Origin of the sequence: Blautia sp. HCP3S3_C4 (assembly GCF_052064095.1) — a bacterium.
Taxonomy (GTDB): domain Bacteria; phylum Bacillota; class Clostridia; order Lachnospirales; family Lachnospiraceae; genus Blautia_A.
In genome coordinates this window covers 57,672-115,342 of sequence record NZ_JBQHWF010000009.1, presented here as the reverse complement: position 1 = coordinate 115,342, position 57,671 = coordinate 57,672, and the positions used below count along the sequence as shown (strand labels likewise).

The following is a 57,671-nucleotide window of genomic DNA, read 5'->3' as shown; positions in this document are numbered from 1 at the left end:
TAATAATTTACCGATCAGGAATTCTGCGGAAATGTAATAGATTTTCTTCTTTCCATTCTGATAGCCTTTTTCAAAGAGCTGATTTTTTGTATAGATTAATAATGCGTTGTAAATTTCTTCATTTGTGCACTGGCGTGCATTTTTCTTATACAGGTCATAGATGAGCTTTTCTAAATTTTCCATCGTAATCTCCCTTTCTGAAATAAATATGTGTTTTTTATGAGTTAGATTGCTTATTTTTTTTAGGTTTGAATAGTGTATTGTTTTTGGTTATATCAGTAAGAGAAGTTCTCTTGCTGACATCTATAACTATATCAGCAGTCTATTCAAAAAAATACAACAAAATTGCGATTTTATGACAGGTTTCTGCGAAACTTATGAGGAGACATTCCGGTTGCCTGCTGGAACTTCTTGATGAAATAGCTGGTGTTGTTGAAACCTACTTCCAGTGCGATCTCTGTGACAGAGGAGTAGGAATGCAGAAGCAGAGGCTTGGCTTTCTCGATGCGCAGGTCATTGATGTAGGCAATCAGAGTCTTGCCGGTATATTGCTTAAACAGTTTCATAAAGTAGTATTCGCTGTAATTGGAGAGCGCAGTGAGCTCTGCTGCGGTCAGTGACTGTGAATAATTGAGGTTGATGTAGTCCAGGATCTTTTTAATAGAAGCAAGACTTTTGTTCTCTTCCTTATCTGCGGGAGTGATGTAATTTCCCATGAGCATTTCGTAGAAAAAGCTGAAGAACAGAGCCTTTAATTTTACGAAATAATATGGCTTTTTTTCTTTATGGCAGGAATGGATCCGGTCAAAAAGCAGGCAGATATTTCCATAATTGTCATCAGATCTGGAAATAATATGGGTAAATTCCGCCTGATTATCCATCAACAGGGAAATGACACGTTCCTGACATAAATCTCCCGCCGGGCCTGACAGGAAGTTCAGGTCAAAAACAATACTACGGAAATAAAGGATATTCTTCAGATCTGTTTTTATGCCATGGAGAACTCCACGGTTCACAATGATCAGGTCACCGGCCTTGACGCGGAGGATCTCTTTATTCAGACGGACCAGTCCGCTGCCGGATTCAATATAGATCAGTTCCATCTCGTCATGCCAGTGGTTGTAGAGGGAATGGAAGATTTCGCAGTTGTCTGTATAAGTTTCTATGGGAAGTTCAAAGGAGCCGTGAGAGCTTCGTTCTTTCAGGGTATCATCTACTTCGATCGTGGGAACCGGCATAGTGGAGTACCTCCTTTTATAAAATATCTGGATTATAAAGAATATTATGAAAGACAGAACACAGTCTGTCAAGCAGTGGGAAGATATGGAAAATTATAGAATCATAAAAATTTCAGCAGTACAATGGAGTCAAAATAATCTGTGCGGTCAAGCCACTGGTAAGCTCCGTCATATTTCTGGCAGATATCCTCTATGATAGACAGTCCAAATCCATGGGAGGGCAAGGGATTGTAAGATTCCTTTTTGGTAGTCTGATGGTTAAAAATCTGTTCCGGATTCTTGGTATTATGAAGATAGATGGACAGACATTCTCCGGAAAATTCTGTGGACAGACGGATAAAAGGCTTCTGGCTGCCGGACTGGAGACAGGCTTCTATGGCATTGTCCATCAGGTTAAAAAATACACTGCACAGATCTGTGATCTCTATGGAAAGTTTATCAGGCAGAAATATTTCATAGGAAACCTGAATATGATACTGTTCTGCCCGAAGTTTCTTTCCCTCCAGAATCGCCTGTATCAGGTTATCCTGACAATAAGGATGAAAACGTTCCTTCTGAAAAGTCTGGCTGAAACTGTCAAGGGCAGCGGCCGCTTCCGGATATTTGTGATTGCTTAGTAAGTCCTGGATATGTGTCAGGGCAGACTCCGTTTTTCTCTGCAGTACATAGGTTTCTTCTGTGCGGAAATGAAGATGATCCATCTGCTCCTGCTCCATCTGATGCTGTTTTTGGAGCATGGAGAGCTGAGAAGCTATCTGGATTTTTTTTAACTGGTCATTCAGTGTTTGGTAGAAAATGATGCAGATGAAGGTCAGAAAAACTCCCAGGATAAAAAATTCCAGGCTGGTTTCCTGGGGGTAAAGTGTGGCCAGGAAATAAATAAGCTGAAACAGAAAAGTGCTGATGAAAAGCAGAGGGATTGACAGGAGCAGATTTTGGGGAGGATTTGCTGCAAAGTTTGCTGCTGGTGAATCTGTTTTTTCAAAAGTATGACTGGGAGTTGTTTTTGGGGAAAGCACAGATTCCAGATATTTGTCTGCTTCGCTGTAATTTTTGGCATTTATCAGATATGACAGAGAAAACAGGTGATTCTCTATATCATGGTTCCATTTGCGCAGGCTGGCGTATTCTGCACTTAGGGTTTTAGATGCATTTAACTGTTTCTTCAGAAGAAGAGCCTCCTGCTGATGGCAGATGTGTTTTTCATGTTGAAGGCGCAAGGTGCAGATTGCTCGATAAAACAGAAAGGATCCAAGTATACATAATACCCAATACAAAATGCAGAAAAAGATTCTAAGAAAAAGGGAGCACGGAAGTGCCAGCAGGTTATTGGCCAGTGCCGGAAGGATAACAGGAGAAAGCAGTTCAAAGAAAGTGACAGTTTTGAGATAGCTGAAACACTGCTGCAAAATATGGGCGACTTTTTCCAGCAGGAACAATCCAAGAGCCATATTAAAGAACTGGATGATCAGAAATTCTACAGGGGAGCACTGGGATCTCAGAGTGGAGGGAGTATACATGACAGTGGGGAACAGCAGATTATGGATCTGCAGAAAAACGCTGGAAGCAACGATCTCTGCACAGGTTTCTAATAGTACGAAAATAAAATAAACAGCCAGCTTTTGCAGAAAAGAGGCATGGAATCCAATAAAAACACAACCCAGGATAAGAAGCTGGATCAGGATCGTAAATTCTCCGCTGAGGGTGCTTCTCTTCATCAGAAAACACAGGCTCATGGGTAAAGTGAAAAGGATCAGCAGGAAAAACAGTGAGATTTTATTTCTCGCAGGAAGGAGCCGCCTGGAAAAATAAAGGATTGCAAAATTGGTATAAACGGCTGCAAGAATATCCAGAAAAAGATTAATGACAGTTTTGCTCATGATTCTACCTCTTTGTGATGTACAAGCTTCATAAAAGCAAGGGAATCTTTTACAGACTGATAATAGGAACGGCTTACAGGTACAGTATGACCTCCGGACAGCTGTATTCCCTGATGGCTGTAGGTGCATACTGCATGGAGGTTCACACAGAAACTGTTATGGCACCGGCAGAAATCCGGTTTCAGCTGCTCGGCCAGATCATGAAGCCGTTCTTTGGTTGTGTAAGAGTAATCTCTGGTGTGGATGATGGTTTGACGCAGATTACGCTCCAGATACAAAATTTCAGATTTTTGTACCTGATAATTTCTGGAATTCATGGAAAAGTACAGATATTGTTCCTGTCTGTCTGCAAGTTTGCGGCAGGCTGCCTGTAGTGCCAGTGGCAGATATTTGGCCATCTGCAGTTTATGGATGAAATATACATGCTCAGTCTCATATACAGCAGTGGCATATTGGAGATACTGGCTGATAAAAATAATCTGGGAGTCCGGACAAAGCTTATTGATCTGATCTGCCAGCGCAATACCATTCATAGAATTTTCGCCCAGATCAATATCCATTAAAACAATGGAATAAGGACAACTGGATGCAGAATTGGAAATTGTTTCCAATAGTTCATTTCCGGTAGAAAAATGGCAGGTCTGAAAAGTATTTTCCGGTAAATCCCTGAGAATGGAGTAGATGATTTCATAATGCTGAGGATTGTCTTCGCAGATAGCAAGATTCATGGTTGGGGACTCCTTTTGTATATGGAAATATTTGCTGAAATATATGGAATTATCATACTGCAAAATGTCGAATTGTGCAATAGTCACTGTTCCTTGTGTTTTTGGAAACAGTAACCATAAAAGATGCAAAATATGTAGCAAACTATGTCTATTTGTGTCGATAAAGGTTATAGATGAAAGTTTCGTGATATAATCGGCATATGGAAACGAAGGAGAAAATAAAAATCCTGAAGAACTTTTAACGCTGCATATATATTGAAATCATCTGGTTTCCATGGAAGAAGAAAAGAAAATATTATGAGAAAGATCGTTTTATAAAAACAATATATAAGCAGCGTTTACGAAGTAATTGAGAAAAAAGATACAAAAAATATTTATATTGGACGATGATGATGTGCGAACAATCCCCGGAGGCCGGAAATGGTTTCCGGGGATTATTTGCTTTTTCGGATTGCAGAACATCGTTATATATGATTATAATGTAAAAGATAACACTGGTTAAAAAATAAGTATGAGATTAGAGAGGGTATAGTATTATGAATACAAAGGAAATCAGCGGAAAACGCCAGATGGAGTTTCTGGCAGATTTTGATTATATCAGGGAGGCAGGAACAGAAGGCGAGGCAAAAGCAGCAGAGCGGATCAGAGCAGAGTTGGGAAGTTTTGGGGTGGAGAGTCATCTGGAGGAATTTGCCTTTTCCGCTTTTCAGATAAAAAAGGCAACACTGACCGTTACAAAGCCATACAGAAAGGAATATACAGTAATCGGATATGGCAGATGCGGAAATACCACAGAAGAGGGGACAGAGGCTGCTTTCTTGTATGCGGAAAATGGAGATGATATCAATCTTTCCTATGCAAAGGGAAAAATTGTAATGGTCAATGAAGTGGTGAGAGCAGAAATGTATCAGAAGCTGCAGCAAGCCGGAGCAGTTGGATTTATCAGTATAGCGGGAACGCCGCTGGATGAAGGAGTTGATCTGACTCCACGTGCCTGCAGTCTGCCCAGAAATCTGCAAGGAGAAAAAGGTCAGGAGGTTCCAGAAGACATAGAGAAAGAAGCCGAAAAATACAGTAAAAGAATGCCGGGGATCAGCATTCACTATAAGGATGCAGTAGAACTGGTTACGAAAGGTGCATCCCAGGTATGTCTGACTGTCCGGCAGGAAATCATCACACATACTTCTCGCAATGTGGCAGCGCGCATAGAAGGAACTGATAAAGGGGAAGAAATCCTGACTCTTACTGCACATTATGATTCTGTGCCTGAGGGACCGGGAGCTTATGATAATATGGCAGGCGGGGCTATTATTATGGAACTCTGCAGATATTTTAAGTCATACAGACCGCGCAGAACGATTGAGTTTGTATGGTTTGGGGCAGAGGAAAAGGGCCTTCTGGGAAGCCAGAATTATATCAGAGTTCATGAGAAGGAACTGGCAGCTCATCGCTTTAATATGAATGTGGATCTGGCCGGACAGCTTATAGGAGGAACTGTTGTGGGAGTAACAGCAGATATTTCTGTCTGTGAGCTGATTACCCATATGGCACAGGAAATCGGGATTGGAATTTCAGTGAAGAATCAGATATGGGGAAGCGATTCCAATACCTTTGCGAGGAAGGGAATTCCGGCTATGACTTTAAACAGGGATGGTTTTGGTATGCATACCCGTCATGATACCATTGCGTTACTGTCAGACTGGTCATTGGAGAGAAGTGCGATCCTTCTGGGATATATTGCAGAGGAGTTGGGAAACAGGGAAAACTTCCCCTTTGAACGAAAAGTGCCTGAGAATTTTATCAGTCAGTTGGAAAAATACTTTGCATAAGTGTTTTCGGTGAAACGGCGGTGAATTATAATAAGATAAAATTGAAAAAATAATAATAAACAAGAATGATTATGAATTGATTTATAGTGATTTATGCCAAAAATCCCCATATTTATTGGTATAATACCAACAAAGTGATATAAAGTACGATAAAATAATTGACAATACGATGGCATACTGCTATACTTGAACTCAAGTTAAGGCAAAAATATAAAAACACTTTTTTTGTACCCAAAATTAACTGCACGATTGTAACTAATCAACAATGTACAGAAAGAAAAGGAGAGAAAACTATGAAAATGTACAAAAAAGTTCTTGCAGCAGCACTTGCAGGTGCAATGACAGTTTCCATGTCTGCAACAGCATTCGCAGCAGATGAAGATGGCTACATTATTAAAGCCACAAATGAAGATTCCAAATCATCTGACAATGATCTGGTGATCGCTATTGAAGGAAGCGTAAGTTCCATGGACCCGGCAAACATTCCGGACACAAATGCAATTTCTGCTACACGTGGTGTATATGAAACATTAGTTTCTTTCGATGACAATCAGGAGCTGGTAGGAAAACTGGCTGAATCCTGGGAAATTTCCGATGATTCCCTTACCTATACTTTTAAGCTTCGTCAGGGTGTTAAGTTCCAGGACGGAACAGACTTTAATGCAGCAGCATTCAAAGCAAACTATGACCGTGTAGTTGACAAGGACAATAACCTTCGTCAGAGAAGAACCTTTATCATTGCTAATGCAGACGGTTCTGAAACTCCTCGTGTAGAGAGTATTGAAACACCGGATGATTACACAGTAGTTATCAAACTGGCAAAGGCATGGGCTCCGTTTATTAACCGTCTGACACAGTTCTGTATGATCAGCCCAGCAGCTTTGGAAGAGTATGGCAATGATATCATGAACCATCCATGTGGAACAGGCCCATATGTATGTACAGAATGGGAAGAAGGCGACCACACAAGCTTTGCACGTAACGAAGATTACTGGGGAGAGAAACCAGGCGTTGATACTGTAACAATCAAAGAAGTTCCGGAAGCAGGCGCACGTACGGCTATGCTTCAGACAGGTGAGGCAGACCTCATTTATCCTACACCATCTGATCAGATCGAAGCTATCAAAGGTACAGATGATGTTAACATTCTTACAGCAGATTCCAATATCATGAGATATGTAACTCTGAACATGGATCTGGAACAGCTTTCTGATGTAAAAGTACGTCAGGCTATGAACTATGCAATTGATAAAGACGCATATATCCAGTTAATGTATTCCGGATACGGAAAACCTGCTACATCTGTAGTTCCGTCTATCATCGGTGGATACGAAGAGCAGGAAGCTTACACATATGATGTAGATAAAGCAAAAGAGCTTATGAAAGAAGCCGGATATGAAGATGGCTTTAAGCTTACACTCTGGGGTGATAACACAACTCAGGAAATTAAAGGTATGACATTTATTTCCCAGCAGCTTGCTCAGATTGGTATTGAAGTAGAGGTTCAGCCGATGGAGCCTGCAACAGTAAGTGATAAGATCTATGTTGACAAAGATGAAGCTGAGATCAATATGTGGTATGTAAACTGGTCTGCATCTGACTTCACAATGGATGGTTCCTTACGTTCTCTGCTTTACAGCTCCATGTGTCCTCCAACCAGTGCAAATACAGCATACTTCAATGATGCTGACTTTGACAAAGATCTGGATGAAGGTCTTGCAACTGCAAATGAAGAAGAACAGGCTAAATATTATGGCGATGCTCAGAAGATTGCATGGGAAGCTTGCCCATGGCTGTTCCTTGGCAACGACCAGATCATCTACTCTACAAAATCTTACCTGTCTGGTGTATATGTATCTCCGGACGGAGCATTCAACTTCGCAAATGCAACTTTAGCACAGTAATAACAAAGATGTCCAATCAGGAGAACTGCCATAAGTTTTACTATGGCAGTTCTCTGACTCTAAAACCTTTTTCAAACACATTCTTAAGTAAAAATAACCGGATTTCCGGTAATAAAAACTGAAATACAGGAAAAGAATCAATATAAATGATAAGGAGGAAAACTATGGGACGTTATTTAGGTAAACGTTTGGTAAGCACGATTCCGTTGCTTCTGGTTATCTCATTTGTAGTATTTATGTTTATCCATATGATCCCTGGTGATCCGGCACGACTGATAGCCGGCCAGGATGCAACAAAGGAAGACGTAGCAGTTGTACGTGAACAGCTGGGACTTGATGAACCGTTACTTGTACAGTATGGTCAGTATATGAAAGGTCTTTTTACAGGAGATCTTGGAAATTCTATTAAAAACGGTAAAACAGTAGCAGAAACAATCGCACCAAGACTGAAACCAACTATTATGCTGACTTTTTCATCCATGATCTGGGCAGCAATCATCGGTATCGCTATCGGTATCATCGCAGCAGTTTTTCATGGCAGGATTCTTGATTATGTAGGTATGGTAATAGCAATTGCAGGTATATCTGTTCCAAGTTTCTGGTTAGGTCTGGAATTGATCCAGCTTTTTTCAGTAAGCCTGGGATGGCTTCCAACCAGCGGACTGGAGACCTGGAAGAGCTATATTCTTCCATCACTTACAATGGGAGCAGGAATCATGGCTGTACTTGCCAGATTCTCCAGATCCTCTATGCTTGAGACAATGCGTGAGGATTATGTACGTACAGCACGTGCAAAAGGTCTCTCTGAATCTCTGGTAGTTATGCGTCATGCATTTAAGAACTCTCTGATCGAGATCGTAACAGTAGCCGGACTTCAGATCGGTGGTCTTCTTTCAGGATCTGTTATGGCTGAGACTGTATTCTCTATCCCTGGACTTGGACGTCTTCTTGTTGATTCCATCCAGCTTAGAGATTACAAGGTAGTTCAGGCACTGCTTCTGTTTTTTGCTACAGAATATATCCTGATCAACCTGATCGTAGATGTTCTTTATGGCGTAATTAACCCAAGAGTACGTTATGAATAGAGGAGGAGAGAAGATGGCAGATAAGAATACAACATCAACTATTAACCTTGCTGCTGCCGAAGAACTCCCTAAGGCACAGAGCAAGTTCAAAGAATTTGTAAAGAAATTCATGAAGAGAAAAACAGCAGTGATTTCTCTGGCATTTATTGTTTTTATTATTTTGATGGCGATCATCGGACCGTATGTAGTTCCGTATGATCCTCAGGCACCTGATTACACAGCTATGATGCAGGGACCCAGCGCAGCTCATATCTGGGGAACCAACGAATACGGACAGGACGTATTTTCACGTCTGATGGTCGGTACCAGACTTTCCCTGACATGTGCACTGACAGCTACCATTATCGGTACAGCACTCGGTGTTGTCCTTGGACTGATCGCAGGTTTTTACGGCGGACTAATCGATTCCCTGATCATGAGATGCTGTGATGTACTTTTTGCTTTCCCTGATATCCTTCTTGCAATCGCAGTTGTTGCTATCATCGGACAGGGTATGGTGAACGTTATGATCGCTGTTGCGGTATTTACAGTACCGTCCTTTGCACGAATCATACGAAGTGCTACGATTTCTGTAAAACAGGCTCCTTATGTAGAAGTAGCCCGTTCTCTGGGATGTTCCAATATGAGAATCCTGTTTGTACACATTTTCCCCGGAACTATCCAGTCCATGATCGTTAATTTTACAATGCGTGTAGGTACTGCGATCCTTGCAGCTTCATCCTTAAGCTTCCTGGGATTTGGTGCGAATGTTACAGAGCCTGACTGGGGTTCCATGCTTTCCACAGGACGTAACTATCTGAACACAGCTCCTCATATGGTACTGTTCCCTGGTATTCTGATCTTCCTTACAGTTCTGGCATTTAACCTGCTGGGCGATGGTCTCAGAGATACCCTGGATCCAAAGATGAACTAGGAGGAAGAAGCTATGGCAGAAAAATTATTAGAAGTAAAGAATCTCCGCACGGAGTTTAAAAGAGATAAGACATGGGTGACAGCAGTCAATAACGTAAGCTTTTCCATTCAGCCAGGTGAGATCCTTGGTCTGGTAGGAGAGTCTGGATGTGGTAAATCCGTAACATCCCTTTCAGTTATGGGACTTCTGGCACGAAACAGTAAGATTTCCAACGGGGAGATCCTGCTCAATGGGAAGGATCTTCTCAAAGAAGATAAAAAAGGCATGAGAAAGATCAGAGGACGTGAAGTTGCCATGATCTTCCAGGAGCCTATGAACTCTCTGAATCCATGTATGAGAATTGAGAAACAGCTGACAGAAGCAATCCTTCTTCACAATAATTTCTCAAAAGAAGAAGCACATAACAGAGCATTTGAGGTACTGAAATCTGTAGGTATTCCTGAGCCGGATATGACACTGAAGAGTTACCCGCATCAGCTTTCAGGCGGTATGTGCCAGCGTGTTATGATCGCTATGGCAATGTCCTGTGAGCCGGAGCTTCTGATCGCAGATGAGCCTACAACAGCTCTTGATGTTACGATTCAGGCACAGATCCTGGAACTGATGGAGGATATCAGAGCTAAGAAAAATACAGGTATCCTGATGATCACACACGACCTTGGCGTTGTGGCAGAAATGTGTTCCAGAGTTGTTGTTATGTATGCCGGACGTATTGTGGAAGAGGCACCTGTACATGACCTGTTTGCAGATCCTCGCCATCCATATACACAGGGTCTGATCGGTTCTGTGCCAAAGCTTGGAAGCGGCGTGGAATCCCTGCCATCTATCCCGGGAAGTGTACCGGATCTGTCTGTGATGCCCAAGGGATGTAAATTTGCACCGAGATGTAAATATGCGACGGATATCTGCCATCAGCAGGAGCCGGAGCTTGTAAGCATCAATGAGGCAGGCACAAGAAAATGCAGATGTCATCTGCTGAACAAGAGCGGAAAGGAGGCATAACCAGTGAGCGAGCCCTTATTATCAGTAAAAAATATGAAAAAAACATTCCAGGCAAACGGAGGAATGTTCAGCAAGAAGAAACTTGTCCATGCTGTAAATGATGTATCTTTTGATATTTATCCGGGCGAAACCTTCTCTCTGGTAGGAGAGTCCGGTTGTGGAAAGTCCACCACAGGTAAACTGATCGATCATCTGATCATACCGGATTCCGGCGAGATCTGGTTTGAGGGAAAAGAGATTTCCAAACTTACTGAGAAGGAAATGCGTTCTTTACGCTCTGACATCCAGATGGTATTCCAGGATCCATATGGTTCCCTAAATCCAAGAATGAAGGTTCAGGATCTTATCGGTGAGCCGCTTCTGATCCATACAAATATGAGTGCAGGTGAGAGACTTAAGAAGGTTCATGAACTTCTGGGAACCGTAGGCTTAAGCCCGTCTCACGGAGAACGTTATCCTCATGAATTTTCAGGCGGTCAGCGTCAGCGTATCGGAATCGCCAGAGCACTGACTGTACAGCCAAAGCTGATCATTGCAGATGAGCCTGTATCAGCACTTGATGTTTCCATTCAGGCACAGGTACTGAACCTTCTTCAGCAGCTGCAGAAAGATTTTAATCTTACCTATCTGTTCATTTCTCATGACCTGAGTGTTGTTGAGATGATCTCAGACAGAATTGGTGTTATGTACCTTGGTACGATCGTAGAGACAGCACCAAAGAAAGAGCTTTATGCAAATCCAAGACATCCATATACCAGAGCACTTCTCTCTGCAGTGCCGATCCCGGATCCGGATCTGACAAAGGAACGTATCACATTAAAAGGTGATCTTCCAAGTCCAAGCAATCCGCCAAGTGGATGTCTGTTCCATACACGATGCCCGCATTGTACAGAAAAATGCAAAGCACAGGTGCCGACACCTGTTGAAATAGCACCCGGACATATTGTAAAATGTCATTATCCGGAGATTACAGAATAAATAACAGATATCCGTCTGGGACAAAATATAAAGGATCATCGTGAATGGATGAAGAAAGAAGAGGCTATGTTTACTGAGGAAAGACAAAGCGCAATAGAGAAATGCCTTCGTGAAAACGGAAAAGTCAAGGTTAAGGAGTTGAGCGAGAGGTTTCAGGTTACGGAGGACTGTATCCGTAAAGATCTTAAAATTCTCGAAAACGCCGGAAAATTAAAAAGAACCTACGGTGGAGCGATTCTTTCGCAGGATTATCCGCTGGAAAGGGATGTGGTAGACAGACGCCAGTATAACCTTGACAAAAAGAAAGCAGTTGCAGCCAAAGCATTTAAACTGATCAAGAATAACGAAACGATTTTTCTGGATATTTCTACCACAAATATAGAACTGGCAAAGCTTATTGCAGCGTCAAATATGAGAGTGGTAGTTGTGAGCAATATGATAGATATTCTGCAGATCCTTGCCACAAATCCATCAATTACTGCCATAGGTACCGGGGGAACAATGTACAGGACAGTAAATGGATTTATGGGGGCTGCAGCAATAGAAGTGATCAAGCAGTACAGTTTTGACCGTGCATTTATAGGAAGCTGCGGTGTAGACATGACCGATTGTGCAATTACTACATTGGGGGTAGAGGACGGATTGACAAAAAAGGCGGCCGTACACAGCAGCAGACATAAGTACGTTGTTATGGAGAGGGAAAAGTTTTATTTCAATGATTCTTATAAATTTGCGCACTTTGATGATATCAGTGGAATCGTTACAGATGAATTTCCAGATAGTACGATCGTGAATACTCTGGAAAAGGCAGGGGTGAAATTGTTTTAGCTGAATCTGAGGAAACGGATAATTTTATCCGGGAAAGATGGAGGAAAGTACGTGAAAGAATACATATTGGAGGCATGTGTGGATTCCGTGGAATCTGCCATGGCAGCGGCTTCAGGAGGTGCAGACAGACTGGAGCTTTGCAGTAATCTGATAATAGGCGGAACCACTCCGGGACCGTGGCTTTTTGAAGAGATAAGAAAGCGTTCGGATATCAGGATCCATGCCCTGATCCGTCCGCGCTTTGGGGATTTCTGTTATACAGATGCAGAGTTTTCCATAATAAAGAGTGCAGTAGAAGATTTCAGAAAAATGGGTGCTGAAGGTGTAGTATTTGGGGTGCTGAAACCGGATGGCACATTAAACATGGAACAGATGAAGGAGCTTATGGAGGCTGCAGGGGATATGTCAGTAACACTCCACAGAGCTTTTGATGTGTGCGTTGATCCGCTGGAAACTATGGAACAGGCAATTTCACTGGGAATTGATACGATCCTTACTTCAGGACAGCGCAACGTATGTCTGCAGGGAGCGGATCTTCTTAAGGAACTGCAGGAGAAGAGTGAGGGACGTATTACGATCCAGGCAGGAAGTGGTGTTGGTGCAGAGGTGATCCGACAGCTCTATCCGCTTACGGGGATAAAGGCTTACCATATGACAGGAAAGCATGTGATCGACAGTGAGATGCAGTTTCGGAAAGAGGGAGTTAATATGGGACTTCCAATGATCAGTGAATATGAGATATGGCGTACGGACGTTGACAGTATCCGTGCTGCAAAGAAAGTTCTGGAGGAATTATAATGGCAGAACCGAAGATTTTTTTGAAGGAGAACAGGGAGCGAATTGAAAAGAATTACCTGGAGCAGACGAAGAGTCTGCCCCGGGTTTTTGCGCCTATAGATGAAAAAATACAGAAATGTGCAGAAGAGGTGGCACTTGCATGCAAGTATTTATATGCATTTATGCCGTACAGTGATATTGGAAACTATCCGTTTGAAGTATTTCTGGATTATGCTGAAAACGGTGTACAGCTGTGGAGAGAGAATCCGCAGGTAGCAGATATGCCTGAGGATATTTTTCTGAATTATGTACTGTTTCACAGAGTAAATGAAGAAGAGATCGCACCCTGCAGAACTTTTTTCCGAACAGAGATCGGAACAAGAATACAGGGAATGGATTTCAGAAAAGCAGCTCTGGAAGTGAACTACTGGTGTGCAGAGGAGGCAACTTATCATTGTACGGATGACCGTACTTTATCTGCACTCTCTGTATATCGCAGAGGTAATGGAAGATGTGGGGAAGAGTCTGTTTTTACAGTTAATGCACTGCGAAGTGTAGGTGTGCCTGCACGTCAGGTATATGCACCGAAATGGTCTCACTGTGATGATAATCATGCGTGGGTGGAAATCTGGTGTGACGGTAAATGGTATTTCCTGGGAGCCTGTGAACCGGAAGAAATCCTGAATAAAGGCTGGTTTACCAACGCATCCTCAAGGGCAATGATGATCCATTCCCGTATATTTGATACAAAGATCCCGGAAGGTGAAGTAATAGGCAGAGATGGCATGGTAACCATGCTGAATGAACTGAAAAGATATGCAGTTACAAAGGAGATTACTGTATCTGTAAAAGATGATCAGGGACTTCCGGTGGAGGGGGCTGAGGTTTCCTTTGAGGTACTCAATTATTCCGAGTATGCACCGATCGCAGAGAAAGAAACAGACGGGAATGGCAGGGCCGCACTGACAACAGGTCTTGGAAGTCTGCATATTTCTGTAAGAGCATGCTGTAACGGAGAATGGCTTCATGCTGAGAAAGCAATGAACACAGAGACAGAGGACAGCTGTGAGATCTGTCTGAGGAATCAGACTGCAGGAGAAAATGCAGGATATGAGAAGTGGACAGCAGCAGATATGCTTGCTCCTCATGATGCACCGGTAAATACAGATATGCCTGATCCTGAACAGAAGGAAAGAGGAAATAAACGTCTGGTAGCTGCCAATGCACACAGAGAGCAGAAGGTAAGAAACTGGAGAAATCCGGAGTGTGAGCGTTTCCTTCAGAAAGAGGTAAACAGGATAGAGAAGGCTGTTGCTGCTTCGTACAGAGAGGATCTTCTTAACATTCTGACAGAGAAAGACAGAACAGACTGTCTCAGTGATGTTCTTGAAGAGCACCTGGATCTTGCGACTCCGTATCATGGTATGATGAACAGGGATACATTTGTATCTTATGTGCTGAATCCAAGAGTGGATGATGAGGTCCTTCAGAAATACAGAAGAGAGATAAAGAACAAATTTTCCAGAGATGAGAAGCAGGGGCTGAGAAATGATCCATCCCAGATCTGGAAGCTGGTAGAGAAAGCTGTTGTTTCCAGACCTGAGAAAGAACGCTCAAGTGTGATCACAACACCTGCAGGATGTCTTAATACCTGTACAGGAAGCTTCCTGTCAAAGAAAATCCTTTTTGTTGCAATGGCAAGAACGCTGGGAGTTCCGGCACGTCTGAATCCTCATGACCGTTCTATGGAATATATGGAAAACGGAAAGTTTGTTCCTGTACTTGCAAAGACAGAGAAGAACAGTACTCTGATCCTGAAATCGGGAGAAGATACACAGTGGAAATATTTCCAGAACTGGAGTATTGCAAAACTGGAAAATGGCAGATATGTGTCTCTGAAACTGGGTACAGAGGCATTTGAAAACCAGCATATGAATCTGCCACTGGAATCCGGAAAGTACAGGATCCTTACTTCGAACAGACTTCCAAATGGAAATATGTTTGCAAATGAATATCATTTTGAGATCCAGCCTGGAGAGACAAAAGAGATAGATCTGGTTTTAAGAGAGGCAGATCTGGAAGATATGCTGGAGAATATTTCCATGCCGGAATTTACTCTGAGAAGAGAAGATGGAAGTACAGTAAAAGCTTCAGAGCTTACTGCCGATGGAAAGCATATCCTTGCATTCCTGGAAGAAGAGAAAGAGCCTACAGAGCATATCCTGAATGAAATGATGGAGCAGGAAGAAGCTTTTGCAGTATATGCAAAGAAGATCATTTTTGTAGTGAGAAGCAAGGATGCTCTGGAAACTCCTACACTGTCAAAGGCCCTGAAAAAACTGAAGAACGTTCAGATTTATTACGATGATTTCTCAGAGATCATCAATACCCTTGGAAGACGTATGTATGTAGATCCGGATAAACTTCCGCTGATCATTGTGACCAATGGAAGTCTCAATGGAATCTATGCGACCAGCGGTTATAATGTGGGAACCGGAGATATGCTGCTCAGACTGATGTGATGACAAAGACCGGGTGAGCAGCAAGGCTGTCCGGCAGATACAGATCCGGAATAGAAGGTTAAATAATCATATGAATACAGGAGATATAGAGTATGTATCAGTTTAACAGAGAAGAATATGAAGCACGCATGAAATGGTATCAGGAAGCCCGTTTTGGAATGTTTATCCACTGGGGATTATATTCTATCCCTGCAAGAGGCGAGTGGGTACGCAGTACAGAGGAAATTCCGGAGGAAGAATATCTTCCTCTTATGAAGGAGTTTGATGCCAGAGACTATAATCCGAAGCAGTGGGCAAAAGAAGCAAAAGCTGCAGGGATGAAGTATGTAGTTCTGACAGCGAAGCATCATGATGGATTCTGCTTATTTGACAGTAAATATACAGATTATAAGGCAACAAACACACCTGCAGGACGAGATCTGATCAGTGAGTATGTGGAAGCACTCAGGGAGGAAGGTCTGAAGGTGGGAATCTATTTCACATTACTTGACTGGCATCATCCGGACTATCCACAGTACGGAGACAGGATACATCCTATGAGAAACCATCCTGAATGCAGTAATGAGAACAGAGATTTCTCACGTTATACAGAATACCTCTATAATCAGGTAGAGGAAATCTGTACAAATTATGGAAAGATCGATATCATCTGGTTTGATTTCTCCTATGATGATATGAGAGGAGAAAAATGGGGGGCAACAAGACTGATCGATATGGTCCGCAGATTACAGCCGGGAGTTATTATTGATAACCGTCTGGAAGTAAGCGGTGAGGGAAGAGGCTCTCTTTATGAATGTGATCCGAAGCCATATCATGGCGATTTCGTAAGCCCTGAACAGATTATTCCACCGGAAGGAATCTGCGATAAAAACGGAGATCCTATGGTATGGGAAGCATGTTTTACAATGAACAACAACTGGGGATACTGTGCAAATGATCATTATTACAAACCGGCTTCCATGCTGATCAAAAAGCTGGTAGAATGTGTTTCCAAAGGTGGAAACATGATCCTGAACGTAGGTCCTGATGCAAAGGGTAAATTCCCTAAGGAATCTTCTGCAATCTTGGCTGAAATCGGACGCTGGATGGAGTATAATCATGACAGTATTTACGGATGTGTTCCTGCAAAAGATATTCCGAAACCGGATTATGGACGTGTTACCAGAAAGGGTAATAAATATTATGTACATATTTATGAGAACACATTAGGTCCTTTGCCTTTGATCGGATTTGATAAGAATAAGATCGTAAAGGTGCGCGCATTGGCTGACGGACATGAAGTGCCCCTGTCTACAGCATGGGTACACAGTGATTACCCTGACATTGCATTTGTAGACCTGGGACCGGACCCTGTATTACCGGATCCGGTAGACTATGTACTGGAAGTGGAAATGGAAGAATAAACTAAAACGGATATGTCAATAGAATAATCCCCTGGAAGTACTGATTAACTTCCGGGGGATTATCTTGTGATACAAATATGTACTGTTATATAGTACGCATATAACGCTTTAGTTCCTCGTAAAAATTTTCTCTGGTTCCTGCCATGATAACGATGATTATCAGATCATCAAGCTGTCTCACCCTATATGCCAGTTCATAATTAGTTTTATTATAATAAATGTCATAACCGTACATTCCTGCCAGATCACCTGTCTTTTCTTCGCCGATGGAATAATCTTCACATATCATTTCAATAGCTTCTTTGTACAGAGATTTCAGCTTTTTATCTTTGAGTTTTTTCAGAAATTTTGCTGCAGGTGGAAGGATCTGTACCTGTGTCATTTTTCATCCTCCGTTCCGAAAACATCCTCTAAGGAGTATCCTCCTGATTTAGATTCTGCGATCCGGTCTGCTTCGGCAAGCATTGCTTCAACTGCCGGACGGACTTTTCGCTGTGCCTGTTTAAATTTCTCAAGTAATTCTTCACCGCTATATCCCTGTCTGATCAGATCGGCAAGAATCTGTTCGGCAAATTCACCACTTGTATTTTCTTTAACGGGGCGTAAAATCAGTTCGTTTCCACGCATGATACATTCAGCTTCCGTATTAAAACCCAGAAGCGTAAAAAATTTCTGTGGGATAGTAATCTGGCGTTTAGATGAAATACTGACTTTTTTTGATTCCATGGATGCGCTGCCTTTCAATGGGATTGTTGCTGTTGCCATTCGTGTATGCCTCCTTCCTATTTTATGTTCATTTATTCTGTAATATACATGTTGCTTGGTTTCTTTGTTCTTTGTTATATTGTAAAATATTATGTTTGGAATGTCAATTCATATGGTAAAGATATCTGATACAGTTTTTTTCATTTTTAGCTTTAATCTTATATACTCAAAAAAATCTATGGGATTGACAGCCATACAATAATCAGCTAAATTTTTGTATAGATATTGTGTTTTTGTGAAAGGCAGGCGAGTTTTTGTTGAAGGTGAAGTGTCTTGCATCTGAAAATAATTTAAAGGCTGGAAATAGGAAAAGAAAGCGATGTTTCTGGTTATCAATAGTATTTATGGCAGTCTTGCTGCTGAGTATCTCTTATTCTCCGGTATTTGCAGAAGAAACAGACGATACAGACGATACAGGATGGGTTACTGAAAATTCTAATATATATTATACTGTTAATGGCAAACGAGTAAAAGGCTGGAGAAAGATTGATAAAAAATACTATTATTTTGATACCAATTATATTTTGCAGAAAAACAAAATTGTGGATTCAAAGAAAAAGGGATATTACTATGTGGATCGAAGTGGCGTCCGTGTTACAGCACCGGAGATTAAGTATGCAGTTTCATTTGTGATGAAAAACTCATCTCTAAAAGACTCAAGGAGCAAACGATTACGGGATTGCTTTGAGGCATTGTGTAAATATCAGTATTACAGAGGCTGGCTGGATGACGATATTTCTGTTGCTTCCATTTCATCCTATGCGAAATATATGTTCCAAAATCATCGGGGGAATTGTTACAGATATGCTTCTTCATTGGCATATATTGCAAGAGTTCTGGGATATGACAGCCGGGTGGTTGCCGGAGGAGTAACCGCTTATGCACATAATAATTTATCTCCTCATGGATGGTGCGAAGTAAAAATTGGAAACAAATGGAAAATGTGTGACTGCAGTATGCAGAATGCGCATAGAGACAGGAACCTGTTTCTGGTAACCCGCAAGGCATATCCTTTCAGACTCCGTTGTGATAAAGCATTTACTATGAACATAAAAGGTGGAAAAGTTACCTGGAAATAAAGCGGGAACTTTCAGAGAACAAAATGATTCTACAGGGGAGTAACAATGGAAGACAATTTTGAAAAATTAAATCTGCTTTTGGAGCAGGAATTGTGTGAATTTGTGGATATTCCGGATGGTTTTAGCGGACAGACGGAGAATGGAGAATTACGTCTGATCTACCTGATGAATGATGCAGTAGAAAGCTTTCTGGTTCTGAAAAATGCCAGGATGACGGGAAATTATGTAAGGGATTATGAAGGGGAATTTGAGGGCTCTTTAGAGAAAGCAGACAGGGATTTATGTGAGGCAGAGTATATTCTGGTGGTTCATCAGGGGCGGAACGTGTTTACTGTATTCTTTGAAGATATTTTGCTGGAAACTCATTTGTACAACTATGGAGAGCTGGGACATTTCTGGGTGAAGGGCTATGAAAATCTCAGAGTAATGGAGTATCAAATTGCTATATTGCGTGATAAATATGAGTATCTGGGAGAAGAATATTGTACTGAACAGGAACGAAAGCTGGCGATGCTGCGTGATTTCCCACCGTTAAATTATCTTTTTTATCCTGCAGTACCGGAGAAGTATATTGTTCCGGTGGACAACCCATGGGAGGTAACGGCGGAAGCTCTGGCAGTTATGCAGGAACTGGCAACGGAAGCGGGAGATGAAAAACTGGGAAAAATGCTCAGGCGTTATGAAAAAAATCCGGACATGTCAAATGCCAGAAAAATTGCAGGAATGATTTGTAAGAGAAGCCATTTACCGGTGGTTACTCTGTTGGGAGAAAAAATCAGGGAAGCAGCTTCGGTCTACCCGGACAGAGATTTTGGAAGGAAACAGAATGAATATCTGCAAGAACTGATGGAAAAAGCGGAACGAAGAAAAGAAGAATTGGAAGCAGAGAATGTTCAGACTCTGATCTACAGAGAAGAACCTTTCATTTATGACTGTGATTCCATATCGTTTCAGGTATATCTTATGATTGTGAGAAAAGGTGTATGGAAGCAGAAAATAATGGTCGAGAAAATGTAAAGTAGTCTGAACAGGAATAAAGAAGGGATTATAATATCAATGGATAAATTATTAGACTTAACAAGAGACTTTGATGCAGCGAAAGCTGCTTTTGAAGCATATCTGGATGAATATGACAGAGCGGATGATAAGATTCATCTGAAAATTGTACATACTTATGGAGTGGTTGATGCTTCGGAGGACATTGCCCGCCGTATGGGACTGGATGAGGAAGATGTACAGCTGGCGAAAGTAATAGGATTGCTCCATGATATTGGCAGATTTGAACAGATCAGGAGATTTGACAGCTTTGAACCGGGAACTATGGAGCATGCAGCATATGGTGCGCAGCTTCTGTTCGGACCGGAGAAAATGATTCGTAGATTTGTGAAGGATGACAGGTTTGACAGTCTGATCTGCACTGCGATTGAGAAGCACAGTGATTTCAAACTGGAAGGAATTACGGATGAGAGAATTCTGCTTCATGCAAAATTAATCCGGGATGCAGACAAGCTGGATAATTGCAGGGTAAAGCTGGAAGAGTCCATGGAAACACTTCTGGGAGTGGATGAGAAGGGAGCAGGTGAAGGAGTGATCGCACCAAAGGTGTGGGAATCCTGTATGGCAAAGGAATCTGTATTATCTTCAGACCGGGTTTCAAAAGTGGACTACTGGATTTCCTATATTGCCCAGTATTATGACATCAATTTCCCGGAAACCTATGAGATCATGGGTGAACATGATTATGTGAAACGGATCATGGACAGAGTTCCCTATGCATTACCGGAAACACAGGAAAAGATGGACATTCTGGCAGCAGAGATGGAGAAATATATGGATGAGAAAATTCGAAACAAAAAATAAAAATTGCGAAAAGCAATAAACAGTGGGTGGGGACATATGAAAAGATAAGAGTGAACAAAATGGATATGGATAAAACAGAGAAGAATCAGGAGAAATTCACCTGCGGAGAATTCGAATATCAGGTCATAAGAAGTGCCAGAAAAACCATGACTCTGGAGGTTCGCAGGGATGGAAACGTAATCGTTCGCGCACCTCTCCGTACAGGTCTGCCGAGGATCAAAAGATTTGTAAACCAGAAGCAGGAGTGGGTTCTGGGATGTCTGGAACGGACAAAAGAATACCGGGAACAGAAGCCGCTGAGCGCAGATCTGAGCGAATCGAAACGAAATGTCTATATACGAAAAGCAAAAGAAACGATTACCAAAAGAGTTTCTTATTTTGCCAGACTCATGGGCGTTTCTTACCGCAATATCACCATCAGAGAACAGAAAACAAGATGGGGAAGCTGCAGCAGTGAGAAGAATCTGAACTTTAACTGGAAACTGATACTGGCACCTCCGGAAGTGCTGGATTATGTAGTGGTACATGAACTCTGCCATCTGAAGGAAATGAATCATTCGAAGGCATTCTGGGACGAGGTCGGGAAAGTAATGCCGGAGTATGAGACGTACAAGTTGTGGCTGAAAGAAAACGGATGGAAGTTATAAATATATCTTTGGGTGTTGATATTTTATAACTCTTGAAAAGAAATACTTTGATGTGAATTTAAGGGGATAAATGTTAATGAAAATGATAGCTGATCTGCACATTCATTCCAGATTTTCCATGGCGACAAGCAGAGAGGGTACGCCTGAGAATCTGGATTTCTGGGCGAGAAAGAAAGGGATTTCTCTGATCGGAACAGGGGATTTCACGCATCCGGTATGGAGAGAAGAACTGAAGGAGAGACTTGTTACAGAGGGAAACGGTCTGTATCGTCTCAGAGATGAATATGTAAAAGAAGAAAGCCGGAAGTTTCCGGGAAAAGGAACACGTTTTGTTGTATCCGGGGAAATCAGTTCTATTTATAAGAAAAATGGAAAGACCAGAAAAGTACACAATGTAATCCTGCTTCCCAGTCTGGAGGTAGCAGATGCCATGGCACAGCGTCTGGAAAAAATCGGAAATATTCACTCAGATGGTCGTCCGATTCTTGGTCTGGATAGTCATGATCTTCTGGAAATGATGCTGGATGTATGCCCGGAAGGAATTCTGATTCCGGCTCATATCTGGACACCTCATTTCTCTGTATTAGGTGCGAAATCAGGATTTGATTCTGTAGAGGAATGTTTCGAGGAACTGGCACCGTATATACATGCACTGGAAACAGGGCTTTCCTCTGACCCGGCTATGAACTGGAGAATTTCCAAACTGGACCGCTATCAGCTTGTATCCAATTCAGATGCACATTCCCCGTCTAAGCTGGGGCGAGAGGCGAATCTGTTGGATATTGACTGTTCCTATGAAGGACTTTATCAGGCAATCCAGACTGGCGAAGGGCTGGAAGGAACAGTAGAATTTTTTCCTGAAGAGGGGAAATATCATTTCGATGGTCACAGAAAATGCGGTGTATCATTAAGCCCGGTGGAAGCAGAACGGCTTGGAGGAATCTGCCCTGTTTGCGGAAAGAAGCTGACCATGGGTGTAGATCACAGAGTAGAACAGCTTGCAGACAGAGCGGAAGGTTTTGTGAAAAAAGATGGTAAGAAATATGAAAGCCTTGTACCTCTGCCGGAAGTAATCTCTGCATGTATGGGCTATTCCACTGCAAGTAAGAAAGTGCAGGGATGTTTTGAACAGATGATTCAGACACTGGGGACAGAATTCGACATTCTGCGAAATGTACCGTCAGAAGATATTAAATCCTGTGCAGGAGAACGGATTGCGGAAGGAATTGAAAATGTAAGAACCGGAAATGTGAAGAGAATTCCGGGGTATGATGGGGAATATGGAAAGATTGAATTGTTTGAGGAAAATTAAACATAGAATGATGAAATTATAAAACGGCCTATAAGAGAATGATTAGCGAGGAAATAGTGTATGAAGAAAATAGGGATTATTTCAGATACCCATGGCCTGCTCAGATCGGAAATACTGGAAATTTTAAAGGGTTGCGATTGTATTATCCATGCAGGTGACGTAAACAAACCGGAAATTCTGGATACACTGCGTATGATGGGTTCTATTTATGTAGTCCGAGGAAATAACGACAAAGATTGGGCAGAGGGAATGGCGAAAACCTTACACTTTACCATAGAAGGGGTAAAATTTTTCATGACTCACAATAAAAAAGATGTAGACTGGGATTTAAAAGACACACAGGTAGTCATCTTCGGACACACCCATAAATACTTCGAAAAAATGATAGATAACCGCCTATGGCTAAACCCGGGAAGCTGCGGCCCCAGACGCTTCGACCAGGAGATCACCATGGCAGTAATGACAGTCGATGATGGAATCTATCAGTGGGAAAAGGTTACCATGATTCCGAAAAAGTAGTATAAATATCAGAGCAAAACTTCTTTTTGAAAATCAATCATGAGTTTTCGAAAAGAAGTTTTTTATTTCGTTCTATCTGTCAGTTTTTTTGCGCCGTTTTTGGTCAGTTTGTAGAACTTAACTCATTAAGTTGACTGTGAATTAATTATTAAGTATACTAACACTAAAGACAAGAACCTGTACAGGGAAGTATTGTGGAGATGATACGTACAGCAGGTGCATGACAGAAAGGAGCAGAAATGGCTGTTCAGTTTAATGAAGACAAGAAAATCTTCCGTCTGGATACGAAAAAAAGTACTTACTTAATGGGAATAACTCCGGAAGGATATCTGGGACATATTTATTACGGAGACCGGTTATATAAAGCAGCAGAGAATTACATGCTGCGCATGGAGGAGCCGCCGTACACACCATCTGTAAACAAAAGAGAGAAATCTTCTTTTCTGGACAGTTTCCCGATGGAATATCCGACCGGCGGCATCGGAGATTATCGTGAAAGCTGTTTAAATGTGCGCAATGAAGCAGGACAGATGGGATGCGAGATCCACTATGTTTCACACGAGATCTACAATGGTAAGAAAACACTCAAGGGACTTCCGGCATCTTTTGGTACAGAGGAAGAAGTACAGACTCTGGATATCCTCTGCGAAGATGAGATCCTGGGACTGCAGGTAGTGTTAAGCTATTCTGTATTTGAAAAAGAGAACGTGATCACAAGAAGTGTGAAATTACTTAATAAAGGAAGCCAGAAGCTTAAAATCGAGAAGATCTACAGCGCATGCCTGGATATGGACAATGAGAATTTTGAGATGCTGACACTTCATGGTTCCTGGGCAAGAGAGCGTCACATCCAGCAGGGACCGCTCCGTTACGGAAAACAGATGGTATCCTCTACAAAAGGAGAATCCAGTCATCAGGAGCATCCTTTTGTGGCTCTGGTAACACCGGGAACCACTCAGCAGCAGGGCAAAGTTTACGGAATGCATTTCGTATATTCCGGAAACTTTATCGGACAGGCAGAGTTAAACCAGTTTGATTCTGTTCGTACAGTTATGGGTATCAACAAAGAAGAATTCGGCTGGGTCCTGAAAGAAGGAGAAGAATTTCAGGCACCGGAAGTTGTTATGACGTATTCTCATGAAGGCCTGGGAGAAATGACCAGAAGCTATCATGATTTCTACAGAAACCATATGATCAGAAGCAAATATCTTCATAAGAAGAGACCAATCCTGATCAATAACTGGGAAGCTACCTATTTTGATTTCAACACTGATAAGCTGTTAGATATCGCAAGAGAAGCGAAGTCCTGCGGTATTGAGATGCTGGTTATGGATGACGGCTGGTTTGGCGTGAGAAACAGCGATAACTGTTCTCTTGGCGACTGGAAGGTCAACACAGATAAGATCACAGGCGGCCTGAAACATCTGGTAGATGAAGTGAACAAGATCGGTCTTGAGTTTGGTATCTGGTTTGAGCCGGAGATGATTTCTCCAAACTCTGATCTTTACAGGACGCATCCGGAATGGGCAATCCAGATTCCGGGAAGAGAAGCAACACAGAGCAGACAGCAGTACGTCCTTGATCTTTCCAGATCGGAAGTACTGGATTATGTATATGAAAGCGTGGCTTCTATCTTAAGAAGTGCCAATATTGCTTATGTGAAATGGGACATGAACCGTCAGTTAAGTGACCTGGGAAGCACTTATCTGGGAACGGAAGAGCAGCAGGAACTTTTCCATCGTTATGTCCTGGGCGTTTATGCACTGCAGGAGAGACTGGTTACAGAATTTCCTGATCTTCTTCTGGAAAACTGTTCCGGAGGTGGTGCACGTTTCGATCCGGGTATGCTATACTATAGTCCACAGATCTGGTGTTCTGATGACACAGATGCCATCGAGCGTTTGATGATCCAGGAAGGAACTTCCCTGATCTATCCCTTATCTACCATGGGTGCTCATGTCAGCGACTGCCCGAACCATACAGTTGGCAGGGTGACACCTTTTGAGACAAGGGGGCATGTGGCGCTGGCAGGTACCTTTGGATACGAACTGGATGTGACAAAGATTCCGGAAGAAGACAGAAAGATGATTCCGGAGCAGACAAAGATGTACCACAAATATCATGAGCTGGTACGTGAGGGTGACTACTACAGAATCGCATCCTACAGAGAAAATCATCTGTACGACTGCTGGGCAGTAGCTGCCAAAGATAAGAGTGAAGTTCTGGTAACCTATGTGCATGTACTCAGCACACCCAATGCCCACAGCAGAAGAATCTTCCTGCAGGGATTTGATCCGGAAGCTGTCTATGCACTTGAGGGAACTGAAGAGAAATATACAGGCGAGATGTTGATGAAGTGTGGTTTCCTTGTAAAAGGATTCTGGGGAGACTTTAAGAGTAAATTGTATCATTTTGTGAAAGTGACTGAGTAAAGGGGATAAGAAAGGACATATAATGTAATGGGAAAAGTAAGGATGGCTGATATTGCCGCAAAGGTAGGAGTCAGCACTGTAACTGTTCACAATGCTCTGTCCGGCAATAAGGGCGTTAGTGATGAGATGCGGGAGAAAATCCAAAAGGTGGCAGATGAGCTGGGGTATCATCAGATGACGGCAGCAGCCAAGCGTGAAAGAAATAAAGGTGGCCTGCGCAATATCGGTGTCATTATTTCAGAGAAATATTTGGCGGCATATACTACTTTTTACTGGAAAATGTATCAGGAGCTTGCTTTGGTTGCTACTGATAAGAATTGCATGGCTGCAGTGGAAATACTGAAGCAGGATATGGAGGAGAATTTTATCCTTCCGAGAATTCAGGAAGAACATACCGTGGATGCTCTGATCGTAATGGGGGAAATCAGCAGGGAATATATTCATTTTATGAAGAAACATACTGATGTGCCGGTAATATTTCTGGATTTCTATGACAAAGAGCTGGCTAAAGATGCAGTTATTGCAGATAATTTCTATGGAATGTACCTGATGACAGGATATCTGTTTGAACAGGGATTTACAAAGATGGCGTATGTTGGTTCTATTCATGTGACTAGCAGTATCATGGACCGTTACTGTGGTTTTTATAAAGCACAGTTAGAACATGGACAGGTTCTGCCGGAAGAATGGCTGATCGAAGATCGTGATGAGAAAGGTGTTTCTATAAATATTAAACTGCCGGAACATATGCCGGAAGCCTTTGTATGCAACTGTGATCTTACAGCCGGAAATTTGATCGTGGAACTGGAAAAACAGGGATATCGTGTACCGGAAGATATTTCAGTAGTTGGATTTGACAATTATCTGTATCCGGGATTTCCTGATAAAAAAATTACCAGTTATGAGGTAAATACCCAGGTAATGGTGAAGGTTGCACTGGAAAAGGCATTGAAACAGATTAAGAACCCTGCTTCGGGACGAGGCCTGAGCGTTGTTTCAGGAAAGATAGTAGAGAAGGAAAGTGTACGGAAAAAGATTTAGCGGAAATTTGAAAACTAAATATAAAATTAAATATAAATTAAATATAGTACATGAAAACAAGTTGTTAAAAATTAAATATTAATAATTGAAGCTTGCAGGAAAATCAAGAAAAGTGGTTTGCCCGTGAGCTTTTTTATTGTGATAAATATACAAAAATAGAACTTAAATATTTGTACTTTTTACAAACCTTTGTTTTTAAGCAATTAAAGATTGATAATTAAGTTAATGATGGTAAAATCAAATTAGTAAAACAGAAACAAAGATTTCTATGAGCTAGTAAAATGAAGGCAGAAATAAATGTAAGGACTGTATCACGGAACAGAATGACAGGAGGAGAAAAATGGGTACATTTGTGAAGGAAATCGAAGAGGAATTAACACAGAAGCTGATCCCTTTCTGGGAAAAGCTGAGGGATGAAGAATACGGCGGTTTTTATGGCTACATGGGTTATAACCTTAAGGTGCAAAAGGATTATGAAAAGGGATGTATCTTAAACAGCAGAATCCTGTGGTTTTTTGCCAATGCCTATATGACACTTGGAGAAGAAAAACTGAAAGAGGATGCAGATCATGCATATGCATTTCTGAAGGAGAAATGTCTGGACAAAGAATATGGCGGCATGTTCTGGTCAGTCACTTATGACGGGAAACCGTCAGATACAACGAAGCATACCTATAATCAGGCATTCGCAATTTATGCTCTCTCTTCCTATTATGTTGCAACAGGAAACAAGGAAGCACTGGAGATTGCCAGAGGTCTTCAGAAGGTGATCGAGGACAGATGTACGGATGAGTATGGATATCTGGAAGCTTTTAACCGCAAATTTGAGCCGGAAGAGAATGACAAGCTTTCTGAGAATGGTATTATTGCAGAGAAAACCATGAATACCCTGCTTCATGTTTTTGAGGCTTATACAGAATTGTACCGTGTGACAAAGGATCCGTTTACAGGAGACAGGCTTCGTTTTATGATGGATCTTTTTGCAGATAAGATCTATAACAAAGAACTTGGCAGACAGGAAGTATTTTTTGACAGAACTTGGAACAGTCTGATCGATCTGTATTCCTATGGACATGACATAGAGACTTCTTGGCTGATGGACAGAGGTCTGGAAGTACTGGATGATGAAAAATATACTGGGAAGATCACACCGATCACAACAGAAATTGCAGAAAATATTTATCACAGAGCTTTTGTGGATCATTCTCTGATGAATGAATGCGAAAATGGGGTCAATGATACGAGGAGAATCTGGTGGGTTCAGGCAGAAACAGTGATCGGCTTCCTGAACAGATATCAGAAGGACCCGGAGAAAAAGGAATATTTACAGGCAGCAGAGGATGAATGGAATTATATTAAAACTTATATGTTGGATCCAAGAGATGGTTCTGAGTGGTTCTGGTATGTAAAGGAAGACAATACACCTGGAGACGGACCTATTGTAGAACCATGGAAATGCCCGTATCACAACGGACGTATGTGTATGGAAGTGATAAGGAGGATGAAAAATGCTGAATAAACAGTATTACGTTGAAAAAGCGAAAGTAGAAAAACTGATCGCAAGAAAAAATCAGAAAACAGACTTTTACAATGGAATTTATGACCGTTATGAGTATCCGGTACTGACAAGAGAATTTGCGCCGGTTGAATGGAGATATGACCTGAATCCGAAGACAAACCCCAATTTCCAGGAACGTCTCGGAATCAATGCAGTGATGAACTCCGGTGCTATTGAACTGAATGGAAAATATTATCTGGTTGTCCGCGTAGAGGGAAATGACCGTAAATCTTTCTTTGCAGTAGCAGAGAGCGATACAGGAATCGATGGATTCCATTTCTGGGATTATCCGGTACAGCTTCCGGATACCTGCCCGGAGGAAACAAATGTATATGACATGCGTCTGACCAAACATGAAGATGGATGGATCTATGGTGTATTCTGCTCCGAGAGCAAGGATAAAACAAATCCTGATCTGTCTGCAGCAGTTGCTGAAGCAGGTATTGTAAGAACAAAAGACCTTAAGACATGGGAGCGTCTGGACAACCTTAAAACTCTTCATTCTCCTCAGCAGAGAAACGTAGTGCTTCATCCGGAATTTGTAGACGGCAAATATGCATTCTACACACGCCCGATGGATGGTTTCATTGAAACAGGAAGCGGCGGCGGAATCGGATTTGGTCTCTGCGACGATATCGAACATGCAGTGATTGATGAGGAAAAAATCATCAGCAGAAGAATTTACCATACATTGACAGAGTCAAAGAACGGTGCAGGTGCAGTGCCGATCAGAGGTAAGAAATGCTGGATCAATATTGCTCACGGTGTAAGAAATACAGCAGCAGGACTTCGTTATGTTCTCTATGTATTTGGAACTGACTTAAATGATCCGTCCAAAGTGATCGCTGAGCCATCCGGTGTATTCCTTGTTCCGCTTGGAAAAGAAAGAGTCGGAGATGTTTCCAACGTAGTATTCACAAACGGTGCCATCGCAAAAGATAACGGAGATGTTTACATCTATTACGCATCCTGCGATACAAGAATGCATGTGGCAACTACAACTATTGATAAACTGGAAGACTATCTGTTCCACACACCAAGAGATCCACATCGTTCTCCGGACTGCGTAAAACAGCGCTGTGAACTGATCATGAACAATACTTATCAGCGCTGGTGCGAGGATGAGTACTTTGACGCAGACACAAGAGCTGAGTTAAAAGCAATCGCAGATGATCCTCAGGAGATCAAAGAGAGATTTTACAAAGATCTGGAATTCGGTACAGGCGGACTGAGAGGAATCCTCGGTGCCGGTACCAACCGTATGAACATTTATACAGTAAGAAAAGCAACTCAGGGTCTGGCAAACTTTATCATTAAAGAGAACGCACAGGCAAAGGGTGTTGCCATTGCATTTGACTCCAGACATATGTCACCGGAATTTGCAAAAGAGACAGCTCTCTGCATGGCAGCAAACGGAATCAAGGCTTACATTTTCCCATCCCTGCGTCCCACACCAATGCTTTCTTTCGCACTTCGTGAGTTAGGCTGTACAGCTGGTGTGGTAGTAACTGCAAGCCACAATCCGCCACAGTACAATGGATACAAAGTTTACTGGGAGGACGGCGCACAGATCACAGCTCCTAAGGACAAACAGATCATCACAGAAGTTCAGGCGATCACAGATTTCGCTCAGGTGAAGACGATGTCCGAGGAAGATGCAAAGGCAGCAGGTCTTTACGAAGTGATCGGTGAAGAAATTGATGACAAATATATGGAAGCTCTTAAGAAACTGGTTCTCCGCCCGGAAGCCATCAAAGAGCAGGCAGACAAGCTGAAGATCGTTTATACACCTCTTCACGGAACAGGAAACATTCCGGTAAGACGTGTACTGAAAGAACTTGGATTTAACAATGTTTATGTAGTAAAAGAGCAGGAACTTCCTGACGGAGATTTCCCCACAGTAAGCTATCCGAACCCGGAAGATAAGAACGCATTTACACTGGCCCTGAAACTTGCAGCAGAAGTGGACGCAGATATCGTTCTGGCTACTGACCCGGATGCAGACAGACTTGGAATCTATGCAAAGAATGAGAAGACCGGTGAGTACGAAAGCTTCACAGGAAATATGTCCGGAATGCTGATCCTGGAATACCTTCTTTCCCAGAGAAAAGAACTTGGCATGCTTCCGGAAAACGGTGCAGTTGTAACAACTATCGTTTCCGGAAAAATGGCAAGAGCCATTGCAAAAGAATATAATGTAGAGCTGATCGAAACTCTGACAGGATTCAAATATATCGGAGAGCAGATCAAATTCTTTGAGCAGAATCATGACCATGAATTCCTCTTCGGATATGAAGAAAGCTACGGCTGTCTGGAAGGTACCCATGCAAGAGACAAAGATGCAGTTGTAGCTGTTATGGCTCTCTGTGAGGCAGCAGCTTACTATAAATCAAAAGGAATCACTCTCTGCGAGCAGATGGAGAAGCTGTATCAGAAATACGGATTCTATAAAGAAAGCCTTTTCTTCCAGACCTTCCCTGGAGCAGAAGGAAAAGCAAAAATTGATGGTCTGATGGATGCGCTGAGAAATCAGCCTCCGAAACAGGTTGGTCCGTTCAAGGTAACTGCGCTTGAGGATTATAAGAAGAGCGTACGCACAGATATCGCAACAGGTGAAACCTCTGCACTGACACTTCCGGAATCCAATGTACTGTACTTTGAACTGGAGGATGGTGCATGGTTCTGTGTAAGACCATCTGGAACAGAGCCGAAGATTAAATACTATGCAGGCGTGAAAGGCGCAGACGCACAGGATGCTGAAGAAAAACTGGAAGCATTATCCAAGGCTGTTGTGGAACTTTAATTACATAAAAAACTTGAAATATCGGTCTGGCTAAGTAAAATAGCAGACAGATAGCAAAGAAAAAGGGCACGCAGGAGAATCTCTCAGGCGTGCCTGAAGTAAATGGAGGAAATTTACAAATGGCACTTTTAAAATTAAAACCAAGCTGTAAAGATTATCTCTGGGGCGGCACGAGATTAAGAACAGAGTTTGGGATTGAATATGACAGGGATCCTCTGGCAGAGTCCTGGGAGCTTTCCTGTCATCCGGACGGACCAAGTTATATCGTAAACGGAGAATATGCAGGGAAAACTCTGCAGCAGTATATTGATGAAAACGGTAAAGAGATTCTGGGAACTGACTGCCAGTCCTTCGAGCAGTTCCCGGTTCTGATCAAATTTATTGATGCGAAAAAAGATCTTTCCATTCAGGTACATCCGGACAATACTTACGCATTGAAAAATGAAGGACAGTACGGAAAGACCGAGATGTGGTATGTGATGGATGCGGCAGAAGGATCAAGCCTTTTCTACGGATTTGCAAAAGAAGTTTCTGAAGAAGAATTTGAGGAACGTATCCGCAATCATACTCTTACAGATGTTCTGAATAAAGTAATGATTCATAAAGGTGACGTACTTTTTATTGATCCGGGCACCATCCATGCCATCGGAGCAGGAAGCCTGATCGCTGAAATCCAGCAGAATTCCAATGTTACATACCGTGTTTACGACTATGGACGTAAAGGACCGGACGGAAAGGAGAGAGAACTTCATGTAGATAAGGCTCTCCAGGTAACCAAACGTGAGCCTGCAGCTACTGACAGGGATTTCGGACCACACGTTGCATCCTGCGAATATTTCACAGTAGACAAAGTGATCCTGGACGGACTGAGAAGAAAGAAACTGACAGGAGAAGCTGACGGCACTTCTTTCGTAAGTGTACTGGTTATGAGTGGTGCAGGTAGGATCACTGCAAGCGGCCAGACTATGGAAGTGAAGAAGGGTGACAGTATCTTTATCACAGCCGGTTCCGGCGAGTATGAGCTGGAAGGTGATATGGAGGTACTGCTTACCACTGTATGATCAGGTGATAAAGATGTATTTTCTATATTATTTTTCTAAAATGTCATAAGATGATGAAAAAAGCTTTTGCAAAACAATAGGATTTGCAGAAGCTTTTTTGTATTTTTTGGAAAACATACTACTTAGAGAATGTGAAATTCGGGGATTTCAGCAGAAACAGCCTTGCAATTTATTTTGAATACGTTATAATAAAAAAACGTAACGAACTAAGATTGGTTAGACCAATAACGGATAAATGTTTCCGAATCCTGAGGAAACGACAATAAGAGGAGACTGGAAATGAAATACGTAAGACAATTCTGGGTTATTTTACTGCTATCTGCAATGGGAGAGGCATTACATGTTCTGATCCCGCTTCCTGTACCTGCAAGTGTGTACGGACTGGTTATCATGCTGATCGCACTGGGAACACACATTATCAAACTGGATCAGGTCAAAGAAGCGGCTGAATTTCTCATAGAGATTATGCCGGTTATGTTTATCCCGGCAGGTGTCGGATTACTGACAGCCTGGGGCATACTGAAACCGGTATGTGTGCCGATCATTCTGATCACAGTGATCACCACAGTTGTGGTAATGATTGTGACGGGTCGTGTCACACAGGCAGTTATTCGTATGGACAGAAAGAAAGGACAGAAAAGATAATGACACAATTTATGAGTAATTCCCTGTTTTTTGGCGCAGCGATCAGCCTGATCGCATATGAGGCAGGACTTCTTTTGAAAAGAAAATTTAAGATGGCAATTTTTAATCCGCTTCTGATTGCGATCATTGCGGTAATAGCGGTACTTTGTTTACTGCATATTGATTATGACACCTATAATCAGAGTGGTCAGTATATCAGCTACCTGCTCACACCTGCAACTGTCTGTCTGGCAGTTCCGCTGTATCAGCAGATGGAACTTTTGAAAAAGAATCTGAAAGCCGTAATCATAGGAATTGTTTCCGGTGTACTTGCCAGTCTGGTCAGTGTGCTGATTCTTGCAAAGCTGTTCAGCCTGAGTCATGAGCAGTATGTAACACTTCTTCCGAAGTCTATTACCACAGCAATCGGAATGGGGGTTTCCGAAGAACTGGGTGGTATAGTAACGATTACAGTTGCAGTTATTATCATTACCGGTGTTCTTGGAAATATGATCGCAGAGACTGTGATCAAACTGGCACATATCGAAGAACCCATCGCAAAAGGTCTGGCACTTGGAACTTCTGCCCATGCCATCGGTACTGCCAAGGCAATGGAGCTTGGTGAAATAGAAGGTGCAATGAGCAGTCTTGCAATTGCAGTGGCCGGTCTGCTGACCGTTGTAGGAGCATCTGTGTTTGCCCAGTTTATGTAAGTAATATAGGGGACTGTCATGTTAAGGAACTTAAGCAGGACTTAAGGAATTAACATGGCAGTTATTTTTTGCAAACAAATGTTCGAAAAGTACTTTCATTTTAGGATAAGGTGTGGTATTATACTTGAAAAGAGAATATATGTTCGGAAAATATGTTCGATATAAGACTTAGGAGGGCAATGAGATGACAAATACAGCAAGCACCACACATAGAACAGGAAGAAAAGAAAGCCGCAAGCTTTCCAGAACAATGGCAGTAATTCTGGGACTGATCGTAACACTGGAGGTAATGATCGCCGGTGGGATGATCTTTAATATTGATTTTCACTCTGCTGATACGATTGCGGTGATCCTGGGATTTTTAGTTTTATATTCGGGAGTTGTTGCAGTACTGACTGATAATTGAGGTTGCTGTCCGGCATATTATGATGTAACATGTCATATATAATATTCATTCATGAAATAATGTACTCTCGGAATAAAGACTCCAAGAATACATAATATAGGTAAAGGGGAAAATATGACGGTAAAATCAAGATTGCTGGAAATGTTGGAGAAGTATAAAGGAGAAGTGATTTCCGGAGAGCGGATTGCAGGTGAGCTGGGCTGTACCAGGGCGGCAGTATGGAAAGCAGTGAAATTGCTCAGGGAGGACGGATATACCATAGAGGCAGGACCTAATAAGGGTTATATGCTGGCAAAGGATACAAATCGGTTGTCCCAGGAGGGAATCCGTCTGTTTCTGGATGATCCGGAGGTTAAAGTAGATATTTATGATGAGCTGGAATCTACAAACCAGACGGCCAAGAAAGAAGCGATGATAGGAAAGGCAGGACATGGAGCCTTTGTAATTGCCAGAAGTCAGACTGCGGGCAGAGGACGCAGAGGGCGGGAATTTTATTCCCCTGCAGATGCCGGGCTTTATATAAGTGTGATCCTGAAACCCCAGGGAACCCTACAGGACAGCTTACTGATCACAACAGCGGCAGCAGTGGCAGTCTACAGAGCCGTTGCGCAGATCTGTGGAATCCAGCTTGATATTAAATGGGTTAATGATCTGTTTTATAAAGGAAAGAAAGTCTGTGGAATCCTCACAGAGGCTGTCACAGATTTTGAAGGTGGAAATATTGAGTTTGTGGTAGTTGGTATAGGATTGAACCTCTACCTGGATCAGGAGAAACTGCCGCAGAAATTAAGAAGTATAGCTGGAGCTCTTTATGAGACAAAAGAAGATGCAGAACGGACAGACCGTAATCAATTGACAGCAATGATTGTGAACGAGCTGCGAAAAGAGACAGCAGATCTGAAACTATCTCCGGATTATGTGACACATAACATGATCCCGGGACATCAGATCACAATTACAGACGGAACCTCTTCCAGGCAGGCATTTGCGTTGGAGATATGCAGGGACGGAAGGCTGAAAGTACGGGAAGAGGATGGGCAGGAAACAATATTGTCTTTTGGGGAAGTTTCGGTGACTATATAGCTATATGGAAAATTGTATTGTTTTCCCAACTGCTATAAAAATGAGATTCAGATTTGCGGGTAATGTACAATCGCAAATCTGAATCTCATTTTGGGTTCAGGGTTAATTGGTACTGTTATCAGTATCCTTGAGCTCTTCGGAAATTTCTTCTTTTAATGATACAGGATGGCTGCTGGTGTCTGTTGTATCAGTAGTATTTGCAGAAGTTTCAACATTTTCTACATTTCTCATATCCTGCTGGTACGGACGATATGGTGTCCAGTAATGTTCTTCCTCATCGGAACTGTCATGGTGTTCTTCATCCAATGCATCCTTCTTGCGGGTGAGAATATAAATTCCTGCAAAAATGATAGTAGCTGCAATTACGAGCTGTGGCAGATGATATGTGAATCTACCGATAATATCAGCCAGATAGCCGGGTAAGATCATATAGAGGAAATCCATCAGGTTGTTCCACAGAATAGAAGCACCAAGGAAAATCAGCAGAATCGCGGTTAAATTTCTGTGATGTTTAAGCAGGGAACTGATATCTCCTGTCAGTTCATCCATATGAAGAACATAGGAATCTTCTATGGAATAAAACTCTTCCTCAGAAAGAGATTTCAGGTTGTGCACATTAAAGAAACTGTAGAACCAGATGATCGGGATCAGAAACACAAGCCAGTCCATTCCGGTACATGCTCCAATGGCAAAGACACCCCAGAATAAGAACATAATACTGATACCCTGTTTTTTGAATCCCATATACATTTCTCCTGCGCCTGGAATCAGGGAAAAGATAAAAAGCCAGAATCCATGTTTTTGTTTTTGCATACTTTTATTTGCCTCCATTCATTAATTTGCTGGAAAAATCACTGATATATTTTATAAAAGAACTGGTGCCATCACCAATGTTCTGGCCAAGTTCTCTGGTGAACTGGTAGAGCCTGCCGTCTTCATGTTCGGGCAATGTTTTGTTTATCTGAGAGGAAGTATCCTGATGTAAGGAAGTGAAATCCAGGTTGGGGATACTGAATAAAAGCAGCAGGGCAACTATCACACCGGCAGCAGTCTGAAGACTGTAATGGAGCAGCTGCATTTTGCGGGATGCTTTATTTGCTGCCCGGGCAAGCTGTACTTCACCGGAGTCTGCTTTGGTCAGAATCTGTTCTATCAGATAGGAAGGAGCAGTATCAGTACTGCTGTCTTCCTGTTCCATCATCTGATCCAGACAGAAATCGCAGTGATCAAGATGTGACAGAAATTCAATGACTTCCTGTGTGTTCATATTTCCGTTGTCAAATTCTATTAAATCCTTCTTATCAATATGCATCTAATCACCCCTTTCAAGCATATTTTTCAGCATTGCCCTTGCTCGATAGAGCTGTGTCTGAACTGTTTTCGGATTTTTTCCTGTCTGTTGTGCAATTTCAGGTACTGACAGTTCCCTGCAGAAATGTGCGTAAGCGACTTCTTTGTAGGGACTTTTCAGCTGCATGCACAATGCTTCTACATGAGTATTGGATGCAGCTTTCATGTATTCATCCTCGGGAGAGGATTGCCGGTCCGGAATCTGGGAAAAGTAGGTGTCTTCTGTTGGAATACTTCGCCGCCCGGCAGCTTTCAGATAGTCCAGGCATTTTCGGATAGCAATCTTGCTTAGCCAGGCTTTTTCATAAGTGCCGTCAAAACGGGACAGGTTTTTATAGGCAGACAGAAATACTTCCTGAGTAAGATCTTCGGCATCAAATGGATTGCCGATAGATTTCAGGCAGATCGAATATATTAAGTTCTGGTATTGCTTAATCAGATATTCCAGATATTGCTTTTCTGTGATCATTACTGTCTCCTTTGTCCCTATTCATTTAATTATAACGCAGAAGAGGGAGGAATGGATTCATATCTTAGAAAAGTTTTAAAGAAACTATAATGGATGTAATGTTACTGAGGACGGTGTGAATAATAACGATGTGCTTGCATGATTAATATCTTCTATAGATAGTCTTGATAAGTAGATAGTTTTGCTCTATACTTGAGGACAAATGAGAGTACATACTCTAAGATAGTCCGTAAAAGGAGAATAACAAACAATGACAGAGACAAGACGTTTATATTATGAAGATGTATATAAAAAAGAATTCACAGCAACCGTTGTAGAGTGCAGAGAGCGGAAAAAAGGCTACGCAGTGATCCTGGATGAGAGTGCTTTCTATCCGGAAGGCGGCGGTCAGCCGAGTGATGTAGGAACTCTGGGTGATGCGAATGTAACAGAGGTTCATGAGAAGGATGGTGAATTGCTCCATTATACGGACAAGGCTCTGGAAGTGGGTGTGAAGGTTGAAGGAAAGATTGACTGGGCACGTCGTTTTGATCTGATGCAGCAGCATTCGGGGGAGCATATGGTCAGTGGTATTATCCATGCAAAGTATGGTTATGATAATGTAGGTTTCCATATGGGAGGTGATGTGATCACTGTAGATCTGAATGGTATGCTGGATGAAGCTCAGCTGGCAGAAATCGAGCAGGAAGTGAATGAGAGAGTCTGGGAAGATAAAGAAGTACAGATCACTTATCCGACTGCAGAGGAACTTCAGGCTCTGGATTACAGAAGCAAGAAAGAACTGACCGGACAGGTTCGTATCGTGACTTTCCCGGGAGTGGACGTATGTGCATGTTGTGGAACTCATGTAACTCATACAGGGGAGATTGGAATGGTGAAACTTCTCTCTGTAGTGAAGTTCCGTGATGGTATCCGTATGGAGATGATCTGCGGTAAACGTGTTCTGGATTATCTGAATATGGTAAATGAGCAGAACCACCAGATTTCCGTAAAGCTTTCTGCAAAGATGGAAAAGACAGCAGATGCAGTACAGCGTCTGCAGGATGAGAACTTCCGCCTGAAAGGACAGGCAGCCCGTATGGAGGAAGAAATGTTCCAGGCAGAGGCAAAGAAGTGGGAAGGTGCAGGAAGTGTCCTGATCTTCAAAGAGGGACTGGAAGCAGATTCTGTACGTAAACTTGCAGATGCAGTGATGAACACCTGCCAGGGATGCTGCGCAGTATTTTCCAAAAATGAAGATGGAAGCTATAAATATGCAATGGGTGAGATTGACGGAGATCTTCGCCAGTATACAAAAGAAATGAATGCTGCATTAAATGGAAGGGGCGGCGGAAAGCCATTCTTTGTGCAGGGGTCTGTACAGGCAACAGAGATGGAAATCCGTAATTTCTTTGAGAAATAGTTTAGGAGCTGAGCAGTCTGTATGCAGATAATATGTGATGCAATATGTTTCTGCATAGGGAGTGTGGATAGCAGGATAAAAGGTATAAATCAGAGGAAAAGAGCAATGTTTGGAGAATGTCATGCGCATATAATTATGGATGGTGTGAATTACCGTCAGGCAATTGATATGCATAAGAATGGTCCGGATGACCAGATAATAAGAGAGCATCTGAAAGCTTATCAGGACAGAGATATTACTTTTGTACGTGATGGTGGCGATGCACTGGGCGTTTCCGCGAGAGCGAAAGAACTTGCGCCGGAATACGGTATTGATTACCGGACTCCTGTATTTGCAATCCACAAAGAGGGACACTATGGTTCCATTGTTGGAAAAAGCTTTGCAACAATGCGGGAATTTCATGGTCGTGTGCTTGAGGCGATAAATGCAGGTGCGGATTTTATTAAGATCATGACTACAGGAATCATGGATTTCAATGCACACGGAGCTGTCACGGGAACACCGCTGGATGCGGCTGAAGTGAAAGAGATGGTACATATTGCACATGAAGAGGGTATGGCCGTGATGTCTCATACTAACGGGGACTATGGTGTTCAGGCAGCAGTGGAAGCCGGTGTGGACAGTCTGGAGCATGGGAACTACATGAATGAAGAAAGTCTTAACATGCTGGCAGAGAGTGATACAGTATGGGTTCCGACGCTGGTCACAGTGCGTAATCTTCTGGGTGACGGGCGTTATGCGGATGAAACGCTGAAGCCGATCATAGAATTTGCAGAAGAGAATGTCAGAAAGGCATTTAAACTTGGAGTAAAGGTTGCTCCGGGCAGTGACGCAGGGGCTTACTGGGTTTTTCATGGAAAAGGAATTCAGGATGAAATGAAATCGTTTACAGAAATTCTGGAAGAAAGTGATATTGTCTGTCACTGGCTTTCAGATGGTGAATCAGAAATTAAAAAGAAATTTATCAGACGGTAATAACAAAAGCAGTTCATTCTACAGCGTACAAACTGTAAATGGACTGCTTTTGGCTTATGCATACTGAATCTTGACTGCAGTATAAATATTAGAAGATTTTGATTTAGACGGATGGAAAGTAACACATACATAGTCGCCGTATTCCACACCGCTTTCAGTAAGATCCTGAGCGTTTTCAATGCGGAAAGTGTCGACTGCACCATCGTCGGTCTGAACGGTGATCGTATTAGCGGTGCTTCCGATGATAGTTCCGGTTGCTGTAAAGGAAATATGTTTATCATCGATTCCGGCAGGATTTTCTCCGGTTACGGCAATGATACGAATGCCCTCCAGAGTGTCCTCTTCCAGATTTCCAATATAAGTCACATTTGCATGAGAACCGGGAGCAATTCCGCCCTCAAAATAAGCGGGAATTGCAGACATATCAATGCTTAGCGGAGTATCACTGCCAGCAGGAAGAACCTGAAGAATATTCAGATTTACTGCCTGGATGGTTACCAGAAACTGTTTCTCACGGTTCGCAATCTGCTCCGGTGTCAGTGTAACTGTCGGTTCAGGTGTAGGTGTCGGATCCGGAATCTGCAGGTCTTTCAGGTCGGAAATACTTAGGACTTTCAGATGACTAGCGTTTAAAGACGCAGAGGAATCATCAGAAGTATCCGGAAATTCACCTTTAAAGGTAAGGTAGACCCAGTCGCCGGATTTGATGCCGTTCTGATAATATTGTTTCGTTCCGGTGATCGGGTAAGTAGCAGTTTTGCCTTTTTTATTTTTTATGGTGATCGTATTGGAGGTCAGAGATATGACCTGCCCGTGAGCAGTACGTTTCTTCAGTTTGTTCTTCTTGTGGAATTCATCCACTACTTTCAGAACACGAACACTGCTTGTATCTGTATTGGAGAGCTGTCCTTCATAAATAATACTGATCTCATCACCGGTGATCATTCCGCCTTTACACTCCAGTGTGGCGTTGGAAACATTGAATACATAAGATGCATCGTCTGTATTCAGGATGAGCTGGCTTCCGGAAAAATCCTGTAGAGTACCGGAAATCTCATCCATATAAACGCGGTCTTTGGATTCGGTTGTAGTGGTGGTATCAGTTGAAGAAGCGATTTCCCGGGCAGAAGTATCTCCGGTAGATGTAAATTGTTCCAGTACAGTTCCAGGGCTGCAGCCGGTCACAGAGAAAGTGAGAACGGTACAGACACATGCAGCAAGCAGTTTTTTCATAGTAAAGACAGGACCTCCGATAAATCATTCGTTTGAGCATTATTCCTGCCAGGTGCAGTGCAATGATCTCAAAACATAATTATTTATGAGAAGAGATATCATCTTCAGGCGGATCTGGGATAAAGTCAAAAATTTTCCGGTAGTTTTCCCATTCGTCATTGTCTTTGGCAGGAGTAGATATCAGGCCGGTACATTCTGTACAGGCGTTGGTATTCAGGTAATTATCATAACATACATTGTAAGGATTTTGGCAGCTATTTTTACGCTTTTCTGACATTTTTTACCTCCATGATTATAGCAGATGTGATCCATCTGTCTGTATAATGGATAGTATTAGTATATGCGGTTATTTTATGTGAGTTTTTTGTCCGCTGTTTAAGGAAAACTGCGAAAGAGTTATTGGGTTATGGAGAAGTAGTAAAACGGATTACGAATATCTGACAGAACTGATAAGATTCTGGGAAGTGTGCTGCTGTGAGCAGACAGTAACTGGTTTTCGTGAAATATGTACAATAAACAGACTATAAATTTGACAAAATAATAACGAAAAATATATTGAAATTTCTATGGATTGTGATATAATTTCGATAAATAAATAATAGCGAAGTAGGATTTTATGCGTCAAGTGTTCACAGGCTGGGGAGTCGCCGTGAAACGAAAAGTAGAAAGCGTGCTGCTTACGATATGATTTCCGCACCCGTTGCTACATATGAGGACATCTCATAATGTGGAGGGATTATTATTTATGGTAACTACTCTATTTTTTAAACACATTATGGAGGTGTTTTTATTATGCAGAAAAAACAATATTGGAATGTAAAAACATTGGTGTTCATGGCTCTTCTGATCGCCATGCATCTGGTACTCACACGAGTTCTGGTGATTGATCTCGGTGCATACCGTATTTCTGTAGGAAGTGTAAGTACAATTCTTGCAGGTCTGTGGCTTGGCCCGGTAGCTGGTGGTGTCTGTGGATTATGTGCAGATATCATCGGATGTTTTATGAAAGGATATGCAGTAAACCCGTTTATTACAGTTGCAGCAGTTCTCTGGGGCGTTCTTCCTGCTCTTGCAAAACCGTTATTTGCAAACAAGAAGAAAACAGGAAAGACAGTTGGCATCTGCGTATCTATCGTAGTAACAGCGGTTCTCAGCTCTCTGGTATTTACAACAGCAGGACTTGTAATTATGCTTGGATATAACTTCTACGCGATCATGCCTGGAAGACTGGTACAGTTCGCAATCATGATCCCGATCTACTGTGTACTGACCTGCCTGCTGTATTTCAGCCCGCTGACAGCAATGGTTGTTGAGAATGCGGCACCTGCAGTGCTGAAGAACAAAACCGTATAATTGAGATAGAATTAAGACTTGAATAATGGACTGATAAGATAGTTAAGAAAACATGGTTTTGCGCGGACTATGTTAATTACATATCAATCGATTCCCCGAAAAAGAAGAAAGTTATGATATAAAAAGACAGACTCATTGTAAAGTAAAATATGAAGTACTTTACAGTGAGTCTGTTTTTATTATATTCTGAAACTTAATCAAATCAAGTAAATCTTCTGCTTCAATTGTGAAAAGCAATGAACAGTGGGCGGGGACATGCCTGCCATGATCAGAGCATTTTATTTTTCTGGTGGATAGTTACCATTCTCATCCGGCTGTACACGGAACCAGTAAGTATAAAGTTGGTTGAATCCGAGCGATTTGTACAGTGCACGGGCATTGTCATTTCCCTCTACAACCTGAAGGTATGCATTCTGCGCACCTTTCTTTATCCCTTCTTTCAGAAGTCCGGTACAGATCTGGCGTGCATAGCCGTGTTTGCGATATTCTTCTTTTACATGGATGGCATAGATCCCGATGTAATCTCTGTCCAGAATGCCGAGTCCGGTTGCAATGATCTGGCCGTCCATACGGATGCAGGCGCAGATAGTTTCTTTGAGGATCGCCTGATACATGGATGGAACGACTTTGCGGTGAACGGGGTTGGTAGTGTTCTTTAAGCGAAACAGACTTTCAATCCATTCAGATGGAATGTTATCGTAGAACGTTACGTCCGGATACGGAGCGTCCAGACGCGCGGCATTCATGCTCATCGCCATGACATTGGTGGTATGCTGGATGGCATATCCACGGTTCTCCAGAACATAATCAAAGTCAGGAGAAACAAGAGGGCTGATCTTAAATACAGCCGGTGTTCCCAGGCGTTTATATACGCTTTCGCAGTATGGGATTTTCTCTCTCCATGTAAGAGTAGAATTGCCGAATTGCTCTACGCTATTGGTTCTGTGTGTATAAAAATAAGAAAATCTCAGGATCCAGCCGTCATACAGTTCCATCTTGTGAGACGGCCAGGCGTTCAGAGACATATCTTCAATCTGTTTAATTGTAGTTTCCATAATATAAGGAAGACTCCTTTCAATATGAGTCCGCAAATGCATGTTTATGCATGAAGATGCCATAACGGTTCTCTGTTATAGAAAACTTACAGAAATCCACAGGCATGCAAAAGTGTCTTTTTAGAATTATACAGAGTTTAGAAACGATGTGCAAGAAAACTTTCGTTTATTATAATATTCGTTATGAAGCACTTTGCCGGGCGTGAAGTGAACAATCATTTATCCGGCGATTGTCTCCAGAACGAGGGAATATAATTTACGGGCAAGCAATTCATGTCCATGGGCGGTAAGATGAATGCCGTCTATAGTAATTGCATCAAATCCCTGTTCAGCTGCTATTTTATTCAGATCATCATGCAGTGGCACAAATGGCAGCCGGTATTTTGCAGCAAGATTCTGGATAAGGTCAGACATGGTACGAACATGTGGAATCCATGTCTGATATTCTTCCGGATGCGGAAAGATAAATGGCTCCATAAGGATTACCTGTCTGGCATCTGCAATGAGCAGCTTCAGCAATTCATCGTAATGCTCAGAGAATTCTGCCATCATTTGTTTCTGCTGAGAAGCAGTGCGGTTTGTATTCATCATCAGCCCGATATCATTAATGCCGATCAGCAGCGTTACAACAGGAGAACGGTGCAGGGAAATCCGGTGCTGGCGGATATTGTCCAGGACTCTTGATATGGTGAAGCCATCGAATCCGTAGTTTTTAATTTGTACTGTATTTGATAAAAACGATCTGGAGTTGTCAGAATATGAATTTGGCCGTCTGCCGGGAATTTCTTTCTGAAACATTTCTGCAAGCATCTGCACATATCCATTCCCCAGAGGAAAATCATCGAGTAAATGACCGCAATCGGTAATGCTGTCTCCAAGACAAATGATCTGCATAGTATAACTCCCTTTTATATTTTTTATATAATAGTGAATGCTGATTTAAATAAATGCTGATATAAATAAATGGTATTACCAATCTATAAATTGGTAAGTGACGTAATATAAAATTTATATAAAAACTATATAAAATAATATCATCGCTTCACAGTTCAGTCAACGAAAAATAGCCTTTTTCCGTGAAAATGCACTATTGTAATTGAGAAAAAAAGTAAAATTAAAAAAAGAAATGGTTACAATGCACAAAAGAACAATCTTTTTTTGTCTAAAACAGTCAAAATGATTGTTGACTTTTTAACAGATTCGAATATAATAATCTCAAAATCTTGAATCGCTGAAAGAATTTATGAAACTTTTAGAAAGATTTTATATTTCTCACGGATCATATATATGGTCAGGAGCTTTCAGACTTTCGACTAAACTAAGACATCTGAGACAGACAGCAGGTAAGGACATCACAGACGGGCTTCAGGAAGAGACATCTAAGGCAGGCAGCAGGTAAAGACAGCAGGGACAGACTTCAGGAAGAGGCATCTAAGACGGACACCGGGGAAAGACATCTGAGACGGACATGATAAGAGAGTGCGAATGTCTTTCAGCGATTCAAATAGAAAAAGGAGGGAAAAGAAACGGGTAATTTAGCAAGCACGTTAATGGAAGAACTTCAATGTAAGACAGTTTTTACCATACCAGTGTTTGGAGGAATACCGATTGCAGAATCAGTAGCAGTGACATGGATCATCATGGCAGTGCTTTTAATTTTGTCATTGGTGCTCGTAAGAAACCTGAGTGTGGAGAATCCCGGTAAGAAACAGCTTCTCCTGGAAGCAGGCGTCGGTTTTCTTCATGATTTCTTTAAGGATATCCTTGGAGAAGAGGGAAAAATGTATATTCCCTATCTGATGACGGTTGTCATTTACATTGGAATAGCAAACATTTTCGGTGTGTTTGGATTTGTACCGCCTACAAAGGATTTGAACTGTACCATCGGTCTGGCAATTACAAGTATTTTCCTGATCGAGTATGCAGGATTTCACAAGAAAGGTCTGAAAGGTTTTCTTAAGAGCTTCGCAGAGCCGTCACCGGTTATGTTGCCAATCAATATTCTTGAGATCGCCATTCGTCCGACATCACTTTGTATGCGACTTTTTGGTAATGTATTAGGAAGCTATGTGGTCATGAAACTCCTCGAGTTTATATGCCCGGCGATTCTTCCTATCCCATTCAGCCTGTACTTTGATTTCTTTGACGGATTCATCCAGGCTTATGTATTTGTATTCCTGACTTCACTGTTCATTAAGGAAGCCATCGAATAAATAAGAATTACTGTTTATCTGTTTTTACATAAATTCAAATTACATAAACAACGACAGAAAAAAACAGTGATAAACTGTTATCCGCAATCGCGATATAGAAGAGGATAGCAGTTCACAAAAAGAGATTTGTAATATTTAGTTTATTCTAGTTGAACAACAGGAGGAAAAAGTTATGTTAGTAGCTATCGGAGCAGCAATCGCAGTTATGACAGGTATTGGAGCAGGTATTGGTATTGGTATGGCAACATCCAAAGCAGTAGAAGCAATCGCAAGACAGCCGGAAGCAGAAAGCAAGATCAGTAAAGCACTTCTTTTAGGATGCGCCCTTGCCGAGGCAACAGCTATTTACGGTTTCGTTATCGGTCTTCTGATCGTTATCATGCTTGGCTAATTGATGGATAAAGAATAAGTAGAAAGGCAGGTGGGACCGGTGATTGAAATTAATATCAACGTGGTCTTTACGATTATCAACCTGATTGTTCTTTATCTTTTAATGAAAAAGTTCTTATTTGGTCCGATCCTCAATGTGATGGAGCAGAGAAAAAACATGATCGACCAGCAGTTCGCAAGTGCCAAAGATACAGAAGAACAGGCATATGAACTGAAAGGTAAATATGAAGATGCACTGAAATCTGCGAAAGACGAATCCATGCGTATTGTAAATGCAGCAAAGGATGAGGCAAAAGTACAGGCTGAGCGTATTGTAAAAGATGCAAATACACAGGCCGGCGCAATGCTTGACAAAGCAAAGGCAGATATTAAGACAGAGCAGGAAAATGCTATGAAAGCTATGGAAAGCAGAGTGGCAGAGATCGCGCTGGATGCAGCCTCAAAGATCATGGGAGAGAAAAACAGCAGTCAGCAGGATTTGTCCCTTTATGACCAGTTTATAAAAGAGGCAGGTGATTCCAATGACGGAAACAAGCATTAATTATGCAAAAGCATTATATGAGCTTTCTGTCCCGGAAGAAGCTGTTTTGGAGACAGAAAAGATTTTCAGGAGTACCCCACAGTTAAAGGGGGCTCTTGAGAATCCGCTGGTTTCTTTAAAAGAAAAAGAACATGTAATTGACAGAGTCTTCCCACAGGAGATGAAAAATTTCCTGAAGGTGACCTGCAAATATCAGAAAATCAGCAGCATTTATGATATCCTGGAAACATATGGCGATTACAGCCGCAAGCAGAAAGGTATCCTGAAAGCTGTTCTCACATATGTAACAAAACCGGAAGAAGCCCAGAAAGAGAAGATGGAAGATTTCCTTCGCAGGGAATTCGGAGCAAAGGAAGTAATCCTTACTCTCAGAGAAGACAAATCTTTGATCGGAGGCTTCATTCTTTCTGCCGGAGACAAAGAGTTCGACTGGAGTCTCCGCGGACGTTATAACAATTTAAGACAGAAATTGACACGGAGGTGAATAAAAGTTGGCTGCAATGAATCCAGATGAAATCATTTCGATTCTGAAAGAAGAAATTAAGAATTATGACGAAATCAGCAAGGACCAGGAAGTAGGAACAGTCATCTCCGTAGGAGATGGTATCGCCACGGTACATGGTATTGATCATGCTATGTATGGCGAGGTTGTAACCTTTGAGAATGGTCTGAAAGGTATGGTTCAGGATATCCGTGCAAACAGCATCGGATGTATCCTGTTCGGTAAAGATACAGGAATCAAAGAAGGAACAAAGGTGGCAAGAACCCAGAAACAGGCAGGTGTGCCTGTAGGTGACGCTTTTATCGGAAGGATTGTAAATGCTCTGGGAGCACCGATCGATGGTAAAGGCGAGATCAAGGCAGATGGGTATCGCCCGGTAGAGAATCCGGCACCTGGGATCATTGAGAGAAAATCTGTAACAGTTCCGTTGGAAACAGGTATTCTTTCCATTGACTCCATGTTCCCGATCGGCCGTGGCCAGCGTGAGCTGATCATCGGTGACAGACAGACAGGTAAGACTTCCGTTGCACTGGATACCATTCTGAACCAGAAAGGCAAAGATGTAATCTGTATCTATGTTGCGATCGGACAGAAAGCTTCCACAGTAGCTAAGATTGTATCTACTCTGGAGAAACACGGTGCTATGGACTATACAACAGTATTCTCCTCTACAGCCAGTGACTGTGCACCGCTCCAGTATATTGTTCCTTATGCAGGTACTGCACTTGCTGAGTACTTCATGTATAAGGGAAAAGATGTATTAATGGTTTATGATGATTTATCCAAGCATGCAGTTGCATATCGTGCACTGTCATTGCTTCTGGAACGTTCACCGGGACGTGAGGCTTATCCTGGAGATGTATTCTATCTCCATTCCAGATTACTGGAGCGTTCCAGCCGTCTTAATGAAAAGGCCGGCGGTGGTTCTATCACTGCACTTCCTATCATTGAGACACAGGCAGGTGACCTTTCCGCATATATTCCTACAAACGTTATTTCCATCACAGATGGTCAGATCTTCCTGGAGAGTGATCTGTTTAACTCCGGTATGCGTCCGGCGGTTAACGTAGGTCTTTCCGTATCCCGAGTTGGTGGTGCTGCACAGGCAAAAGCCATGAAGAAAGCAGCAGGAAGTGTCCGTATCGATCTGGCTCAGTATCGTGAGATGGAAATCTTTACACAGTTCAGTTCTGATCTGGACGAGGCTACAACTCAGCAACTGAAATACGGAAGCGGACTTATGGAACTTCTGAAACAGCCGCTTTCAAGCCCGTTAAGTCTTCATGAACAGGTCATCACTCTTTGTGCGGCAACACACAAGGCAATGATGCACGTGGAAACCAAGAAGATGAAGAAGTATCAGAGAGATATGCTGGACTACTTTGACAGTGCTTATCCGGAAATCGGAAGAGAGATCGAGGAGAAGAGACAGCTTCCGGATGAACTGGCAGAAAAGATCGTGAAAGTGGCAGAAGAATTTGCAGATAAGAGCAGGTAGGTGTTGATATGGGCAGTACGAAAGAGATTCAGACTCGAATGAAAAGTATTCAGGACACCATGAAGATCACCAATGCCATGTATATGATCTCTTCATCCAAGATGCAGAAGGCCAAAAGAATCCTGTCTGATACAGAGCCGTATTACTATAATATGCAGGCAGCTATTTCCCGAATCCTGCGTCATATGCCGGATACAGAGCATCCTTTTTTCAGTATCCGTCATAAGATTGCGGAGGAAGACCGTAAGATCGGCTGTATCGTAGTTACCGGTGATAAGGGTATGGCAGGTGCCTATAACCATAATATCCAGAAAATGACAGAACAGTTTATGGCAGAGCATGAGCACTGCAAGCTTTATGTGCTGGGTATGGTAGGCCGTCAGTATTTCACGAAGAAACATATGGATATCGCAGAGAACTTTCCATATACAGTACAGAAACCGACCATGCACAGAGCGCGTCTGATCTCAGAGGAGATTGTCAGAGCGTTTCTGGACAGAGAACTGGACGAAGTACGTATTTTCTATACGGAGATGCAGAGTGCAGTTGCCATGGAGCCGGTGAATATGCAGCTTCTTCCATTGAAGAAAGCAGAGTTCCTGCCAAATCAGGCAATGCTTGCGGATATGCCACAGGAGGAAATCGTGCTGTCACCATCAGCCGATGTACTTCTGAATACCATGATCCCAAATTACCTGACCGGTCTGATCTATGGATGTCTTGTAGAAGCGTATGCCAGTGAAAATAATGCCAGAATGATGGCAATGCAGTCCTCTACGGACAGTGCAAAGAAGATGCTCAGGGAATTATCCATTGAGTACAACCGTGCGCGTCAGGCTGCCATCACACAGGAAATCACTGAGATTGTCAGCGGTGCAAAAGCACAAAAAAGGAAGTGACGACGATGAACAAAGGTAAAATTGTACAGGTTATGGGACCTGTTGTAGACGTTGTTTTTGAAGATGGAAATCTTCCTGAGATCAAGGATGCCCTTGAGGTAGAGAACAACGGTAAAAGATGTGTAATGGAAGTTTCCCATCATCTGGGAAACAATATGGTACGCTGCATTATGCTGAGCGCAAGCGAAGGCTTACAGCGTGACAGAGAAGTCATCGCCACAGGAAGCGGCATTAAGGTTCCTGTAGGTGATAAGACACTGGGACGTTTATTTAACGTACTTGGTGATACAGTAGATGATGGTCCTTCCCTTGAGGGAGAACAGAAATGGGTCATCCACAGAGATCCGCCGGATTTCGAACATCAGAAACCGGCTGTAGAAATCCTGGAAACAGGTATTAAGGTTATCGACCTTCTTGCACCATATGCCAAAGGTGGTAAGATCGGTCTGTTCGGTGGTGCCGGTGTTGGTAAGACAGTCCTGATCCAGGAGCTGATCCAGAACATTGCCACAGAGCATGGCGGATATTCCATTTTCACAGGTGTTGGAGAGCGTTCCCGTGAAGGTAACGACTTATGGTCAGAAATGAAAGAGTCCGGCGTTCTTGAAAAAACAGCCTTAGTGTTCGGACAGATGAACGAGCCGCCGGGATCCCGTATGCGTGTTGCTGAAACCGGACTGACAATGGCCGAATACTTCAGAGATGAAGAACACAGAGATGTGCTTCTTTTTATTGATAATATTTTCCGTTTCGTACAGGCTGGTTCCGAGGTTTCCGCCCTTCTTGGACGTATGCCTTCAGCCGTAGGTTATCAGCCAACACTGGCTACTGAGATGGGTGAACTTCAGGAACGTATCGCTTCTACTAAGGATGGTTCTGTAACATCTGTACAGGCTGTCTATGTACCTGCCGATGACCTGACTGACCCGGCTCCTGCAACTACATTCGCTCATCTGGATGCAACAACCGTTCTTTCCAGAAAGATCGTAGAGCAGGGTATTTATCCGGCCGTTGACCCGCTGGAATCTACTTCCCGTATCCTGGAGCCGGATGTTGTAGGTGAAGAACATTATGAAGTAGCACGTAAAGTACAGGAAATCCTTCAGAAATATAAAGAACTTCAGGACATCATCGCTATTCTTGGTATGGAAGAGCTTTCTGAAGAAGATAAGAGCACTGTATTCCGTGCAAGAAAGATCCAGAAGTTCCTTTCCCAGCCGTTCCATGTAGCTGAGAACTTCACTGGTATCAAGGGTAAATATGTTCCTCTGAAAGAAACCATCCGTGGATTCAAGGCAATCGTTGATGGTGAGATGGATCAGTATCCGGAAAATGCTTTCTTCAATGTTGGTACAATTGAGGATGTCATCGAGAAAGCAAAAACTGAGATGGGTCAGGAGTAATTGCTGAGAGGGAGTACTTGATATGGCAGATACATTTGGTCTTGAGATTTATGCCAGTAATAAGCTGGCGTTTGCAGGACGTGCCAAAACTCTGACAATTCCGGCTGTTGACGGAGAGCAGGCTTTTCTGGCACAGCATGAGAATATTGTTGCGGCTATTATTCCGGGCGAGATGCGTTTCGAGGAAGCAGATGGTACGAAACATGTTCTGGCAGTGAGCAGTGGTTTTGTAGAGATGATCAATAACCGTGCAAAAGTATTCTGCTTAACTGCAGAGAGCCCGGAGGAGATTGATATCCGCCGTGCGCAGGAAGCGAAAGAAAGAGCTGAGGAGCAGATGAGACAGAAGCAGAGTATTCAGGAGTATCATATGAATCAGCTGGCTTTGTCGAGAGCTATGGCACGACTTAGGGTTACGAGTCATAAAGAGATATAAGTACATTTTTGATAAATGGTACGAAAACCCCAAAGGGGACGCTTGAGCAGCGTCCCCTCTGGACACCCCTTGCGCTTTTTTTGGGGAGCGCAAGGTTTTTTTATGGGGAAAGTTGTTAACTTGGCGGATTCGCCAGGTTGGGTCAAAAAAGTCACCGCGTTTTGGCGGTGGCTTTTTTTCGGTATTGGTGAGTTGGAGATTGTGGGATGAGGTTCGCTTTGAAACACTAATGGATTGGATTTTGATATTTGTAAGGTGTTTGATTACATGGATTTTTTTAGAGTGTGGAAGTCCTTCATTGCCTGCCATCCGATTTTGGTGATTTTTTTTAGGTTGAGGGAGTTGGTTCCGGCTTGGCGGGGTTTGAAGGTGATGGGGAGGAAGGTTATTTTTTCTTTGTAGTATACGAAGTAGGTGGTGAGCATGATGTTGGGGAGGTTGTAGTTTTTGGGAAGGCGGTGGATGTATTTTTTTACCAGGTCTGTGCGCATCAGGCGGAAGGGGGCGTTGGCATCCGGGATTTTTACTCCGAAGATCAGGCGGAGGAGAAGGCAGACTGTGTTTTCTACGAATTTTCTGGATTTTCCGTCACCGCGGACTTTGCGGTTTCCTATGATGGCATCGTAGGTGTTTCTTTTTTTCCAGAAGGCTTCAAATTCGTCGGGGTTGGTCTGGCCGTCGGAGTCGGTCTGGAAGATATAGTCAGCTCTGTGTTCAATGGCGTAGCGGTAACCGTAGAGAACGGTGGAACCGTGGCCGCCGTTTGGCTTGGTCAGGGGGATTAGGAGAGGGCGGGCCTGTGCCAGTTTGCAAATTAGCTCATAAGTATTATCCTTGCTTCCATCGTTAATGATAACCAGACGGGATTGTCCCTCTTTGTTGTGGGACTTTACGATGGGATACCATTCACTGACTGTGCGTTCTATGTTTTCTGCCTCGTTGTATGCGGGAATTACGATAAATAATGAAGACATGTATGATTTCTCCTTGTTTCTGTTTCCATGTATCTGAGTGATTGTTGCATTTCTTTTATTATACCTTGATAGTGCTTTGCTGGCAACCGATATATAAATTTACTCTAGCTATTCTATGGCACAGTGTATTATACTTAACCCAAAGGATGGGAGGTTTTTTATGGTTACGATAAAAGAGATTGCCAGACAGGCAGGGGTAAGCACGACTACAGTTTCCAATGTTCTGCACAAGAAAAATGCCAGGGTTTCGGCTGAAACCATAGAGAAGGTGGAAAGGCTTCTGGCAGAAAATAATTATATTCCAAGACTGGGGCTAAATGCATTGACCAACCGGAGTTCCAGGATTATCTGTATTCTTATTACAACGCCGAAGTTTGCCAGAGGCTCTGCTTATGAGACACCATTTTACGGGAACATGCTGGGACACCTGGAGAGGCTTCTGAGAGAAAAGGGATATTATATTATGATTTTCTCGGATAAAAATGTAGAGGAAATTGAGAAGATGACAGTTGGCTGGAATGTGGACGGGATCATTACGATTTCTATGCCCTACAGACACCTGAAAAAAATAGCCGGCTTATCTGGAACACCCATAGTGTCTATTGATATGGATGAAATGCCGGAAGGGAATGAGATGTATTACCAGGTCACCTCTGAAGACAAAAAGGGCGGCAGAGAGATGGCAGAATATTTGATCAGACAGGGCGTAAAAAGAATCGTGTATCTGGCAAATGTAAATCATGGTGCGGATCATCTGCGTTTTCTGGGGGTAATGGAAGCAGTACGTGAGACAGACAGAGATGTTCTTCTGGAAGAGAGACGTCTGCCCGGAAATGATGCAGAACGAGAGAAATGTTATCAGGATTTTCTGAAATATGTGGGAACAGAGACGGCTCTGTTCTTTTCTGCAGATATTAATGCAGCAGAGATGATCTCTTTTCTACACAGGAATAAGGTGAAGATTCCTGAGGAAATTTCTGTGGCAGGTATGGATGATGATGTATTTGCCACCATTGTTTATCCCCGTCTGACTACAATCCGTGTAGATGTAGGAGAAAAAGCGGAAACTGCAGTGAATGTGCTGATGAAACTTATACACGGGGAAAAGTGTGAAAAGAATGTATATATGACAGGAGTACAGCTGGTGGAAAGGGAAAGTGTAAAAATTAAGCCATAAAAGAGGCTCCGGAGTACTGGGATTGGCAAAGTGACGAAAGTAAAAATTGTATATTTTTAACAAGCTAAAGTGGAGAAATAAGTAAAGATTACGAGAAAATTTAGATAAGATTCACAAAAACAGGTTAATTTGACTTTTTGCAGGTTATGTAGAAAACCTATAAAAATATACACAATAGAAGATGAAAATATGTTGACAATTCACATAAAGCGAAGTATATTAAATGCATAAGACAAACGAACGTTGCTGTTTGGGCAAAAGAGCAGCAAAAGTTGCAATAACTGAATAGAGGAGGACAGACAGATATGAAGAGAAAGAAAAAAGAATATCTGGAATGTGCGGCTTTTACAGTTCCGTCATTATTTCTTGTAATGCTGGTGTTTTATATTCCCTTTGTAATGAGTCTTTACTACTCACTGACAGAGTGGAACGGAATTTCCAAATCACCGAAATTTATCGGACTGGAGAACTTTAAGAAATTGTTCAGTGGTTCTTCAGATTTCCTGCAGAGCCTGATCTTTACCGGCAAGTATACCATTGTTTTCATGATCCTGGTAAATATTCTGGCACTGGCAATCGCAGTAGCTCTTGTACAGAAGATCCCGGTTGCGAACGTAATGAGGAGTATGTTCTTCATTCCGTATATCATGAGTATGACAATCGTAGGTTTCATCTGGAAATTTATTTTTTCACAGGGATTTGCAGCACTTTTTGAAAAAACACACCTGGGATTCTTAAATCTCAGCTGGCTGGGTGACAGTCATCTCGCATTCTATGCGGTGGCTTTTGTAGGTATCTGGCAGGCACTTGGTTTCTACATTGTTCTGTATATTGCAGGACTTCAGGCAGTTCCTACAGATGTGCTTGAGGCAGCAGAGGTAGACGGTGCTACTTCCTGGAAGAAATTTTTCAAGGTTACACTTCCTCTTCTGGGACCGTCCATTACAACCTGTGTATTTATGTCCCTGACAAATGCCGTTAAGGTATTTGATATTATCCTGGCACTTACCAAAGGTGGCCCGGGAGGATCTACATACAGTGTAACACTTGATATTTACAGAGAGGCTTTCCAGAATAACAATTATGGTCTTGGATCTGCCAAGGCACTGGTATTCTTTGTGATCATCCTGGTTATTACACAGCTGGTATTAAAAGCTATGCATAGCAGGGAGGTAGATTTATAATGACAATGGCCCAGAGAAAGAAAACGAAAAAGATAGTACTAACAATTGTAATGCTTATCCTGGCGTTGATCTATATTTACCCGGTATTTCTGATGGTGATCAACTCAGTGAAGCCCTTTGGCGAAGTTATCATGGATGTAATCGCACTTCCAAGTAAGATTGAATGGAGCAATTACACGTATGTAATGGACAAAATGCAGTATGGCAAGCTGTTTCTTAACAACGTGATCATTACCGTGATCGGTATTGTGGGAATCATCATATTTTCTTCTATGTCTGCTTATATCATCAGCAGAAAGAAAAACAAATATACCAGATTTGCACAGTTTATGATCACAACACCTATGCTGATCCCGTTCCAGACCATCATGATCACACTTCTGAAAGTTATGAACGTAGTAAATCTTTCCGGAAGCAAGGTAGGACTTGGAATACAGTACTGGGGATTCGGTATTCCCATGGCTGCATTTATTTATGGGAATTTCATGTCAACAATTCCCAAGGAGCTGGATGAAAGTGCATTTATCGATGGTGCAGGAACCTTCCGTACTTATCGTTCCATCATTTTCCCGCTTCTGAAATCTGTAACCTTTACAGTCATCGTAATCGATGTAATGTGGATCTGGAATGACTTCCTTCTTCCACTGCTTATGGTCAACAGTTCAAACGAGACCAAGACGCTGGTGCTTTCCGCTTATACATTTGTAGGCCAGTTCAATACACAGTGGCATTACGCAATGGCAGCTATGGTGCTGGCAGTACTTCCATCCATCATTATCTTTATCTTCCTGCAGAAGTACATTGTAGAGGGCGTTGTTGCAGGTGCAGTAAAGGGTTGATGATTTTATAATTACAATGTAAATGACCGGCTGGTTTCATGCCGGACAGAATAAAACCAAAATCAAAAGGAGGATTTTAAGATGAAGAAAAAACTGATCAGTGTAATGCTTTGTGCAGCAATGGCAACTACTATGTTTTCAAGCGTAGCAGTTCATGCAGAAGGTGACGACGAAGGCGAGATCTATATGTTTATCTCCCAGCCGGAGTATGCAGATGCCATCACAGCTCTTATTGATGAGTACAAAAATGTAGAGCCGGGTGTTACTATCAACTATGAGACAACACAGAACGATTATCCTACACTTTTAAAGGCAAAACTTAACTCAGGTGAGTGCCCGGATATCTTCTCCTCCACATCAGGAAAAGAAATCGAAACATATAAAGAATACTCTCTTGACCTTACAGGACAGCCATTAGTTGATGCTATGGACGACAATGTAGCAGCAGCTATGAAAGATGCCAACGGCGAAGGCTGTTATGGTATGGCGATCAAAGGAAACTATTTCGGACTGATCTACAACCAGGATCTTCTGGATAAGGCAGGCGTTGAAAAAGTTCCGGAAACTATGACAGAGTTAAAAGATTGTGTAGAGAAATTAAAAGCAGCAGATATTACACCATTTACAAGTGGATATGCTGAATGGTGGGTATTTAAACATGTATTCCAGCACTTTGCAGATGCAGCATCTGATGATGTGCAGAAAATGGTAGCAGGATTTGAAGATGGATCAGATTCTCTGGAAAATTATCCAATCCTTACAGATAACTTCTTTGAATTTATTGATCTGGTAAAGGATAACGGAGATCAGAAACCTCTGGAAACAGATTTAAGTGGTGAAGAAGCAGCACTTGCAGCTGGAAAAGCAGCTATTATGATTGGACAGGGCGCATGGGTTGAAAGTGATCTGATGAAGATTAATCCAGACCTTAAGATTACATTTGCAGGATATCCGGTAGATGAAGATGCTTCTCATTGCCAGGTTATCACAGGATCAGATCAGGCACTTCGTGTAAGCAAAGATTCCGAAAATCAGGAGATCGTTCTGAACTTCCTGAACTGGTGGTATACCTCTGACTATGGTAAAGCATGGTTCACAGATGTTGCAGGTGTAGTTCCGCCAATTAAGGGTGACTTTGATACAGAGTATGAAGTAATCAAACAGGGTTCTGCTTCCGTTGAAGAAAAAGGTGCGGCTCCTCTCGAAATAATTTACTCTACAGACAGCTTCCATCAGGCATTTGGTGAAGCTATGCAGGCATATGTAGAAGGCAGCGCTTCCAAAGAAGATACAATCAGCACAATTGAACAGAAATATCAGGAAATTGACGGGGCTTCAAACTAAGACTAGCAGACAAAGATGATAACTGGGGAAGAAGCTATGCTTCTTCCCCTTATTTTATGTCACTGAAGCGACCCATCGCAGGCGGAGAATCCTGCAAGCAGGATTCTTTGTTGTACCGTGACTTGCATAACAGAGAATAAAAAAGATTTGTTTTATAGAAAAGGAGATCAGAAATCAGATGAAATTTACAGAAGGATATTGGGAAAAAAATGAAAGAGCCAACGCGTCCTATGCATCTCAGGCATTTACAGCTGAAGCAATTCCGGGAGGAATGAGAATTGTTTCTCCATTCCGGCAGATCACAGACAGAGGCGGTGCTCTGGATGTAGGAACTATCACTACAGAATTTACTTCTGCACGTAAAGACATTATCAGTGTGAGAAGCTATCATTATGAAGGCTATGTAAAGGGTGAGCCCAGATATGAGCTGAATGAGGATCCGCAGGAAACAGAGGTTGAGATCACAGAAGAGGAAGCTGTGATGAAAGCCGGAAGAATGACAGTAAGAGTAGATTTAAAAGACTTCAAGATCACATATGAAGCAGACGGAAAAGTTCTTACAAATATCGGATTCCGTAACCTTGGATATATGCAGTATGACAGAGCGGTACTGACCAAGTTCCCGGAACCAAACTATATGGCAGCTCAGTATCAGCCATATATGGTAACAGAACTTTCTCTTGACCCAGGGGAATGTGTATATGGACTTGGTGAGAGATTTACAGCATTCGTAAAGAACGGACAGGTAGTGGATATATGGAATGAGGATGGCGGTACAGCTTCCCAGATTTCTTACAAAAATATCCCGTTCTATGTGACCAGCAAGCATTATGGTGTGTTTGTTGACCACAGCGATAATGTATCCTTTGAAGTTGCCAGTGAGAAGGTTGAGAATGTAGGATTTTCTGTAAAAGGGGAAGAAATCCGTTATCATGTGATCTATGGTGATGACATCAAAGGTGTAATGGAAACATATACAGATTTGACAGGTAAACCTGCACTGCCGCCTTCATGGTCCTTTGGATTATGGCTGTCCACATCTTTTACAACCAACTATGATGAAGAGACCACCAATTCCTTTATTCAGGGAATGGCAGACAGAGATATTCCGCTGAGTGTATTTCATTTCGACTGCTTCTGGATGAAAGAATTCCACTGGTGCGATTTTGAATGGGATTCCAGAATTTTCCCGGATGTACCGGCAATGATGAAGCGTTATAAAGAAAAAGGTCTGAAGGTATGCGTATGGATCAATCCATATATTGCACAGGGAACAGCATTTTTCAAAGAGGGAATGGAAAAAGGATATTTGTTACAGCGTGCAGACGGAATGGGTGTAAAACAGATCGATAACTGGCAGCCGGGAATGGGACTTGTAGATTTTACAAATCCGGATGCAGTAAAATGGTATCAGAATAAGCTGAAAGGTCTGCTTGATATGGGT

General features: G+C 42.3%; 54 protein-coding genes, 2 pseudogenes and 1 riboswitch (2 of these 57 cut by a window edge). Of the genes and pseudogenes, 42 read left to right on the top strand and 14 right to left on the bottom strand.

Annotated features, from left to right (window positions below; genetic code table 11):
• The 4 genes from ACTNC6_RS09910 to ACTNC6_RS09895 all read right to left on the bottom strand — a co-directional run.
• Positions 1-183, bottom strand: partial view of a glycogen/starch/alpha-glucan phosphorylase gene (locus ACTNC6_RS09910; protein WP_441043984.1) — the 5' portion only. It extends 2,085 nt beyond the left edge of the window; 183 of the gene's 2,268 nt are visible here — the first part of the coding sequence; the start codon lies at positions 181-183; its stop codon lies beyond the left edge, outside the window.
• A 170-nt stretch (positions 184-353) separates the two neighbouring features.
• The gene (locus tag ACTNC6_RS09905) at positions 354-1,238 is read right to left on the bottom strand and encodes an AraC family transcriptional regulator (RefSeq protein ID WP_441043983.1); all 885 of its coding nucleotides are present in this window, start codon (positions 1,236-1,238) and stop codon (positions 354-356) included.
• A 101-nt stretch (positions 1,239-1,339) separates the two neighbouring features.
• Entirely contained in the window at positions 1,340-3,118 is a 1,779-nt protein-coding gene (locus ACTNC6_RS09900; RefSeq protein ID WP_441043982.1) for a sensor histidine kinase, read from the bottom strand.
• On the bottom strand, positions 3,115-3,846 hold the full coding sequence (locus ACTNC6_RS09895; RefSeq protein WP_441043981.1) for a LytR/AlgR family response regulator transcription factor: 732 nt from the start codon (positions 3,844-3,846) through the stop codon (positions 3,115-3,117). The genes ACTNC6_RS09900 and ACTNC6_RS09895 overlap by 4 nt, the downstream gene beginning before the upstream one ends.
• A 536-nt stretch (positions 3,847-4,382) precedes the next feature.
• Here ACTNC6_RS09895 and ACTNC6_RS09890 point away from each other — a divergent pair.
• The 10 genes from ACTNC6_RS09890 to ACTNC6_RS09845 all read left to right on the top strand — a co-directional run bounded on the left by ACTNC6_RS09890 (position 4,383) and on the right by ACTNC6_RS09845 (position 17,087).
• Positions 4,383-5,675, top strand: a complete 1,293-nt coding sequence (locus ACTNC6_RS09890) for a M20/M25/M40 family metallo-hydrolase (RefSeq protein WP_441043980.1) — start codon at positions 4,383-4,385, stop codon at positions 5,673-5,675.
• A 293-nt stretch (positions 5,676-5,968) separates the two neighbouring features.
• The gene (locus ACTNC6_RS09885; RefSeq protein ID WP_441043979.1) at positions 5,969-7,579 is read left to right on the top strand and encodes a glutathione ABC transporter substrate-binding protein; all 1,611 of its coding nucleotides are present in this window, start codon (positions 5,969-5,971) and stop codon (positions 7,577-7,579) included.
• A gap of 164 nt (positions 7,580-7,743) precedes the next feature.
• Entirely contained in the window at positions 7,744-8,664 is a 921-nt protein-coding gene (locus ACTNC6_RS09880) for an ABC transporter permease (protein ID WP_441043978.1), read from the top strand.
• A gap of 13 nt (positions 8,665-8,677) precedes the next feature.
• On the top strand, positions 8,678-9,577 hold the full coding sequence (locus ACTNC6_RS09875; RefSeq protein ID WP_441043977.1) for an ABC transporter permease: 900 nt from the start codon (positions 8,678-8,680) through the stop codon (positions 9,575-9,577).
• 12 nt (positions 9,578-9,589) lie between these two features.
• Entirely contained in the window at positions 9,590-10,579 is a 990-nt protein-coding gene (locus tag ACTNC6_RS09870; protein ID WP_441043976.1) for an ABC transporter ATP-binding protein, read from the top strand.
• A 3-nt stretch (positions 10,580-10,582) separates the two neighbouring features.
• Positions 10,583-11,557: an ABC transporter ATP-binding protein gene (locus tag ACTNC6_RS09865; protein WP_303242317.1), complete on the top strand. Its 975-nt coding sequence runs from the start codon at positions 10,583-10,585 to the stop codon at positions 11,555-11,557.
• A 48-nt stretch (positions 11,558-11,605) separates the two neighbouring features.
• The gene (locus tag ACTNC6_RS09860; RefSeq protein ID WP_441043975.1) at positions 11,606-12,385 is read left to right on the top strand and encodes a DeoR/GlpR family DNA-binding transcription regulator; all 780 of its coding nucleotides are present in this window, start codon (positions 11,606-11,608) and stop codon (positions 12,383-12,385) included.
• Positions 12,386-12,436: 51 nt separating this feature from the next.
• On the top strand, positions 12,437-13,183 hold the full coding sequence (locus tag ACTNC6_RS09855; RefSeq protein WP_441043974.1) for a copper homeostasis protein CutC: 747 nt from the start codon (positions 12,437-12,439) through the stop codon (positions 13,181-13,183).
• A complete protein-coding gene (locus ACTNC6_RS09850; RefSeq protein ID WP_441043973.1) occupies positions 13,183-15,684 on the top strand; it encodes a transglutaminase domain-containing protein in 2,502 nt (833 codons plus the stop codon). Before ACTNC6_RS09855 ends, ACTNC6_RS09850 begins: the two co-directional genes overlap by 1 nt.
• Before the next feature lie 92 nt (positions 15,685-15,776).
• The gene (locus ACTNC6_RS09845) at positions 15,777-17,087 is read left to right on the top strand and encodes an alpha-L-fucosidase (RefSeq protein WP_441043972.1); all 1,311 of its coding nucleotides are present in this window, start codon (positions 15,777-15,779) and stop codon (positions 17,085-17,087) included.
• An 85-nt stretch (positions 17,088-17,172) separates the two neighbouring features.
• On the opposite strand, the gene ACTNC6_RS09840 is transcribed toward ACTNC6_RS09845, so the two are convergent.
• Complete coding sequence (locus ACTNC6_RS09840; protein ID WP_118631054.1) at positions 17,173-17,469, bottom strand: type II toxin-antitoxin system RelE/ParE family toxin; 297 nt, start codon at positions 17,467-17,469, stop codon at positions 17,173-17,175.
• Entirely contained in the window at positions 17,466-17,852 is a 387-nt protein-coding gene (locus ACTNC6_RS09835; protein ID WP_441043970.1) for an AbrB/MazE/SpoVT family DNA-binding domain-containing protein, read from the bottom strand. The genes ACTNC6_RS09840 and ACTNC6_RS09835 overlap by 4 nt, the downstream gene beginning before the upstream one ends.
• Positions 17,853-18,115: 263 nt before the next feature.
• Here ACTNC6_RS09835 and ACTNC6_RS09830 point away from each other — a divergent pair, with 263 nt between their 5' ends.
• The 16 genes and pseudogenes from ACTNC6_RS09830 (at position 18,116) to ACTNC6_RS09755 (ending at position 34,990) form a co-directional block, all read left to right on the top strand.
• Entirely contained in the window at positions 18,116-18,931 is an 816-nt protein-coding gene (locus ACTNC6_RS09830; RefSeq protein ID WP_441043996.1) for a transglutaminase domain-containing protein, read from the top strand.
• Positions 18,932-18,976: 45 nt separating this feature from the next.
• Positions 18,977-19,948, top strand: a complete 972-nt coding sequence (locus tag ACTNC6_RS09825) for a DUF3878 family protein (protein WP_441043969.1) — start codon at positions 18,977-18,979, stop codon at positions 19,946-19,948.
• Positions 19,949-19,987: 39 nt separating this feature from the next.
• Positions 19,988-20,791, top strand: a complete 804-nt coding sequence (locus ACTNC6_RS09820) for an HD domain-containing protein (RefSeq protein WP_441043968.1) — start codon at positions 19,988-19,990, stop codon at positions 20,789-20,791.
• A gap of 59 nt (positions 20,792-20,850) precedes the next feature.
• A complete protein-coding gene (locus tag ACTNC6_RS09815; RefSeq protein WP_055053344.1) occupies positions 20,851-21,438 on the top strand; it encodes a M48 family metallopeptidase in 588 nt (195 codons plus the stop codon).
• A gap of 76 nt (positions 21,439-21,514) precedes the next feature.
• Positions 21,515-22,741, top strand: a pseudogene (locus ACTNC6_RS09810) (endonuclease Q family protein); the annotation flags it as partial.
• A 69-nt stretch (positions 22,742-22,810) separates the two neighbouring features.
• Positions 22,811-23,269 carry a metallophosphoesterase family protein gene (locus tag ACTNC6_RS09805; protein WP_441043967.1) on the top strand — a complete coding sequence of 153 codons (459 nt, stop codon included), beginning with the start codon at positions 22,811-22,813 and terminating at the stop codon, positions 23,267-23,269.
• Positions 23,270-23,508: 239 nt separating this feature from the next.
• Complete coding sequence (locus ACTNC6_RS09800) at positions 23,509-25,701, top strand: alpha-galactosidase (protein ID WP_441043966.1); 2,193 nt, start codon at positions 23,509-23,511, stop codon at positions 25,699-25,701.
• 27 nt (positions 25,702-25,728) lie between these two features.
• Positions 25,729-26,742, top strand: a complete 1,014-nt coding sequence (locus ACTNC6_RS09795; protein ID WP_441043965.1) for a LacI family DNA-binding transcriptional regulator — start codon at positions 25,729-25,731, stop codon at positions 26,740-26,742.
• Between the two features lie 340 nt (positions 26,743-27,082).
• Positions 27,083-28,261: an AGE family epimerase/isomerase gene (locus tag ACTNC6_RS09790; protein WP_441043964.1), complete on the top strand. Its 1,179-nt coding sequence runs from the start codon at positions 27,083-27,085 to the stop codon at positions 28,259-28,261.
• Positions 28,251-29,399 (top strand): annotated as a pseudogene (locus ACTNC6_RS09785) (glycoside hydrolase family 130 protein); the annotation flags it as partial. The gene ACTNC6_RS09790 and the pseudogene ACTNC6_RS09785, both read left to right, overlap by 11 nt.
• Positions 29,391-31,103 (top strand): phospho-sugar mutase, encoded by a 1,713-nt coding sequence (locus ACTNC6_RS09780; RefSeq protein WP_441043995.1) that lies wholly within the window; start codon positions 29,391-29,393, stop codon positions 31,101-31,103. The pseudogene ACTNC6_RS09785 and the gene ACTNC6_RS09780, both read left to right, overlap by 9 nt.
• A 119-nt stretch (positions 31,104-31,222) precedes the next feature.
• On the top strand, positions 31,223-32,164 hold the full coding sequence (locus tag ACTNC6_RS09775; protein ID WP_441043963.1) for a type I phosphomannose isomerase catalytic subunit: 942 nt from the start codon (positions 31,223-31,225) through the stop codon (positions 32,162-32,164).
• Positions 32,165-32,443: 279 nt separating this feature from the next.
• The gene (locus tag ACTNC6_RS09770) at positions 32,444-32,809 is read left to right on the top strand and encodes a CidA/LrgA family protein (protein WP_173742675.1); all 366 of its coding nucleotides are present in this window, start codon (positions 32,444-32,446) and stop codon (positions 32,807-32,809) included.
• Positions 32,809-33,501 (top strand): LrgB family protein, encoded by a 693-nt coding sequence (locus ACTNC6_RS09765; RefSeq protein WP_173742674.1) that lies wholly within the window; start codon positions 32,809-32,811, stop codon positions 33,499-33,501. The genes ACTNC6_RS09770 and ACTNC6_RS09765 overlap by 1 nt, the downstream gene beginning before the upstream one ends.
• Before the next feature lie 184 nt (positions 33,502-33,685).
• The gene (locus tag ACTNC6_RS09760; RefSeq protein ID WP_441035827.1) at positions 33,686-33,907 is read left to right on the top strand and encodes a hypothetical protein; all 222 of its coding nucleotides are present in this window, start codon (positions 33,686-33,688) and stop codon (positions 33,905-33,907) included.
• Positions 33,908-34,021: 114 nt separating this feature from the next.
• Positions 34,022-34,990, top strand: coding sequence for a biotin--[acetyl-CoA-carboxylase] ligase (locus ACTNC6_RS09755; RefSeq protein WP_441035829.1), 969 nt, complete (start codon positions 34,022-34,024; stop codon positions 34,988-34,990).
• 102 nt (positions 34,991-35,092) lie between these two features.
• On the opposite strand, the gene ACTNC6_RS09750 is transcribed toward ACTNC6_RS09755, so the two are convergent.
• The 3 genes from ACTNC6_RS09750 to ACTNC6_RS09740 form a co-directional block, all read right to left on the bottom strand.
• Positions 35,093-35,734 (bottom strand): hypothetical protein, encoded by a 642-nt coding sequence (locus ACTNC6_RS09750; protein WP_441035831.1) that lies wholly within the window; start codon positions 35,732-35,734, stop codon positions 35,093-35,095.
• Between the two features lie 73 nt (positions 35,735-35,807).
• Entirely contained in the window at positions 35,808-36,302 is a 495-nt protein-coding gene (locus tag ACTNC6_RS09745; RefSeq protein ID WP_441035832.1) for a hypothetical protein, read from the bottom strand.
• A complete protein-coding gene (locus ACTNC6_RS09740) occupies positions 36,303-36,809 on the bottom strand; it encodes an RNA polymerase sigma factor (protein ID WP_441035834.1) in 507 nt (168 codons plus the stop codon).
• Between the two features lie 250 nt (positions 36,810-37,059).
• On the opposite strand from ACTNC6_RS09740, the gene ACTNC6_RS09735 reads away from it, so the two are divergent.
• Positions 37,060-38,211, top strand: a complete 1,152-nt coding sequence (locus tag ACTNC6_RS09735) for an alanyl-tRNA editing protein (protein WP_441043962.1) — start codon at positions 37,060-37,062, stop codon at positions 38,209-38,211.
• Positions 38,212-38,316: 105 nt separating this feature from the next.
• Positions 38,317-39,186, top strand: a complete 870-nt coding sequence (locus ACTNC6_RS09730; protein ID WP_441043961.1) for an amidohydrolase family protein — start codon at positions 38,317-38,319, stop codon at positions 39,184-39,186.
• 54 nt (positions 39,187-39,240) lie between these two features.
• On the opposite strand, the gene ACTNC6_RS09725 is transcribed toward ACTNC6_RS09730, so the two are convergent.
• Together ACTNC6_RS09725 and ACTNC6_RS09720 are read right to left on the bottom strand one after the other, a co-directional pair.
• Entirely contained in the window at positions 39,241-40,419 is a 1,179-nt protein-coding gene (locus ACTNC6_RS09725) for a hypothetical protein (RefSeq protein WP_291814383.1), read from the bottom strand.
• 79 nt (positions 40,420-40,498) lie between these two features.
• Positions 40,499-40,696, bottom strand: a complete 198-nt coding sequence (locus ACTNC6_RS09720) for a hypothetical protein (RefSeq protein WP_291807741.1) — start codon at positions 40,694-40,696, stop codon at positions 40,499-40,501.
• Positions 40,697-41,019: 323 nt separating this feature from the next.
• A riboswitch (THF riboswitch) is annotated at positions 41,020-41,124 on the top strand.
• Positions 41,125-41,211: 87 nt separating this feature from the next.
• Between ACTNC6_RS09720 and ACTNC6_RS09715 the strand changes: the two genes are divergently transcribed.
• Positions 41,212-41,772, top strand: coding sequence for a folate family ECF transporter S component (locus ACTNC6_RS09715; RefSeq protein WP_216458564.1), 561 nt, complete (start codon positions 41,212-41,214; stop codon positions 41,770-41,772).
• A 278-nt stretch (positions 41,773-42,050) separates the two neighbouring features.
• On the opposite strand, the gene ACTNC6_RS09710 is transcribed toward ACTNC6_RS09715, so the two are convergent.
• Together ACTNC6_RS09710 and ACTNC6_RS09705 are read right to left on the bottom strand one after the other, a co-directional pair.
• Positions 42,051-42,827, bottom strand: a complete 777-nt coding sequence (locus tag ACTNC6_RS09710; RefSeq protein ID WP_291807740.1) for a GNAT family N-acetyltransferase — start codon at positions 42,825-42,827, stop codon at positions 42,051-42,053.
• 219 nt (positions 42,828-43,046) lie between these two features.
• On the bottom strand, positions 43,047-43,721 hold the full coding sequence (locus tag ACTNC6_RS09705) for an SGNH/GDSL hydrolase family protein (RefSeq protein WP_441043960.1): 675 nt from the start codon (positions 43,719-43,721) through the stop codon (positions 43,047-43,049).
• 656 nt (positions 43,722-44,377) lie between these two features.
• Between ACTNC6_RS09705 and ACTNC6_RS09700 the strand changes: the two genes are divergently transcribed.
• The 8 genes from ACTNC6_RS09700 to atpC all read left to right on the top strand — a co-directional run bounded on the left by ACTNC6_RS09700 (position 44,378) and on the right by atpC (position 50,709).
• Positions 44,378-45,040 carry a F0F1 ATP synthase subunit A gene (locus tag ACTNC6_RS09700; protein WP_441035850.1) on the top strand — a complete coding sequence of 221 codons (663 nt, stop codon included), beginning with the start codon at positions 44,378-44,380 and terminating at the stop codon, positions 45,038-45,040.
• 172 nt (positions 45,041-45,212) lie between these two features.
• A complete protein-coding gene (gene atpE / locus ACTNC6_RS09695) occupies positions 45,213-45,431 on the top strand; it encodes an ATP synthase F0 subunit C (RefSeq protein WP_019160512.1) in 219 nt (72 codons plus the stop codon).
• Between the two features lie 39 nt (positions 45,432-45,470).
• On the top strand, positions 45,471-45,971 hold the full coding sequence (gene atpF / locus ACTNC6_RS09690) for a F0F1 ATP synthase subunit B (RefSeq protein ID WP_441035852.1): 501 nt from the start codon (positions 45,471-45,473) through the stop codon (positions 45,969-45,971).
• The gene (gene atpH / locus ACTNC6_RS09685; protein WP_055059444.1) at positions 45,952-46,455 is read left to right on the top strand and encodes an ATP synthase F1 subunit delta; all 504 of its coding nucleotides are present in this window, start codon (positions 45,952-45,954) and stop codon (positions 46,453-46,455) included. Before atpF ends, atpH begins: the two co-directional genes overlap by 20 nt.
• Before the next feature lie 16 nt (positions 46,456-46,471).
• Positions 46,472-47,971, top strand: coding sequence for a F0F1 ATP synthase subunit alpha (gene atpA / locus ACTNC6_RS09680; protein WP_055053388.1), 1,500 nt, complete (start codon positions 46,472-46,474; stop codon positions 47,969-47,971).
• 8 nt (positions 47,972-47,979) lie between these two features.
• On the top strand, positions 47,980-48,870 hold the full coding sequence (gene atpG / locus ACTNC6_RS09675; RefSeq protein WP_008707001.1) for an ATP synthase F1 subunit gamma: 891 nt from the start codon (positions 47,980-47,982) through the stop codon (positions 48,868-48,870).
• Between the two features lie 5 nt (positions 48,871-48,875).
• Positions 48,876-50,273: a F0F1 ATP synthase subunit beta gene (gene atpD, locus ACTNC6_RS09670; RefSeq protein ID WP_008706999.1), complete on the top strand. Its 1,398-nt coding sequence runs from the start codon at positions 48,876-48,878 to the stop codon at positions 50,271-50,273.
• Positions 50,274-50,295: 22 nt separating this feature from the next.
• On the top strand, positions 50,296-50,709 hold the full coding sequence (gene atpC / locus ACTNC6_RS09665; protein WP_441035858.1) for an ATP synthase F1 subunit epsilon: 414 nt from the start codon (positions 50,296-50,298) through the stop codon (positions 50,707-50,709).
• 263 nt (positions 50,710-50,972) lie between these two features.
• On the opposite strand, the gene ACTNC6_RS09660 is transcribed toward atpC, so the two are convergent.
• A complete protein-coding gene (locus tag ACTNC6_RS09660) occupies positions 50,973-51,683 on the bottom strand; it encodes a glycosyltransferase family 2 protein (RefSeq protein ID WP_441043959.1) in 711 nt (236 codons plus the stop codon).
• A 160-nt stretch (positions 51,684-51,843) separates the two neighbouring features.
• On the opposite strand from ACTNC6_RS09660, the gene ACTNC6_RS09655 reads away from it, so the two are divergent.
• From ACTNC6_RS09655 to yicI, 5 genes are all read left to right on the top strand, one after another.
• Positions 51,844-52,860, top strand: a complete 1,017-nt coding sequence (locus ACTNC6_RS09655) for a LacI family DNA-binding transcriptional regulator (protein ID WP_441035862.1) — start codon at positions 51,844-51,846, stop codon at positions 52,858-52,860.
• A gap of 305 nt (positions 52,861-53,165) precedes the next feature.
• A complete protein-coding gene (locus ACTNC6_RS09650; RefSeq protein ID WP_441043958.1) occupies positions 53,166-54,044 on the top strand; it encodes a carbohydrate ABC transporter permease in 879 nt (292 codons plus the stop codon).
• Positions 54,044-54,883 carry a carbohydrate ABC transporter permease gene (locus ACTNC6_RS09645; protein WP_173742657.1) on the top strand — a complete coding sequence of 280 codons (840 nt, stop codon included), beginning with the start codon at positions 54,044-54,046 and terminating at the stop codon, positions 54,881-54,883. The genes ACTNC6_RS09650 and ACTNC6_RS09645 overlap by 1 nt, the downstream gene beginning before the upstream one ends.
• An 81-nt stretch (positions 54,884-54,964) precedes the next feature.
• Positions 54,965-56,227, top strand: a complete 1,263-nt coding sequence (locus tag ACTNC6_RS09640; RefSeq protein WP_019160521.1) for an ABC transporter substrate-binding protein — start codon at positions 54,965-54,967, stop codon at positions 56,225-56,227.
• Positions 56,228-56,405: 178 nt separating this feature from the next.
• Positions 56,406-57,671, top strand: the 5' portion of a protein-coding gene (gene yicI / locus ACTNC6_RS09635; RefSeq protein ID WP_441043957.1) for an alpha-xylosidase. 1,089 nt of this gene lie beyond the right edge of the window; the window shows 1,266 of its 2,355 coding nt (coding positions 1-1,266); it begins with the start codon at positions 56,406-56,408; the stop codon falls past the right edge of the window.

Bases quoted from the DNA above. Each gene is read 5' to 3' on its own strand.
- ACTNC6_RS09905 (WP_441043983.1), bottom strand. From the start codon at position 1,238: ATGCCGGTTCCCACGATCGAAGTAGATGATACCCTGAAAGAACGAAGC.
- ACTNC6_RS09900 (WP_441043982.1), bottom strand. From the start codon at position 3,118: ATGAGCAAAACTGTCATTAATCTTTTTCTGGATATTCTTGCAGCCGTT.
- ACTNC6_RS09895 (WP_441043981.1), bottom strand. From the start codon at position 3,846: ATGAATCTTGCTATCTGCGAAGACAATCCTCAGCATTATGAAATCATC.
- ACTNC6_RS09890 (WP_441043980.1), top strand. From the start codon at position 4,383: ATGAATACAAAGGAAATCAGCGGAAAACGCCAGATGGAGTTTCTGGCA.
- ACTNC6_RS09885 (WP_441043979.1), top strand. From the start codon at position 5,969: ATGAAAATGTACAAAAAAGTTCTTGCAGCAGCACTTGCAGGTGCAATG.
- ACTNC6_RS09880 (WP_441043978.1), top strand. From the start codon at position 7,744: ATGGGACGTTATTTAGGTAAACGTTTGGTAAGCACGATTCCGTTGCTT.
- ACTNC6_RS09875 (WP_441043977.1), top strand. From the start codon at position 8,678: ATGGCAGATAAGAATACAACATCAACTATTAACCTTGCTGCTGCCGAA.
- ACTNC6_RS09870 (WP_441043976.1), top strand. From the start codon at position 9,590: ATGGCAGAAAAATTATTAGAAGTAAAGAATCTCCGCACGGAGTTTAAA.
- ACTNC6_RS09860 (WP_441043975.1), top strand. From the start codon at position 11,606: ATGAAGAAAGAAGAGGCTATGTTTACTGAGGAAAGACAAAGCGCAATA.
- ACTNC6_RS09850 (WP_441043973.1), top strand. From the start codon at position 13,183: ATGGCAGAACCGAAGATTTTTTTGAAGGAGAACAGGGAGCGAATTGAA.
- ACTNC6_RS09845 (WP_441043972.1), top strand. From the start codon at position 15,777: ATGTATCAGTTTAACAGAGAAGAATATGAAGCACGCATGAAATGGTAT.
- ACTNC6_RS09840 (WP_118631054.1), bottom strand. From the start codon at position 17,469: ATGACACAGGTACAGATCCTTCCACCTGCAGCAAAATTTCTGAAAAAA.
- ACTNC6_RS09835 (WP_441043970.1), bottom strand. From the start codon at position 17,852: ATGGCAACAGCAACAATCCCATTGAAAGGCAGCGCATCCATGGAATCA.
- ACTNC6_RS09825 (WP_441043969.1), top strand. From the start codon at position 18,977: ATGGAAGACAATTTTGAAAAATTAAATCTGCTTTTGGAGCAGGAATTG.
- ACTNC6_RS09820 (WP_441043968.1), top strand. From the start codon at position 19,988: ATGGATAAATTATTAGACTTAACAAGAGACTTTGATGCAGCGAAAGCT.
- ACTNC6_RS09815 (WP_055053344.1), top strand. From the start codon at position 20,851: ATGGATATGGATAAAACAGAGAAGAATCAGGAGAAATTCACCTGCGGA.
- ACTNC6_RS09805 (WP_441043967.1), top strand. From the start codon at position 22,811: ATGAAGAAAATAGGGATTATTTCAGATACCCATGGCCTGCTCAGATCG.
- ACTNC6_RS09800 (WP_441043966.1), top strand. From the start codon at position 23,509: ATGGCTGTTCAGTTTAATGAAGACAAGAAAATCTTCCGTCTGGATACG.
- ACTNC6_RS09795 (WP_441043965.1), top strand. From the start codon at position 25,729: ATGGGAAAAGTAAGGATGGCTGATATTGCCGCAAAGGTAGGAGTCAGC.
- ACTNC6_RS09790 (WP_441043964.1), top strand. From the start codon at position 27,083: ATGGGTACATTTGTGAAGGAAATCGAAGAGGAATTAACACAGAAGCTG.
- ACTNC6_RS09780 (WP_441043995.1), top strand. From the start codon at position 29,391: ATGAACAATACTTATCAGCGCTGGTGCGAGGATGAGTACTTTGACGCA.
- ACTNC6_RS09775 (WP_441043963.1), top strand. From the start codon at position 31,223: ATGGCACTTTTAAAATTAAAACCAAGCTGTAAAGATTATCTCTGGGGC.
- ACTNC6_RS09770 (WP_173742675.1), top strand. From the start codon at position 32,444: ATGAAATACGTAAGACAATTCTGGGTTATTTTACTGCTATCTGCAATG.
- ACTNC6_RS09765 (WP_173742674.1), top strand. From the start codon at position 32,809: ATGACACAATTTATGAGTAATTCCCTGTTTTTTGGCGCAGCGATCAGC.
- ACTNC6_RS09760 (WP_441035827.1), top strand. From the start codon at position 33,686: ATGACAAATACAGCAAGCACCACACATAGAACAGGAAGAAAAGAAAGC.
- ACTNC6_RS09755 (WP_441035829.1), top strand. From the start codon at position 34,022: ATGACGGTAAAATCAAGATTGCTGGAAATGTTGGAGAAGTATAAAGGA.
- ACTNC6_RS09750 (WP_441035831.1), bottom strand. From the start codon at position 35,734: ATGGGATTCAAAAAACAGGGTATCAGTATTATGTTCTTATTCTGGGGT.
- ACTNC6_RS09745 (WP_441035832.1), bottom strand. From the start codon at position 36,302: ATGCATATTGATAAGAAGGATTTAATAGAATTTGACAACGGAAATATG.
- ACTNC6_RS09740 (WP_441035834.1), bottom strand. From the start codon at position 36,809: ATGATCACAGAAAAGCAATATCTGGAATATCTGATTAAGCAATACCAG.
- ACTNC6_RS09735 (WP_441043962.1), top strand. From the start codon at position 37,060: ATGACAGAGACAAGACGTTTATATTATGAAGATGTATATAAAAAAGAA.
- ACTNC6_RS09730 (WP_441043961.1), top strand. From the start codon at position 38,317: ATGTTTGGAGAATGTCATGCGCATATAATTATGGATGGTGTGAATTAC.
- ACTNC6_RS09725 (WP_291814383.1), bottom strand. From the start codon at position 40,419: ATGAAAAAACTGCTTGCTGCATGTGTCTGTACCGTTCTCACTTTCTCT.
- ACTNC6_RS09720 (WP_291807741.1), bottom strand. From the start codon at position 40,696: ATGTCAGAAAAGCGTAAAAATAGCTGCCAAAATCCTTACAATGTATGT.
- ACTNC6_RS09715 (WP_216458564.1), top strand. From the start codon at position 41,212: ATGCAGAAAAAACAATATTGGAATGTAAAAACATTGGTGTTCATGGCT.
- ACTNC6_RS09710 (WP_291807740.1), bottom strand. From the start codon at position 42,827: ATGGAAACTACAATTAAACAGATTGAAGATATGTCTCTGAACGCCTGG.
- ACTNC6_RS09705 (WP_441043960.1), bottom strand. From the start codon at position 43,721: ATGCAGATCATTTGTCTTGGAGACAGCATTACCGATTGCGGTCATTTA.
- ACTNC6_RS09700 (WP_441035850.1), top strand. From the start codon at position 44,378: ATGGAAGAACTTCAATGTAAGACAGTTTTTACCATACCAGTGTTTGGA.
- atpE (WP_019160512.1), top strand. From the start codon at position 45,213: ATGTTAGTAGCTATCGGAGCAGCAATCGCAGTTATGACAGGTATTGGA.
- atpH (WP_055059444.1), top strand. From the start codon at position 45,952: ATGACGGAAACAAGCATTAATTATGCAAAAGCATTATATGAGCTTTCT.
- atpA (WP_055053388.1), top strand. From the start codon at position 46,472: ATGAATCCAGATGAAATCATTTCGATTCTGAAAGAAGAAATTAAGAAT.
- atpG (WP_008707001.1), top strand. From the start codon at position 47,980: ATGGGCAGTACGAAAGAGATTCAGACTCGAATGAAAAGTATTCAGGAC.
- atpD (WP_008706999.1), top strand. From the start codon at position 48,876: ATGAACAAAGGTAAAATTGTACAGGTTATGGGACCTGTTGTAGACGTT.
- atpC (WP_441035858.1), top strand. From the start codon at position 50,296: ATGGCAGATACATTTGGTCTTGAGATTTATGCCAGTAATAAGCTGGCG.
- ACTNC6_RS09660 (WP_441043959.1), bottom strand. From the start codon at position 51,683: ATGTCTTCATTATTTATCGTAATTCCCGCATACAACGAGGCAGAAAAC.
- ACTNC6_RS09655 (WP_441035862.1), top strand. From the start codon at position 51,844: ATGGTTACGATAAAAGAGATTGCCAGACAGGCAGGGGTAAGCACGACT.
- ACTNC6_RS09650 (WP_441043958.1), top strand. From the start codon at position 53,166: ATGAAGAGAAAGAAAAAAGAATATCTGGAATGTGCGGCTTTTACAGTT.
- ACTNC6_RS09645 (WP_173742657.1), top strand. From the start codon at position 54,044: ATGACAATGGCCCAGAGAAAGAAAACGAAAAAGATAGTACTAACAATT.
- ACTNC6_RS09640 (WP_019160521.1), top strand. From the start codon at position 54,965: ATGAAGAAAAAACTGATCAGTGTAATGCTTTGTGCAGCAATGGCAACT.